This is a genomic window from Mesorhizobium sp. LMG 17147 (assembly GCF_024297145.1).
Lineage (GTDB): Bacteria > Pseudomonadota > Alphaproteobacteria > Rhizobiales > Rhizobiaceae > Mesorhizobium.
Genome location: NZ_JANCTC010000015.1, coordinates 1 through 56,728, shown reverse-complemented (window position 1 = coordinate 56,728; position 56,728 = coordinate 1). Strand labels below are relative to the sequence as shown.

52 protein-coding genes and 5 pseudogenes (1 of these 57 cut by a window edge) are annotated in these 56,728 nt (G+C 60.9%); 27 read left to right on the top strand and 30 right to left on the bottom strand.

The window, feature by feature from the left end:
* The 3 genes in view from NMG46_RS22785 to argE are tightly spaced (at most 16 nt apart) and all read right to left on the bottom strand, a layout consistent with a single transcriptional unit that may run on beyond the window.
* Positions 1–159, bottom strand: the 5' end (the start) of a protein-coding gene (locus NMG46_RS22785) for a cupin domain-containing protein (RefSeq protein ID WP_023678793.1). The gene continues 198 nt to the left of window position 1, outside the view; 159 of the gene's 357 nt are visible here — the first part of the coding sequence; it begins with the start codon at positions 157–159; the stop codon falls past the left edge of the window.
* Between the two features lie 14 nt (positions 160–173).
* Complete coding sequence (locus tag NMG46_RS22780) at positions 174–1,097, bottom strand: glyoxylate/hydroxypyruvate reductase A (protein WP_254819774.1); 924 nt, start codon at positions 1,095–1,097, stop codon at positions 174–176.
* A gap of 16 nt (positions 1,098–1,113) precedes the next feature.
* Positions 1,114–2,238 (bottom strand): acetylornithine deacetylase, encoded by a 1,125-nt coding sequence (gene argE / locus NMG46_RS22775; RefSeq protein WP_254819773.1) that lies wholly within the window; start codon positions 2,236–2,238, stop codon positions 1,114–1,116.
* 236 nt (positions 2,239–2,474) lie between these two features.
* Between argE and NMG46_RS22770 the strand changes: the two genes are divergently transcribed.
* Complete coding sequence (locus tag NMG46_RS22770) at positions 2,475–3,353, top strand: GNAT family N-acetyltransferase (protein ID WP_254819772.1); 879 nt, start codon at positions 2,475–2,477, stop codon at positions 3,351–3,353.
* 88 nt (positions 3,354–3,441) lie between these two features.
* Here the strand turns inward: NMG46_RS22770 and NMG46_RS22765 are convergent, their stop codons facing one another.
* The 3 genes from NMG46_RS22765 to NMG46_RS22755 are packed head-to-tail and all read right to left on the bottom strand — an operon-like array spanning position 3,442 to position 6,453.
* Positions 3,442–4,281 carry an ABC transporter ATP-binding protein gene (locus tag NMG46_RS22765; RefSeq protein WP_254819771.1) on the bottom strand — a complete coding sequence of 280 codons (840 nt, stop codon included), beginning with the start codon at positions 4,279–4,281 and terminating at the stop codon, positions 3,442–3,444.
* Positions 4,275–5,354 carry an iron ABC transporter permease gene (locus NMG46_RS22760; RefSeq protein WP_254819770.1) on the bottom strand — a complete coding sequence of 360 codons (1,080 nt, stop codon included), beginning with the start codon at positions 5,352–5,354 and terminating at the stop codon, positions 4,275–4,277. Before NMG46_RS22760 ends, NMG46_RS22765 begins: the two co-directional genes overlap by 7 nt.
* A complete protein-coding gene (locus tag NMG46_RS22755; RefSeq protein WP_254819819.1) occupies positions 5,344–6,453 on the bottom strand; it encodes an ABC transporter substrate-binding protein in 1,110 nt (369 codons plus the stop codon). The genes NMG46_RS22760 and NMG46_RS22755 overlap by 11 nt, the downstream gene beginning before the upstream one ends.
* Positions 6,454–6,527: 74 nt before the next feature.
* Between NMG46_RS22755 and NMG46_RS29755 the strand changes: the two genes are divergently transcribed.
* Positions 6,528–6,656: a hypothetical protein gene (locus NMG46_RS29755; protein WP_302896869.1), complete on the top strand. Its 129-nt coding sequence runs from the start codon at positions 6,528–6,530 to the stop codon at positions 6,654–6,656.
* A gap of 156 nt (positions 6,657–6,812) precedes the next feature.
* Here NMG46_RS29755 and NMG46_RS22750 read toward each other — a convergent pair whose 3' ends face one another.
* Positions 6,813–7,211: a type II toxin-antitoxin system VapC family toxin gene (locus NMG46_RS22750; protein WP_254819769.1), complete on the bottom strand. Its 399-nt coding sequence runs from the start codon at positions 7,209–7,211 to the stop codon at positions 6,813–6,815.
* Complete coding sequence (locus NMG46_RS22745; RefSeq protein WP_254819768.1) at positions 7,208–7,474, bottom strand: AbrB/MazE/SpoVT family DNA-binding domain-containing protein; 267 nt, start codon at positions 7,472–7,474, stop codon at positions 7,208–7,210. The genes NMG46_RS22750 and NMG46_RS22745 overlap by 4 nt, the downstream gene beginning before the upstream one ends.
* A 508-nt stretch (positions 7,475–7,982) precedes the next feature.
* Here NMG46_RS22745 and NMG46_RS22740 point away from each other — a divergent pair.
* Both NMG46_RS22740 and NMG46_RS22735 read left to right on the top strand, forming a co-directional pair.
* Positions 7,983–8,822 (top strand): hypothetical protein, encoded by an 840-nt coding sequence (locus tag NMG46_RS22740; RefSeq protein WP_254819767.1) that lies wholly within the window; start codon positions 7,983–7,985, stop codon positions 8,820–8,822.
* A 132-nt stretch (positions 8,823–8,954) separates the two neighbouring features.
* Positions 8,955–10,001, top strand: a complete 1,047-nt coding sequence (locus NMG46_RS22735; protein ID WP_254819766.1) for an NAD(P)-dependent alcohol dehydrogenase — start codon at positions 8,955–8,957, stop codon at positions 9,999–10,001.
* 201 nt (positions 10,002–10,202) lie between these two features.
* Here NMG46_RS22735 and NMG46_RS22730 read toward each other — a convergent pair whose 3' ends face one another.
* The 3 genes from NMG46_RS22730 to NMG46_RS29750 all read right to left on the bottom strand — a co-directional run bounded on the left by NMG46_RS22730 (position 10,203) and on the right by NMG46_RS29750 (position 14,572).
* Complete coding sequence (locus NMG46_RS22730; RefSeq protein WP_254819765.1) at positions 10,203–11,951, bottom strand: alpha/beta fold hydrolase; 1,749 nt, start codon at positions 11,949–11,951, stop codon at positions 10,203–10,205.
* A gap of 65 nt (positions 11,952–12,016) precedes the next feature.
* Positions 12,017–12,697 (bottom strand): hypothetical protein, encoded by a 681-nt coding sequence (locus NMG46_RS22725; RefSeq protein WP_254819764.1) that lies wholly within the window; start codon positions 12,695–12,697, stop codon positions 12,017–12,019.
* A 201-nt stretch (positions 12,698–12,898) separates the two neighbouring features.
* The gene (locus NMG46_RS29750; protein WP_302896868.1) at positions 12,899–14,572 is read right to left on the bottom strand and encodes a helix-turn-helix transcriptional regulator; all 1,674 of its coding nucleotides are present in this window, start codon (positions 14,570–14,572) and stop codon (positions 12,899–12,901) included.
* A gap of 854 nt (positions 14,573–15,426) precedes the next feature.
* Between NMG46_RS29750 and NMG46_RS22715 the strand changes: the two genes are divergently transcribed.
* From NMG46_RS22715 to NMG46_RS22680, 8 genes are all read left to right on the top strand, one after another.
* Complete coding sequence (locus NMG46_RS22715) at positions 15,427–16,338, top strand: carbohydrate ABC transporter permease (RefSeq protein ID WP_254819763.1); 912 nt, start codon at positions 15,427–15,429, stop codon at positions 16,336–16,338.
* Complete coding sequence (locus NMG46_RS22710) at positions 16,338–17,237, top strand: carbohydrate ABC transporter permease (RefSeq protein WP_254819762.1); 900 nt, start codon at positions 16,338–16,340, stop codon at positions 17,235–17,237. The genes NMG46_RS22715 and NMG46_RS22710 overlap by 1 nt, the downstream gene beginning before the upstream one ends.
* Before the next feature lie 48 nt (positions 17,238–17,285).
* Positions 17,286–18,815 carry an ABC transporter substrate-binding protein gene (locus tag NMG46_RS22705; protein ID WP_254819761.1) on the top strand — a complete coding sequence of 510 codons (1,530 nt, stop codon included), beginning with the start codon at positions 17,286–17,288 and terminating at the stop codon, positions 18,813–18,815.
* A 65-nt stretch (positions 18,816–18,880) separates the two neighbouring features.
* A complete protein-coding gene (locus NMG46_RS22700; protein WP_254819760.1) occupies positions 18,881–20,407 on the top strand; it encodes an FGGY-family carbohydrate kinase in 1,527 nt (508 codons plus the stop codon).
* Positions 20,400–21,725 (top strand): iron-containing alcohol dehydrogenase, encoded by a 1,326-nt coding sequence (locus NMG46_RS22695; RefSeq protein WP_254819759.1) that lies wholly within the window; start codon positions 20,400–20,402, stop codon positions 21,723–21,725. The genes NMG46_RS22700 and NMG46_RS22695 overlap by 8 nt, the downstream gene beginning before the upstream one ends.
* 77 nt (positions 21,726–21,802) lie before the next feature.
* Positions 21,803–22,885, top strand: a complete 1,083-nt coding sequence (locus tag NMG46_RS22690; RefSeq protein WP_254819758.1) for an ABC transporter ATP-binding protein — start codon at positions 21,803–21,805, stop codon at positions 22,883–22,885.
* Positions 22,886–23,941: a hypothetical protein gene (locus NMG46_RS22685; protein WP_254819757.1), complete on the top strand. Its 1,056-nt coding sequence runs from the start codon at positions 22,886–22,888 to the stop codon at positions 23,939–23,941.
* A 99-nt stretch (positions 23,942–24,040) separates the two neighbouring features.
* Positions 24,041–25,039, top strand: a complete 999-nt coding sequence (locus NMG46_RS22680; protein ID WP_254819756.1) for a sugar-binding transcriptional regulator — start codon at positions 24,041–24,043, stop codon at positions 25,037–25,039.
* Between the two features lie 52 nt (positions 25,040–25,091).
* Here NMG46_RS22680 and NMG46_RS22675 read toward each other — a convergent pair whose 3' ends face one another.
* From NMG46_RS22675 to NMG46_RS22655, 5 genes are all read right to left on the bottom strand, one after another.
* Complete coding sequence (locus tag NMG46_RS22675; protein WP_254819755.1) at positions 25,092–25,823, bottom strand: ATP-binding cassette domain-containing protein; 732 nt, start codon at positions 25,821–25,823, stop codon at positions 25,092–25,094.
* A gap of 2 nt (positions 25,824–25,825) precedes the next feature.
* Positions 25,826–26,806 carry an ABC transporter permease gene (locus NMG46_RS22670; protein ID WP_023678771.1) on the bottom strand — a complete coding sequence of 327 codons (981 nt, stop codon included), beginning with the start codon at positions 26,804–26,806 and terminating at the stop codon, positions 25,826–25,828.
* Between the two features lie 160 nt (positions 26,807–26,966).
* Positions 26,967–27,950, bottom strand: a complete 984-nt coding sequence (locus NMG46_RS22665; RefSeq protein ID WP_254819754.1) for a sugar ABC transporter substrate-binding protein — start codon at positions 27,948–27,950, stop codon at positions 26,967–26,969.
* A gap of 39 nt (positions 27,951–27,989) precedes the next feature.
* Entirely contained in the window at positions 27,990–29,195 is a 1,206-nt protein-coding gene (locus tag NMG46_RS22660) for a mandelate racemase/muconate lactonizing enzyme family protein (protein WP_254819753.1), read from the bottom strand.
* Between the two features lie 13 nt (positions 29,196–29,208).
* Positions 29,209–29,919: a FadR/GntR family transcriptional regulator gene (locus tag NMG46_RS22655; RefSeq protein WP_254819818.1), complete on the bottom strand. Its 711-nt coding sequence runs from the start codon at positions 29,917–29,919 to the stop codon at positions 29,209–29,211.
* A gap of 355 nt (positions 29,920–30,274) precedes the next feature.
* Here NMG46_RS22655 and NMG46_RS22650 point away from each other — a divergent pair, with 355 nt between their 5' ends.
* Positions 30,275–31,264, top strand: a complete 990-nt coding sequence (locus NMG46_RS22650) for a Tim44 domain-containing protein (protein WP_254819817.1) — start codon at positions 30,275–30,277, stop codon at positions 31,262–31,264.
* 145 nt (positions 31,265–31,409) lie between these two features.
* On the opposite strand, the gene NMG46_RS22645 is transcribed toward NMG46_RS22650, so the two are convergent.
* The 3 genes from NMG46_RS22645 to NMG46_RS22635 form a co-directional block, all read right to left on the bottom strand.
* Positions 31,410–32,489: an AI-2E family transporter gene (locus tag NMG46_RS22645; protein ID WP_254819752.1), complete on the bottom strand. Its 1,080-nt coding sequence runs from the start codon at positions 32,487–32,489 to the stop codon at positions 31,410–31,412.
* 241 nt (positions 32,490–32,730) lie between these two features.
* Positions 32,731–33,144 (bottom strand): type II toxin-antitoxin system VapC family toxin, encoded by a 414-nt coding sequence (locus NMG46_RS22640; RefSeq protein WP_254819751.1) that lies wholly within the window; start codon positions 33,142–33,144, stop codon positions 32,731–32,733.
* Positions 33,141–33,389: a plasmid stabilization protein gene (locus NMG46_RS22635; protein ID WP_254819750.1), complete on the bottom strand. Its 249-nt coding sequence runs from the start codon at positions 33,387–33,389 to the stop codon at positions 33,141–33,143. The genes NMG46_RS22640 and NMG46_RS22635 overlap by 4 nt, the downstream gene beginning before the upstream one ends.
* Before the next feature lie 328 nt (positions 33,390–33,717).
* On the opposite strand from NMG46_RS22635, the pseudogene NMG46_RS22630 reads away from it, so the two are divergent.
* Positions 33,718–33,918, top strand: a pseudogene (locus NMG46_RS22630) (hypothetical protein); the annotation flags it as partial.
* 364 nt (positions 33,919–34,282) lie between these two features.
* On the opposite strand, the gene NMG46_RS22625 reads toward NMG46_RS22630, so the two are convergent.
* Positions 34,283–34,435, bottom strand: a complete 153-nt coding sequence (locus NMG46_RS22625; protein WP_254819749.1) for a hypothetical protein — start codon at positions 34,433–34,435, stop codon at positions 34,283–34,285.
* Between the two features lie 308 nt (positions 34,436–34,743).
* On the opposite strand from NMG46_RS22625, the gene NMG46_RS22620 reads away from it, so the two are divergent.
* Positions 34,744–36,909: an adenylate/guanylate cyclase domain-containing protein gene (locus NMG46_RS22620; protein WP_254819748.1), complete on the top strand. Its 2,166-nt coding sequence runs from the start codon at positions 34,744–34,746 to the stop codon at positions 36,907–36,909.
* 16 nt (positions 36,910–36,925) lie between these two features.
* On the opposite strand, the gene NMG46_RS22615 is transcribed toward NMG46_RS22620, so the two are convergent.
* From NMG46_RS22615 to NMG46_RS22600, 4 genes are all read right to left on the bottom strand, one after another.
* Positions 36,926–37,426: a YHS domain-containing (seleno)protein gene (locus NMG46_RS22615; RefSeq protein ID WP_254819747.1), complete on the bottom strand. Its 501-nt coding sequence runs from the start codon at positions 37,424–37,426 to the stop codon at positions 36,926–36,928.
* Positions 37,427–37,438: 12 nt separating this feature from the next.
* Positions 37,439–38,038 carry an ankyrin repeat domain-containing protein gene (locus NMG46_RS22610; protein WP_254819746.1) on the bottom strand — a complete coding sequence of 200 codons (600 nt, stop codon included), beginning with the start codon at positions 38,036–38,038 and terminating at the stop codon, positions 37,439–37,441.
* 251 nt (positions 38,039–38,289) lie between these two features.
* Positions 38,290–38,430 (bottom strand): hypothetical protein, encoded by a 141-nt coding sequence (locus NMG46_RS22605; protein ID WP_254819745.1) that lies wholly within the window; start codon positions 38,428–38,430, stop codon positions 38,290–38,292.
* Positions 38,430–38,732 carry a hypothetical protein gene (locus tag NMG46_RS22600; RefSeq protein WP_254819744.1) on the bottom strand — a complete coding sequence of 101 codons (303 nt, stop codon included), beginning with the start codon at positions 38,730–38,732 and terminating at the stop codon, positions 38,430–38,432. Before NMG46_RS22600 ends, NMG46_RS22605 begins: the two co-directional genes overlap by 1 nt.
* A gap of 595 nt (positions 38,733–39,327) precedes the next feature.
* Here NMG46_RS22600 and NMG46_RS22595 point away from each other — a divergent pair.
* The 4 genes from NMG46_RS22595 to NMG46_RS29990 all read left to right on the top strand — a co-directional run bounded on the left by NMG46_RS22595 (position 39,328) and on the right by NMG46_RS29990 (position 40,932).
* Positions 39,328–39,570: a DUF982 domain-containing protein gene (locus NMG46_RS22595; RefSeq protein ID WP_302896866.1), complete on the top strand. Its 243-nt coding sequence runs from the start codon at positions 39,328–39,330 to the stop codon at positions 39,568–39,570.
* Between the two features lie 89 nt (positions 39,571–39,659).
* Positions 39,660–39,905 carry a DUF982 domain-containing protein gene (locus NMG46_RS22590; protein ID WP_254819742.1) on the top strand — a complete coding sequence of 82 codons (246 nt, stop codon included), beginning with the start codon at positions 39,660–39,662 and terminating at the stop codon, positions 39,903–39,905.
* A 476-nt stretch (positions 39,906–40,381) separates the two neighbouring features.
* Positions 40,382–40,696 (top strand): hypothetical protein, encoded by a 315-nt coding sequence (locus NMG46_RS29995; protein ID WP_368389315.1) that lies wholly within the window; start codon positions 40,382–40,384, stop codon positions 40,694–40,696.
* Positions 40,660–40,932 carry a helix-turn-helix domain-containing protein gene (locus tag NMG46_RS29990; RefSeq protein WP_368389314.1) on the top strand — a complete coding sequence of 91 codons (273 nt, stop codon included), beginning with the start codon at positions 40,660–40,662 and terminating at the stop codon, positions 40,930–40,932. Before NMG46_RS29995 ends, NMG46_RS29990 begins: the two co-directional genes overlap by 37 nt.
* 253 nt (positions 40,933–41,185) lie before the next feature.
* On the opposite strand, the gene NMG46_RS22580 is transcribed toward NMG46_RS29990, so the two are convergent.
* The 3 genes and pseudogenes from NMG46_RS22580 to NMG46_RS22570 form a co-directional block, all read right to left on the bottom strand.
* The gene (locus tag NMG46_RS22580) at positions 41,186–41,560 is read right to left on the bottom strand and encodes a hypothetical protein (RefSeq protein ID WP_254819741.1); all 375 of its coding nucleotides are present in this window, start codon (positions 41,558–41,560) and stop codon (positions 41,186–41,188) included.
* 197 nt (positions 41,561–41,757) lie between these two features.
* A pseudogene (locus NMG46_RS22575) lies at positions 41,758–42,653 on the bottom strand (aminopeptidase).
* Between the two features lie 529 nt (positions 42,654–43,182).
* The gene (locus tag NMG46_RS22570; RefSeq protein ID WP_254819740.1) at positions 43,183–44,265 is read right to left on the bottom strand and encodes a histidine kinase dimerization/phosphoacceptor domain -containing protein; all 1,083 of its coding nucleotides are present in this window, start codon (positions 44,263–44,265) and stop codon (positions 43,183–43,185) included.
* A gap of 133 nt (positions 44,266–44,398) precedes the next feature.
* Between NMG46_RS22570 and NMG46_RS22565 the strand changes: the two are divergent.
* The 7 genes and pseudogenes from NMG46_RS22565 to NMG46_RS22535 form a co-directional block, all read left to right on the top strand.
* Positions 44,399–44,604 (top strand): annotated as a pseudogene (locus tag NMG46_RS22565) (IS481 family transposase); the annotation flags it as partial.
* A gap of 1,232 nt (positions 44,605–45,836) precedes the next feature.
* A pseudogene (locus NMG46_RS22560) lies at positions 45,837–46,004 on the top strand (transposase); the annotation flags it as partial.
* Positions 46,005–46,274: 270 nt separating this feature from the next.
* Positions 46,275–47,105 (top strand): hypothetical protein, encoded by an 831-nt coding sequence (locus NMG46_RS22555; RefSeq protein WP_254819739.1) that lies wholly within the window; start codon positions 46,275–46,277, stop codon positions 47,103–47,105.
* 124 nt (positions 47,106–47,229) lie between these two features.
* Positions 47,230–47,778, top strand: coding sequence for a class I SAM-dependent methyltransferase (locus NMG46_RS22550; RefSeq protein ID WP_254819738.1), 549 nt, complete (start codon positions 47,230–47,232; stop codon positions 47,776–47,778).
* Positions 47,779–48,082: 304 nt separating this feature from the next.
* Positions 48,083–48,316 (top strand): DUF6429 family protein, encoded by a 234-nt coding sequence (locus NMG46_RS22545; protein ID WP_254819737.1) that lies wholly within the window; start codon positions 48,083–48,085, stop codon positions 48,314–48,316.
* 708 nt (positions 48,317–49,024) lie between these two features.
* Positions 49,025–49,279, top strand: a complete 255-nt coding sequence (locus NMG46_RS22540; RefSeq protein ID WP_254819736.1) for a helix-turn-helix domain-containing protein — start codon at positions 49,025–49,027, stop codon at positions 49,277–49,279.
* Positions 49,279–50,604: a type II toxin-antitoxin system HipA family toxin gene (locus NMG46_RS22535; protein WP_254819735.1), complete on the top strand. Its 1,326-nt coding sequence runs from the start codon at positions 49,279–49,281 to the stop codon at positions 50,602–50,604. The genes NMG46_RS22540 and NMG46_RS22535 overlap by 1 nt, the downstream gene beginning before the upstream one ends.
* 211 nt (positions 50,605–50,815) lie before the next feature.
* Here NMG46_RS22535 and NMG46_RS22530 read toward each other — a convergent pair.
* Positions 50,816–51,004: pseudogene (locus NMG46_RS22530) on the bottom strand (3'(2'),5'-bisphosphate nucleotidase CysQ); the annotation flags it as partial.
* A 313-nt stretch (positions 51,005–51,317) separates the two neighbouring features.
* Between NMG46_RS22530 and NMG46_RS22525 the strand changes: the two are divergent.
* Positions 51,318–52,904 carry an adenylate/guanylate cyclase domain-containing protein gene (locus tag NMG46_RS22525; RefSeq protein WP_254819734.1) on the top strand — a complete coding sequence of 529 codons (1,587 nt, stop codon included), beginning with the start codon at positions 51,318–51,320 and terminating at the stop codon, positions 52,902–52,904.
* 326 nt (positions 52,905–53,230) lie between these two features.
* Here the strand turns inward: NMG46_RS22525 and NMG46_RS22520 are convergent, their stop codons facing one another.
* Positions 53,231–54,199, bottom strand: coding sequence for a hypothetical protein (locus NMG46_RS22520; protein ID WP_254819733.1), 969 nt, complete (start codon positions 54,197–54,199; stop codon positions 53,231–53,233).
* Positions 54,174–55,610 (bottom strand): MBOAT family protein, encoded by a 1,437-nt coding sequence (locus tag NMG46_RS22515; protein ID WP_254819732.1) that lies wholly within the window; start codon positions 55,608–55,610, stop codon positions 54,174–54,176. The genes NMG46_RS22520 and NMG46_RS22515 overlap by 26 nt, the downstream gene beginning before the upstream one ends.
* Positions 55,611–56,728 lie beyond the last annotated feature (1,118 nt).

Here is a 56,728-nt window from a genome sequence, read left to right as displayed (position 1 = left end):
CGTCGCCTCCCAGACGCCGGTCAGAACCTTCTCACCTTTCGAGGCATCCTGCGCCCAGGTCTTGAAGGATGGATTGCCCGAAATGAGCCGCTCCGGAGCCGGTAATGCCTCCTTCGGCGCGAAGTCTGGAACTGTGTCGATCGTGATCAGAAGTGACATGTGATGTTTCCTTGTTAGTAGCCGAGTGTCCGATCGACGAGGCCGATCAGTTCTTCTCCGGCGCGGTGGCGCCGAATGTTGTCGACAACGGATTGTGCCGCCGTATGCGGTTGCGTCACCGAGGCGATGTGCGGCGTTATCATCACCTTCGGATGCGACCACAGCGGATGGTCTTTCGGGAGCGGTTCTGGATCGGTGACATCAAGCATCGCCGCAGATACGTGACCGGTGTCGAGCGCGTCGATCAGCGCGGCCTGGTCCAGTTGCGGACCCCTGCCGACATGCAGCAGCTGCGCCCCGGCGGGCAGTAAGTGGAAGAACTCCGCATCGAGCATGCCGTGCGTTTGTTCCGTGAGCGGGAGCAGGCAGACGAGAATATCCGTTTGCTTCAGAAAGCCCGCGAGTTGATCCGTGCCGTGAAAGCAGGCGACGTCCTCGATCCGCTTTTCGCTGCGGCTCCACCCGGCAAGCTGAAACTGGAACGGCTTCAAGCGCTCGATAGCCGCGCGGGCCAGCATGCCAAGGCCGAGAAAGCCAACCCGGCGTTCGGCCGCCTGTCGAGCGGCAATCGGTTTCCAGAGGCATCTTTTCTGCTGCTCAAGATAAGCGGGCATCTCGCGGTGGAGCGCCAACACGCCGAGCGCAACGTATTCCTGCATCATGCGTATGATGCCGTCCTCGACCATGCGCACAAGCTTCACATGGCTTGGCACTACGTCCTGCTTGAACTGGTCGACGCCCGCGCCGATGGAAAACAGCACTTCCAGATTGCGGTAGCGCGAGATCTCGTCCGGCACCGTCCAGGTGATGAGATAGCGCACCTTCTCCGGCTCCATCTCATCTCCGGAATGGAAGAATTCCAGATCCGGGAGCTCGCGCGCGAATATCTCGCGGAAGACCGCAGCACGCGCCGCATCGGAATTGAAAAGAAACGCCATGGCGACCGCCCTTCCTTCAGGCCGCAAGACGCGCGCCAAGCCCCTCGATCATCTTCCGGCAAGCGGCGAGTTCACCGATCTCGATATACTCATTGGGACGATGGGCACGGCCGATGTCGCCAGGACCGCAAATGATCGCGTCGATGCCGGCCTGCCGGTAAAGCCCGGCCTCCGTGCCGAAGCTGACGGCTATGAGCGGCTCCTGCCCCGTCAGCTCGGTCAGAACGGCCGCTAGCGCGCTCCCGTTCGCGGGCGCGAGGGCGGGATAGGTGCTCAACTCGTGCCACGCCACATCGAAGCCGCTGTCTCGCAGGGCGAAAAGCCGGGTCTTGACAGGCTCAAGCAGGGAGGCTGGAGAAACGCCGGGCACGGCGCGCACCTCGATATCGGCTGTGCATTGGCCAGGGATGATGTTGACCGCCTGTCCACCGGCGATGACGCCCACCTGCAAGGAAGAATATGGGGGCTCGAAATTTTCATCGAGCGGCCCGTCGGCGAGGGACTGGCCGTAGACCACGGCGTATGTGATGACGCTGGCCATGGCGTGCACAGCATTGAGTCCGAGATCGGGGCGTGAGGAATGGCCGGATCGCCCCATCACCTCGAGCCGCGCGGCGGCCTTCCCCTTGTGCGCGCGCACAGGCTGCATCCGGCTCGGCTCGCCGACAATGGCGCCAAGCGGCCTCTCGCATAAGCTCGGCAACGCGGCCAGGAGATGCGGCACACCACGGCACCCCGCCTCTTCGTCATAGGAGAATGCGAGATGAACTGGCTGCCGCAGGTTCATCGCCGCAAGTCCTGGGAGCGCGGCCAATGCGCAGGCGAGGAAGCCCTTCATGTCGGTGGTGCCGCGGCCGTATAGCCTGCCGCCCTCGCGGCGCAGGACGAACGGATCCGAGCTCCATTCCGGCTCGCCGGCCGGCACAACATCCATATGTCCGGAGATGATGTAGCCCCGACCCTGGCGCGGGCCGATCGTCACGAAGAGGTTGGACCGGTCGCCCTCGGGACCGGGCAGAACCGTCACCTCGGCTCCGGCTGCCTGACAGTAGTCGCGGATCCAATCGACGATCGCGCGGTTTGGCGTGCCCACAACAGAGGGAAATCCAATCAGCGTCGCGAGGATTTCTTCCACGTTCATAGCGGTCCGCTCTAATCGCACATTATCACCGGGTGCAACCAGCGTATCCGCAGGCAGCAGAGTTCGCTGCCGAATTGCGTCATGCTTTGGCCGAAGATTGCGAAAAAGCACCTCGAACCAGCGAAACCTGCTGGCTTTCCCGTATAATGCTACGGCAAAAGAGGCATGTCGCGACATGGCGATCGATCACAACGTCACACCGCGTGCCTTGCGCATTTGTTGAAGGATCGACTGAGATGCAGAGATCAGTACGCCTGAAATCCTTCGAACTGGTCGCGCGGGACATCAATGATGTCGACGTTGAGCTGCTGCACGCGCTGTCGATCTCAGTCCGCTGGCCTCATCGGCCGAAGGATTGGAACCTACTGCGTGGCGCCGGCCAGGGCATCGTTGCCGTTGATGGTATTGGGCGCGTTTTCGGCAGCGCGATGTGGTTTCCTCACGGGAACGATTTCGCCACCATCGGCGTAGTGATCACAACGCCCCGCACGCAAGCGCAAGGAGGCGGCCGGTGGCTCATGGACCTAGTCCTCGAGCAGTGCGGCGACCGCAACTTGGCACTCAATGCTACCCATGCTGCCTATCCTCTTTATGTCTCACTCGGTTTCACGACCGAGGCGACTGTATACATGCGCCAGGGGGAAGTCCCACCGATCCTCCCAACAGTGCCGTCCCTGGACGGTCAATTGCAGGCGCTGTCGAGCGACAGGCTGAAGGAAATCACGGCGCTGGACACCCGCGCGTTTGGGACAAACCGCGAGAGGCTGCTCACGTTGCTCGCGGCCGATGCCTCAATCTGCACTTTGAGCCGCGGCAGCGAGATCGTCGGCTATTCCATGTGTCGCGAGTTCGGGCGTGGTCACGTGATCGGCCCGATGGTCGCGCGAAACGATCTCGACGCGGTCCATCTTACAGCCGTGCATCTGAAGGGACTGGCAGGACGATTTGCCCGTGTCGACACCCGCGAGAAGGAAGGCGTCTTTGCCGCGTTTCTCCAGCAGTGCGGCCTCGGCATTGCCGAGACCGTTACGACCATGTCCAAGGGGCGCCGCTTTTTGAACCGGGAAGACAATGGGCCTTGGGTCTATGGATTGGCCGGCCACGCCTTGAGTTGAATGCAAGCACGCTGTCGCCTTCAACCAGCGGTCAGAGGACCAGGTCGATCAGTGCGGGCGTCGATCAACCGGCTTAATGCGGTTGCCGTCACGCGGCCGGAACGGCTGCCGCCTCGAATCTGCTCCGAAGCCCGGATTCGGTCTCCGCTGCCGGCATTATGAGCGTCCGACGCCCATCCGCCACGCCATCCACGATGACATGGCCGATGCCGCGCGAGCACGGCTCGATGCGCGCGTTGAGATGATAAATGTCCCGCAGCAGATGTGAGGTGATGATGTCCCGCGTTGGCCCGCATGCGACCAGCCGGCCGTCCGCGATGACCATTGTCTGATCGCTGAAGCGCAGGGCCTGATTGAGGTCGTGCAGGGCGGTCAGCACGACCATGCCTCGCGCCCTGGCAAGTTCCCGCATGAGACCGAGCACTTCCACCTGCCGCGACAGATCGAGTGCTGATGTCGGTTCGTCCATCAGCAGGACCTCCGGCTCGCGCACCAGCGTCTGTGCCAGGCTGGCGAGTTGCCGCTGGCCGCCGGAAAGCTCGCCAATGTTGCGGAAAGCGATGTCGGCGATGCCGAGCGCCGCAAGGATCTCGTCGATGCGAGCCAGATCATCGTCGCCCACGGACCAGCCCATACCCTGCTTGCGGGCGAGCAACACTGACTCATAGACGGTGAGCACCGCGTTGGCGGACGTTTCCTGTGGCATGTAGCAGATGCCGCTCGTCCCGCGAATGGCCCCCTCGACATGCATTGCTCCCGGTCCGTGCAGGAGGCCGGCGATGCGCCTGAAGAGCGTCGACTTCCCGGCGGCATTCGGACCGATCACGGCCACAATGTCTCCGCCCTCGAACACTGGCGTCGTCACATCCCGAAGCCGGAGGCTCGTGCCGTAGCGCGCGCCCAGCGCCTCAAGCCGGATCGTCACCATGAGCGCCTCGTGCTGGACAGGATGAGCGAGATGAAGAAGGGGATGCCGATCAGCGAGGTGACGATGCCGATCGGGAAGACTGTCCCCGGGATAAGCGACTTGCTGACGACCGAGCTGGCCGACAGGATGAGCGCGCCCGCGAGCGCCGAGGCGGGCAGGAAGAAGCGTTGGTCCTCGCCGATGACCATGCGCGCGATGTGCGGGCCCACGAGGCCGATAAAACCTATGGTGCCGACGAAGGCGACGGGAATGGCGGCGAGGAGGCTCACCAGGATGAGCGTCTCGAGCCGCAGGCGACCGACTTTGACGCCGAAGCTGGCCGCCTTGTCCTCACCGAGCCTCAACGCCGTCAGCGCCCAGACGCGCCGGGCGAAAATGGGTAACACTGCGAGGAGAATGAATGTGGTGACCGCAAGCTTAGGCCAGGTGGCCTTGGTGAGGCTGCCCATTGTCCAGAAGACGACTGCCGCCAGCGCTTCCGCCGACGCGAAAAACTGGACGAGCGCGAGCAGCGCGTTGAAGGTGAAAACCAGCGCGATGCCGAGCAGCACGATGGTCTCCGCGCTGACGCCGCGCTTGACGCTCAGCACGTGAATTAGGAATGCCGCCAGCATCGCCATCACGAAGGCGTTGATCGGCACTACATACTCGACTGCGGCGGGGACAAGCCTCACTCCGAAGGCAAGCGCAAGCGCGGCGCCGAAGCTCGCGGCGGCGGATATGCCGAGCGTGAAGGGGCTCGCCAGCGGGTTATTGAGGATGGTCTGCATCTGCGCGCCGGCCACGGCGAGCGCCGCCCCTACGACAATCGCCATCAGGGCCACCGGCATGCGGATATCCCAGAGCACCACGCGTACCTGCTGCGGCACGGTGTCGGGGAACACAAGGGCCCGCACGACCTCACCGAGGTCGTAGCGGGCGGGACCGACCGCAAGGTCGACGCACAGGCTGAAGAGCAGGGCAGCGCCGAGGCCGGCAAGGATCAACTGCCGCCGCCAGACGAGAGCGCGGTAACGCCCTCGTCCATCGGTGCTGTCGAGCGCGGTGCTGACGGCCGCCGATTCAATCGACATCGGTCAGCGAGACCCAGTGGCCGGGCCTGTATGCGATGGGCAGGAATTTCTTGTGCAACTCGCTGAAGGTCGCCTCAGGATCAAGGTCGGCGAAAAGATCGGGATGCAGCCACTTCGCCATCTGCTGGATGGCCACGAACTGATAAGGACTGTTGTAGAACTGATGCCAGATGGCATGCACCGCGCCGTCCTCGACGGCCTTCACGCCGGTCAGCGCCGGCCGCTCGGTCAGCGCCTTCAGCTTGCGCCCCGCCTCCGCCTCATCACGGCCGGGGCCGACGCCGACCCAGGCACCGCCCGGTACATAGGCTTCCCACGAGCCGCCGGTGACGATGATCTGATCCGGGTCGGAGGCGATGATCTGTTCGGGATTGAGTGTGCCGAAGGTGCCGGGGATCATGGCCTTGGCGATGTTGTCACCGCCTGCCATCTCAACGAATTTGCCGAAATTGTCGTCGCCGAAGCTCATGCAGCAATCGTCCGAATAGCCGCCGGCGCGTTCAATGAAGACCTTGGGCCTTTCCGGCTTGGCCTTCTCGATTACGTCGGTAACGCGCGCGATCTCGGCGGCGCGCCAGGTGATGAACTCCTCGGCGGGCTCCTCCTTGCCGAACAGCCTGCCAAAAAGGCGCATGCTGGGTTCGGTGTTGGTAAAGGGACGCTCGCGGAAATCGACATAAACCAACGGAATGCCGGCAGCGGTGAGTTTCTCGATATACTTGGCGTCTTCCGTGGCCTGCTTCGACTCGATGTTCATCACGATGACGTCGGGCTTGAGCGATATCGCCTGCCCGACGTCGAAAGTGCCGTCCTTGAAACCGCCGAATGTGGGGATATTCGCCATTCTTGGGAATTTTTCCAGATAGGCGGCGTAGTTGTCCGGATCTGCTTGGCTGAAATCCTCGCGCCAGCCAGCGATGCGCTTGAACGGATCCTCGGTGTCGAGCGCCGCGACGAGATAGACCTGCCGGCCCTCACCCAGGATTACCCTCTCGACAGGGACGTTCACCTTGACCTGGCGGCCCGTGATGTCAGTCACTGCAATCATTTCGGCCCTGGCGGCCAGCGTCATCGACAGGGCGACGATGGCGGCCGCCATCGTCGCTGCTGGGATCTTTCCGGAATTCATCGCGCCCTCTCTTGAATGGATTAGCCAGAGGTGGCTTATAAAAGATGACTTCAATCGACACCCGGCTCGCCGCAATTCATCGTGCGCAGGCACGGCACATGAGCTTCCTCAGGGCGCTGGAACGCTCGACGCAGCATCGCTACGCGATCTGCGCGACCAAGTCGGCCCGGTAGTTGGGGAATTCTAACGATTTTGCACAACCATCTATCGGCCATCGTCGGCTCGCACCCCGCCATTCTGATCTGACATCCGTACCGCAGAATCCAATTGCTCGCAGCGGCCTCTAAAGACGCGACAGCACAGGGCGAAAGACCAGCGCGGAAAGAGACTTAGAAAAGAAGCTGTACGGATTGTCCCTGCGCCGAGAGCAGATTGACGGTCTTCCGGTCAAACGAGACGAAAGTCTCCCCGCCAAGCCAGCCGCCGTCAAAAGCGATCACGCCGTCCGCGAAATCGCCGCCGGCATCGAGGACTGACAGCCCTGCCTCAACTGCCGGCCGGTTGACGACAACATTCGCGGTGTTCAGCAACGCCCGAATCGCCGCGGCAATATTTTCGCGCTCCGTCTGGTACTGCCGGGCCAGAACCCAGGCGAACTCGCACAAGGCCTGCAAGCTCACGGCCACGATGTCCGCTTTGGCCAGCAGGTCGACGGCAATGGCCGCCTGCGCCTCATCATCGGCGACATAGGCGCGCAGCAGCACATTCGTGTCGGCCGTAACCCTCATTCCTTGCCGGACCCGGCCGCAGCGCCCGCTTCCGCTATCGCCTCGTTGATCTCCTCGATGCTGAGCACCCGGCCGTTCGTCTTGCCTCTGAGGAAGCCGTGGAGGTCCCGGAACGACCCCTTCGCCCGTGCAGCCCTCAATTCCGCCCGACCGTCGGGCAGCAGATCAAGCTCGATCTTCTCGCCCGGTTTGATGCCCAAATGTTGCAGCACGTCCTTGCGGAAGGTCACCTGTCCCCTTGTCGTCACTGTCAACGTTGCCACGTTAAAAATTTCCTGTTCTCGCGATAAGATAATGCAAATCTGCATTATTATCAATACAGATGGTCGGGGGCCAAGCTTGGCCATGCGGCGACTGAATGGCATTGATGCCTTTTAGAAAGCCGTCAGGCATCGTGGATTCGCGCTCGCCCCCTCGTTCGACTGATTCTGATGTTGGCCGAACCGGTTGATCTGCCCTGCGACGTCGGACGGAGGGCCCTCTTTGCCGAGCAGATACTCTACGTCGCATTTATTGGCCGTAAGTTGTCAGTCCGCTACATCAAGTTCGAGCCAGAGATTAAGAAGAACGGAGCCATCGCCGCATAGGCGTCTGCCTGCGTGGGTCTGGACGGACTCACTCATGCGCAATATGAATTATGAATGGAGATGAGGCCTGCCGTGGCGCCGCGTCGCTAAGGCAGGTGGCGTTCGTTCAATGCTGTTGCGCCGGGCGGGTTGGCCTTCTGGTCTAACGCTGCCCGCAGAAGTGTCGATATCAGGGGATCTGGTCATGACCGACAACAAGCCAGACGTTACCAAGGATTGGCAAGCGACGCAGGGCCAGAAGTCCTCCGCCACGCGTCTTCGCCTTTTCGCCGCACTCTCGTGGATCGTCGCTATTGGCGGCGAGATCTACGGAATCATGCTGCTTCGCCAGAACAAGTTCGACCAGGCACACCTGCCGCTGGTCATCGGCCTTCTGGTCGGCATCGCGATTTTCGCAATCGCCGGCAACTTGCTGTGGAAGGCGGCCAACAGGCACGATCCGGCCCGTGCATCCGACACGGCCAGGTTCTTCTTCCAAAACCAGCTCGGCGCAATTATCACGCTGATTGCCTTCCTTCCGCTGGTTTTCTTGATCCTCACCGACAAAAACATGGATCCGCGGACCAAGAAGGTTGCCGGCGGCGTCGGCGCTGCGCTGGCCGTGCTCGCAACGGTCATGGGGATCAGTTTCACCCCCCCGTCGGTCGAGCAGTACACCCAGGATATGAACGCATGCGCAGCCCAGATCAAGTCGGGGCAGCCCACCACCGCCTGTTCGCCCGATGTCGCCGCTCAGGCGCAGGCGATCGCGACGGACACCGCCGCGGTAACGGCGGCGACGCGGGACGCGAGCCACCCCGCCGGTCAGGATGTCGTCTACTGGATCGCGCCCGAAAACGGAGCCGCGAAGTCCGCCGAGCCGCATGTTTTCCACCTCTGCGCAGGCGTGAGTCCGCTGAAGGGCAAGACCGTGAATAGTGGCTCCGTGACGGAGGCCTACGCGCAGAACGCCGTCCGCATCACGAAACAGATCGATATGGAACAGAAGCAGTGCGGGTTCACCCCCACAACCAGCACCAACTGAACCTGCCTGCGCTCGATCGCGTCTATCGGGGCCACAGCGCCAGCCCGGAGAACAATGATGCATAGATGGACGGTGTGTATACCCGTAGGGGGTTAAAGGCCCCTACGATCGGCTTTAGAGGAGACTACGTCGATGACGAACGTGCGCGCCCTTGTCCTCGAACGCCAACACGAACTCAAGCTGCGTGACATCGATCTGCCACAGACCGTCGGCCCGGGCGAAGTTCGCATCAAAATCCACACTGTCGGCATCTGCGGCTCCGACGTGCACTACTACACGCATGGCCGCATCGGCCCGTTCGTGGTCGAAGCGCCGATGGTCTTGGGCCATGAAGCCGCCGGCACCGTCGTCGAAACGGGGGAAGGCGTCGAGCATCTGAAGGTCGGCGACCGCGTCTGCATGGAGCCGGGTATCCCCGATCCCAATTCGCGGGCGAGCCGGCTCGGCCTCTACAATATCGATCCAGCGGTCAGGTTCTGGGCAACGCCGCCAATCCACGGCGTGCTGACGCCCTATGTCGTCCACCCCGCCAACTACACTTTCAAACTGCCCGACAATGTCAGCTTCGCCGAGGGCGCCATGGTGGAGCCCTTCGCTGTCGGAATGCAGGCGGCGGCCAAAGCGAAGATTGCGCCGGGTGACACCGCGGTGGTGATTGGGGCCGGGCCGATCGGCACGATGGTGGCGATCGCCGCGCTGGCCGGCGGCTGCGCCCGCGCCATCGTCGCCGATCTCGCCCAACCCAAGCTCGAAATTGCGGCCGGCTACCAGGGTGTGATCCCGGTCAACATCCGCGACAAGAGCCTGCCCGCGGAGGTCAAGCGCCTGACCGACGGCTGGGGCGCCGACGTGGTGTTTGAATGCTCGGGCTCGTCCAAGGCATGGGAGACCCTGCTCGATCTGCCGCGGCCCGGTGGTACCCTGGTGGTGGTCGGCCTGCCGGTCGCGCCGGTGGCGTTCGACATCGCTACGGCCTCTACCAAGGAAATCCGCATCGAGACGGTATTCCGCTATGCCCACCAATATGACCGGGCGATCGCACTGATGGGATCGGGCCGCGTCGATCTCAAACCATTGATTTCGGCGACCTTCCCCTTCGAAGACTCCATCACCGCCTTCGACCGCGCAGTCGAAGCCCGGCCGGCGGACGTAAAGCTTCAGATCCAATTGCCGGATTAAGGGGACGCTGTTTTCTACAGAGCGGCTGGTTCGGCAACCCATATGTCTCGTATCATCTCGTATGGTCCGGCGAACCCAAGGATAAAACCCAGAAACGACTTCGTCGCACCTTGCGCTCCTCTAGTCCCCGGGGGCAGGAGTTCGAATCTATTCGGACGGGCCACCTTCTCGGCCACCATCCTCCGGTCCATCGCCGCGCAGTCATTTGGTGCCGATGCCAATATTGACGGGGTTTCTGAGAATGGCCGAGCCGTCATCGCCGGCCCGTTCACGCACCATGGAATCGAGCGTCTGGCGAATGACCACGCGCTCGCCTTCGCTCAACGCGAGGCTGCCAAGCACGTCCTCGACAATCGGATTGCTCCACACGATCCAATCCCATAGCTCAGCGCCTGACTTGAACGCTGTGCTCTCGGTGATCGTCTCGACATTAAGGTCCTTCAGCCCGGCCTTCGCCAGTTCGCGGGCAAGCCGCTCTGGATCGCTGAGCTGGAACGGCAGCGGCGTCGGGTCCATGGGCGGACCATTGAAGTCCGGTCGTACCGCCTGAATGGCCCCGACCAGGAATGCGAGAAAGTCGATCCGATGCGGATCGCCATAGGCAATGACCAGCACCCGCCCTCCAGGTTTGACAACCCGCGTCATCTCCCGAATGCCCTTCGGCATGTCGGGAAAGAGCATGACCCCAAACTGAGACCCCGCCATGTCAAAGCTGTCGTCGTCAAAGGCAAGCGCATGCCCGTCCATCACGCGGGTGTCGATTTCCAGGCTTTCGCGGCTGGCGCGCTCTCGCAACAGGCGGAGCATGACGGGCGACTGATCGACGGCGAGTACCTCGGCACCGATCCGAGCTGCCGGGATACTGAGCGCGCCGCTGCCGGATGCAATGTCTAGAAGGCGCATGCCCGCGCGGAGCCCTGCCCTGACCAGACTCTCATTGCCAAGCCACATCTGTGTTTCGGTATTCGTCCGATCGTAACCCGAGGCAATTCGGTCCCAAGCCTCACGTGTGTCCGGCAGCGCCTGAGGAGCCGCGGATCCGGCTGCGGTAAGAGCAGCCCGCAGCACCTTTACAAATTCGGCAGGCTGCTCGATCGGCGGATCATCGGCGGCGCCGTCGATAATGTGGAGCGGCCACCCAAATCGGACGCTCGCCGCTTCCGCTACAGGCAATGGGGTGGCAAGATCGTGCCGCCCCCAGATCAGGAAGGTCGGGATTCTGATGCGCGCCAGTTCCTCTGATGGGATTGCGGGAAATCCGAACTGCTCCATCAGACCTTGCTGGGTCGGCTTCAACTCCGGCGCCTGCGCGCGATCGAGATTGTAGGCTCGCAGCCGCTCCCAGTTCTCGCCCATATGATCACGCAGCGCGTCGAGGTCGAAGGCGCATTGCTGCCAGAGGCGGTCATGGCTTTCCGGACTTGGCTCCATGATGAACGCGGAGAGGGCCGCACCGAATTCAGGCGCCGGCTGAAACGGCGCAAGGCCGAGCGCGTCCGACAGCACCAAGCAGCGGAGCTGGTTACCGTGCTTGGCGGCAAAGCGAGCAGCAATTGCGGCGCCGAGAATTTGGCCGACAAGAATGGGCGGCGTTGGGCAGGTGCGTTCGATGAGTTGGCCAAGCCACGCGAGAACACGATCGGGATGAATCGGTCCCTCGAGGGTCCCCGACGTGCCGTGGCCCGGCAGATCGGGTGCGATTACGTGATGCGTTCTCACAAGCTCCGGAAGAATTCTCAGCCACTTTGCTGCATGTTCTCCTGGGCCATGCAACAGCACGATCGGTGATCCCGCGCCCCCTTCCAGTAGCACGGTCGAGATGCCGGCCAATTCGAGCCGCCGTTCGGCGATCGATAGCCCGGTGAGCAGGCGCTTGCGCGCAGCTTCTCCGGATATGGGGTTCGAATCAATCGCCGCCGGGGTGGCGGTGTAACCTTCAACGTGAGTCATCATGGCCTCCCTAATGTTGATAGGACGATTTCGTCTTGCGCGTGCCGCCCGGCCTCTTGGGTTGCTCACGCGCCAGAGCTTGAGCTGCGAGCGCTTGACACGCTGATCTCGGTTCGCGCGAGCCCCAATCCGAACCACAACGTCCAAAGGGCCATCACGAAAGACGACGCAACCCAGACGAGGCTGCCCAGCCAGATGCCGAACCACATGCCCAACGGCCAGCCGGCAAAGGCAGCAAGCCCGGCCACAACTCCGACCAGTGACGCCCAGGTCGGCGTTATCTGTTGCCGGCTCAGCGCCTCATTGCCGGCGATCACGACAACCGCCAGACATAGGAACATGAATCCGTTGGCCTTGCCTTCGGCGAACGCCCACCAGGCCGAGAAGCGCGCCATATCGTTGGCGGCGGCGGCATCGGCGACGGTGGTGGCCTCGGCCACGGCGGTGGTCATTGTCCAGAGGGCGCCGACCGGCACCACCGCCCAGGCGGATAGGGTCCACCAGTGTTCGGTCAGGCGAGAGCCCGCGGTCAGCACGATCAGGCTCGCGACGACGAACAGCGACAGTGCTGCCGCGGCGGCCCAATGCACGACCACCCACAGGGTGACGTTGTTGGCGATGATGTGCATTTGAAGGGCGAGGTCGGGATGAATCGGCCCGTGACCGACCAGGACGAAACCCAAGAGTACAGAAGCAATTGCAAGCCAGGCGCCCGCGACCCGCATCCCGGTATCGGTACGTGACATCGCTTCCTCCTTTCATTGTGGCCGGATGTTTGCAGCACGATCACTGCGTCCGTCCTGCAGTCTGCAGGCGAGTTGCGCCGAGGCGGCGCGCATCCATAGCCGACAGGTGCAAGCTTAGGCCGGAAGGGAAGGCGGCGCTTCGGGCGAACCACCCAATCGGCGCCGACTATGCATGGGTGATTCCACCCATGCCGGGCACGCTCAGACTAGGCGGTGCTCGTAGGCCCAAGCGGTGGCGGCGGTGCGAGTGGGGACGTCGAGCTTGTTGAAGATGTTGCTTGCGTGCCTGTCTACTGTCTTTCCGCTCAAATGCAGTTCGTTGGCGATTTCCTTGTTGGTTTTGCCAGAAGCGATCAGGCGGAGGACTTGCAACTCGCGGGCAGAGAGACTGCTGGCTTCCTCCGACCGCATGTCAAGCAGGGCATCGATGCGAGAAACGTCGGGCGTGGCACCAAGCTGCTGAAATACCGTCCGTGCTGCCTGCAGCTCCAGTGTCGCGCCGTCTTCGTCACCGAGGGCGCGGTATGCCAGGCCCATGGTGACGCGTACGCGCGCTGCTTCGTATGGTGCGTCGACTTGCTGCCACTCCTCTATTGCCCGGCGCAGACAAATCGCCGCGGCCTGCGCTTCGCCTTCTGCCAGTTCCACCGCTCCCCGCGTGTGGGCGGCAAGGGCGCGCAACGGTTCGGTTCCGTAGCTTTTTGCAACCTCCGACAGTTCGTGGCAGGCACGGCGCGCTTCCTCGATGTCGTCAGCCGCCAGCATGATCTCGACGTGAGCTGGCAACAGCCGAATGCGCTTCACTTCGTCGGTCGTCCCGGCCATGACGCGCCGGATTGCGGCCACAGCCGCATCGATGTGCCTTTCGGCCAACCGCAACAGGGCAAGGCCCGGCTGCGGTTCGAAGCCATATTGGCTTGCACTCCGATATGCCCGTTCGGCCGCTTCAAAGTCTCCACGGAGGCGGTGTACTTCCGCCAACTGGTACCACGCCCCAGCCGTATCTTTTCGATTATTTGACTGCGTCAAACGCTCCACGGCATGCTGCGCTTCGTCGATTGCATCCTGCCATGCGCCGCTGAGCCGCTTGATTTCAGCGCGATGCATCAGGCAGGTGCCGCTAAAACTGATCAGCTGGGGCTGTTCCGAGCACCATCGCCCCAGAGCGGAAGTCCATTCGCGTGCGCGACCCAGAGCATGGACTTGCTGACACGCTTCGATCACGCTGCAGTAGATCAAGCCGGTAAAAAGCGGCGACAATTCGCCGGCCGTGACCGAAACCATCGCCTCATCGAGAAGCGCGAAAGCTTCTGTGGTCCGCCGCTGACGTAACAGAACACGGCCCTGCAGGTGCCGCGCACAGGCAACGAGATCCGCGTCCGCAAAGCGCTCGCCAATCTCGACTGCGGCGCTGGCCGCAGCGTAGGATGCCTCAAGGTTGCCGGCAGCAAGATGCTGTTCGACGCGGGGCAGCATCAGATAACCCTGTTCGACGCAATCATTTGGCTCGCGTTCGAGCAGTCGATGGGCCCGTCCAAACCAGCCGGTCGCCGGAGCCATCTCCCCACGAAAGACAAGACGCAGGCCCAGCCAGAAGGCGCAGCGGGCGGCGCGATGATATTCGCCAGCATCGAGATATGCATGATGGGTTCGCTCCAGGGCCCGCAGGTACTCCTCGTCGCGCCCGGTCAAATAGGCCGACATCGCCAGCCGTTCGAGATCATCCACGGCAAGCGGAGCCGTCTCATCGGCGCGCGAGAGGAACCTATAGGCGTCGCCCCACGCCCTTTCTTCGTAAGTCTCACGACCGAGGGCGAGCTGATCCGTCTCTTCCAAGGAGCCGCTGTTGCATTGCTGTCGATCTGAGCTGCCCATCCAGTTGGCTCCGCAGACGAACAGAAATCCTAGCCATCAATGGCTACTTTCCGAGACGGAGTATAGCATGATCGAGCACGAATGACCGGAATGCACTTATGCGCTCTGAATGAGAGCGTTCCGGACGACAGCAACAGGTCGGATCGCGACGCTCGCCGCACAAGATGCAAATGTCGTCTCATGACGCGACCAAGCCATCCGACGACCTCCGCGCAACGGGCCGACCTTATCCCTCCCCTCCTGGCCTTAGCATCTGCGGCCGGTGATCTGGTGCGATCTCTGCAGCAAGCGCTCGCTATGTTATCGGAGTAGGCTAGGCGCAACCAAACGCTGCTATTTTGCGAAACCTCGACGAGGTGGTGGAGCACCATCTCCTCACCCGCCGATTTGGATTGTCAGTAGGCCACCCCTGGTCAATCAAATCAAAGCAATGCGTGCAGGTTCGCCATCTTGGACGTGGTTAACCGAGGGAACAAATAACCGCTAAGACGACAATGATGGGTGAGCCGGAGGGAGTTCCAAAAGCCCGGAGTATCCTCCCGATCTCCTCGATGCGTTCTGTAGCTTTCCTTGGGCTGCCAGAGTTGACGGCAGCCCTGAGCGCTTTTGATGCTGACACACGGCATTTACCGGCGGCGTTCCCTCCAAAAACAACTCCATACCTGGCGATGACGGCATCCTCTGGGACAGGAGCAAACCCCTTGAGCGCTGACGGAACCGACACTTGACAAATCGGCGGCCGTCCGACACGTTCTTAACAAAAGGCACAACAAACTTACAAAAGTTCAAGTTGGCACAATCTGGCCGATAGGGAGAAGGCCGATGCGTCTCTGTGACCGAGCGGAGATTTGCGCGTGAGCACGCCGACCGTGACCCGCGAAACGCCCAGATGGGCCCTGCCCCGGTTCATGACGGCCGAGCATCCTTTCCCCTGGCTCGCGCCGATCACGGTGATGCTTCTCGTTTTCGGCATCTACCCCCTCGCCTATTCAGTCTGGCTGTCGTTTCACAAACGCAATGTCGTCTCCCGGCAACTTGACTTCGCCGGGCTCCACCAATGGACGCGTGCCTTCTCGGATGCGCGTATGTGGCATTCGTTGGAGACCACGCTGATCTACACCTTCGTCGCGCTTGCGGTTCAGCTTGCGCTCGGCATCCTCATCGCGCTTCTGCTTGACACCGATCGCAAAGGTTACGGGGTGCTGCGGGCGCTAATGACACTGCCGCTGGTGGTGCCGCCTGCGGTGACCGGAATGATGTTCCTGCTGATGCAGGACGGCTCTTTCGGCGTCCTGTCGTTCTACCTGTATGCCCTCGACTTGATCTCGCCGGCACAGCCGATCCTGACGCAGCCCGGAACCGCATTGGCGGCGATCCTGCTGGCTGACATATGGCAATGGACGCCGTTCATGGTGCTTATCATCCTGGCAGGGCTCAGGGCGCTGCCGAAGGAACCGTTCGAAGCCGCGGCGATCGACGGCGCCACTGGCATCCAGACGTTCTGGCGGCTCACATTGCCGATGCTGCGCAAGGTGATAGCGGTCGCGGTGCTGATCCGCGGCGTCGATCTCTTTCGCATTTACGACTACGTCTACATCATCACCGCTGGCGGGCCAGGCACGGCCACCGAGACGCTTTCATTCTACGCGGGGCGAATCTACTTCACCGGAGACTTCCCCTATGCCGCGACCCTGTCGCTGATTGTGCTCGTCGTCTTGATCGTCGTGTCGAACGTCTTCGTCAGGCTGTTCAAGGTGAGGTTCTGATGGAGTCGTCGCGCGCCCAAACGATCGCCCGTGACGTGCTCGCCATCCTGGTGGTGGCGATCTTCATGTTCCCGATCGCGTGGTGGGCCCTGTCATCCATCAAACCCTATTCGGCGATCTTCGATCGCAGCGGACCGGTTTACACCGGTTTCACGCCAACGCCTGACAACTACCGCGTGACGTTGCTTGGCGTTTCGCGCGTCGACATCGGCATGGAACAGGGCGGCGAAGCGGCCGGGGTCATCAAGGGGGGCGCCAGTTCCTATGATTCCCGCCAGTCGTTGCTCGACAGCGCCATCATAGCCGTCGGATCGACGGCGCTGACGCTGCTGCTCGCAACTCTGGCCGCCTATTGTCTGTCGCGAATGCAGTTCAGCGGCCAGCAGTCCTTCCTGTTCTGGATCCTCTCGCAGCGCTTCATGCCGCCAATCGCGATCGTCATTCCGATCGTTTTCATGTTCCGCGATCTCGGCTTGCGCGATACCTATACGGGGCTCATCCTCGTTCACAGTTTGATCAATCTGCCGCTGGCGGTTTTGCTTTTGAAGTCGTTCTTCGACGACGTCCCGCGCGAGGTCGACGAGGCGGCACTGATCGACGGCGCGACGCGCTGGCAGACGTTCCGGCGTGTGGTCCTTCCCATGGTCAAGGGCGGCATCGCTGCGACGGCTGTGCTGTGTTTCATCTTTTCGTGGACCGAGTTCCTGCTCTCACTGTTCCTGACAACGTCGATCCGCACCGTGCCGGTGAAGATCTCGACCTTTGTCACCTCGACCGCAACCGAGTGGGGCTACATCACAGCGCTCGGCACGTCCGCGATCATACCCAGCTTCATCTTTATCCTGCTGGTTCAACGGCATCTGGTCCGCGGCCTCACCCTCGGGTCCCTGAAGGAGTGAGGCGCAGGCGAGAAGAACGACGACAAAAAACGCAACGGAGGAACGATCATGAGCTTCAGAGAACACGACAAGAAGACATTCGTCGCCGATTCCTGCAACGACTTTACGGCGCGCCGAATAACCAAACGCGACTTCATGAAGAAGATGGCGCTCGCCGGTGTCGGCTTTTCTGCCTTCGGATCAGCCATGCTAGGTGGCGGCCGCACCAATCGGGGGATCCTGGGCCTCGGGGTTGAAGAAGCCCGCGCCCAGGACGCCGATATGTTGAAGTGGCTGGCCGATGTCGGCAAACCGTATGCCGGCACCAAAATCCGCTACACTTCGGAAGCGACGCCGCCAACGATCGTCGCCAACCAGCTTGTCGCGGGTGAATTCACCAAGGCCACCGGCATTGAGGTGGAAGTCGAGATCGTGCCGCTGGAGCAGGTTCTCGCCAAGGCCACGCAAGATGTGCAGGGCCAGCTTGGCACCTACGACGTCTACTATCTCGACCAGTCCTGGATGGCGACGTTTGCACAGGATGTCGTCGATCCGCGCGAGTATTATGACCAGAACAAGAACCTGGCGATGCCCAACTTCGACTGGGACGATTTCTCCAAGCCGCTGGTCGACGGCATCGCCATGTACAACGGCAAGCAGTGCGGAATCCCGTTCGATATTCCGATCTTCATCTTGATGTACCGCAAGGATCTTTTCGACAAACACAACATTGCGCTGCCGACAGACCTCGACGCCTACCTCAAGGCCGTGCAGGCGCTCACTGAGGCAGAAAAAAGCAACGGCATCTTCGGCACCGCGTGCCAGGCGAAGTCCGGCCACTATTCGCTGGAATGCGACTGGACCTTCGCCTTGTGGGGCCATGGCGGGTCGATCTTCAACAAAGACAAGAAATTTGTCGGCAATGACGAGCGCGGCGTGGCCGGGCTGCAATTCTATCAGGAGCTGGTCAAGAACTCGCCGCCCTCGGCGACGACATGGACCTGGGACGGCCAGGGACAGGCACTGACACAGGGTCAGGCCGCGATGGCAATCACCTGGGGCGAAGATTTCCCCGGCTTCGACGCCAACGATTCCAAGGTCAAAGGCTTGTTCGAGGCCCTGCCCGCGCCCAAGGAGGTTCCCGGTCGTCGCGCCGCCGCCGATTGCGGCTTCAACGAAATCCCGGCCGTTGGTCACCAGGGCGGCTCGACGATTTCGCTGTCGCAATATTCCAAGAACAAGGAAGCGGCATGGCTGTTCATGCAGTGGGTCTGCTCGAAGGATGTGATGGCGCGGGTATCGACGCTCGGCGGCGGCGCCTCGCCGATGCGCAATTCTTCCTTCACCGATCCTCGCGTGAAGGCGAAGGCCGTTGTCGGGCCTGGAACGACACGCCACTTCGACGCGATCAAATACACGATCGACAACCAGATGGGATCGGAGCCGGACATGCCGATCTGGGCGGATCTGTCGAACAACGACATTCCGGTTGAGCTCGGCAAACTGCTTACGGGCCAAGACTATGGCGGCAATGCCAAGGCGTGCCTCGATGCCATTGCCGGCATTGTCGACGGCAAAGTCAAGGACGCCGGTCTTTAGCGACTCGTCGGTGATTTGGGCGAAGGCGGCTTCCACCGCCCTCGCCCTTTGGCAATGTGGCGGCAATGGTTCCGGATCTCGTCATCGGCATCGATTCCTCGACCTCGGCAACCAAGGCGATCGCCTGGGACCGCAATGGGCTGGCCGTGGCTGAAGGTCGTGCACCGCTTGCAATGTCCAACCCGCGGCCGGGCTATTTCGAGCAGGATCCGGCCGCGTGGTGGGCCTCGACGGTGACGGCGCTTCGTGCTGTCGCCGCAACAGTTTCGCCGGCACGCATTGCCGCCCTTGCGATTGCCAACCAGCGCGAAAGCTTTGGCCTTTTCGACGAGCAGGGCCAGGCGGTCGGGCCGGCGACACTCTGGCTCGATGAGCGCGCCCGGCAGAAGGCACGCCGCTTCGGCGAGAGCTTCGGTGCGGCACGCGTCCACGCAATATCCGGCAAGCCGCTGGACGTCATTCCTTGCCTTTACCGCATGATCTGGTTTCGCGAGGAAGAGCCCGAGATTTTTGCCCGCGTGGAGCGAATGGCCGAAGTCCATGGCTATCTGGTCTTTCGCTTGAGCGGCCGGTGGGTGACGTCCACCGCATCCGCCGACCCGATGGGCATACTCGATATGCGAGCTATGGACTGGTCTAACGAAATATTGGACTCCGCGGGCGTGGCGCGGGGAATGATGCCGGACCTGGCGAGGCCCGGCAGCGTTCTGGGCCAACTGACTTCGGAAGCCGCCATACTGACGGGCCTGCGGGAGGGCACGCCGATCGTCGCCGGCGGCGGCGACGGTCAATGCGCCGGAACGGGCGCTGGCGTGTTGCAGCCGCGATGCGCTTACATCAATCTCGGCACGGCGGTCGTCTCCGGCAGCTTTGGCACGGACTACGTCCATGACCAGGCCTTCCGCACCGAGACGGCGGTCGCCGATGATGGCTATATCTACGAGACGTGCCTTCGCGCCGGCACTTTTCTCGTCGACTGGATGGCGCGCGAAATGCTTGGCGTCGATCTGCATGGCGCAAGCGGCCTGGCAGCGCTCGAGGCCGAAGCCGCTGCCAGCCCGATCGGCGCAGGCGGCATAGTGCTTCTTCCCTACTGGCAGGGCGTCATGGACCCGCACTGGGACAGTAGGGCCCGTGGTGTGATTGCCGGGCTGTCCGGCTCGAGCAGCCGCGGCGACATCTATCGTGCCGTGCTGGAAGGCATAGCGCTGCATCAGGCCGCGACAAGTCAGCGGGCAGCCGCAGCTGCCGCCCAGACCATCGGCCAATTCATAGCCATCGGCGGAGGGGCCAAGTCCGACCTGTGGATGCAGATTCTGGCGGATGCACTTGATCGTCCCGTAAAGCGTTCGACGGCGGTGGAAGCCTCCTCGCTTGGCGCGGCGATGGCGGCGGCAAAGGGCGTGGGCTGGTTTTCCACCATCGCCGAAGCGTCGCTCGCAATGGCCAGCGAGCCGGCCAAAACCTTCGAACCGGACGCGAAACGGGCCGCGCTCTACGCCGAACTTCTTGCGATCCATGCCGATCTTTGGCCAACGCTTTCAACCTGGAACCAGCGTCTCGCGGCCTTCATGGAGACCGATCATGGCTGAAGCGAGCAACTGGAACGCCTTGATCGAGGACGTTGTCGCAGGACGCTGGACAGATCCCAAGACAGGCGCAGCCGCGGTCCTGCCGTTCCAGACAATCGAATTGCTGGAGACGACGGAGGGCCGCGAGGGGGATCTCGTTGCGCCTCTGGCGCTAGGCAGCCGCATCGCCGTGGTCTCCGATATCAACACCGTCGATGTGATGGGCAGGCGCGTCGCGAAGGCGCTGCGTGCCATCGCCGAAATCGACGAAATCGTGCTGCCTGACGGCCTCGACTGCGATGAGGCAACGATCCAGATGGTCAGGGAGAAGACGCGTCACGCCGAAGGCGTCGTGGCCGTCGGGTCCGGCGTCCTCAACGACAGCTGCAAGCATGCAACCTTCCTCGACCAGCGGCCCTATGCCGTCTTCGGCACGGCGGCCTCGATGAATGGCTATGGCGCCTCGACAGCGTCGGTGACGTTGGCTTCAGGGCTCAAGATCTCGCTGCCCTCGCATGCTCCGCGAGGCATCTTCCTGGACCTTGGCGTGTCGGCTGCAGCACCCAGTTGGCTCAGCGCCGCCGGGCTTGGCGACAGCCTCTGCCGCTCCACCGCCCAGATCGACTGGTGGGCTTCGCATCGGCTGTTCGGCACTTACTATTCCGAGGTGCCTTATCTGCTTCAGGCGGGCGATGAGGAACCGATGCTGGCCCATGCGCCTGGCCTTGCCAGGCACGACATCACCGCCGTCGGGCATCTCCAGCGCGTCCTGACGCTGTGCTCGATGGGCGTGTGCTTTGCCGGCGTTTCCCATCCCGGGTCCATGGGGGAGCACCAGATCTCCCATTGGGTCGACATGTTCGCGCAAGCGCATCATCCAGGCACCACGCACGGCCAGCAGGTCGGGGTTGCCTCGCTGGTCATGGCGCGTCTGCAAGCGCGGCTGCTGGACATGGAAGAGCCGCCGCAGGCAAAGCCAACCGTCATCGACGAGGCGGCGATGCTGGCCCGCTATGGAGCGCAGCTTGGACCACTTTGCATTGCCGAGATGCGGAAGACAGCACTCGACGCCAGCCAGACGGAAATCTTCAACCGGAAACTCGCGGAAATCTGGCCGGCCCTGCGCCAGGAGCTTCGGCCAATGGCAATGCCGGTTGCCCGCATGGAGGCAGCACTGAAGGCTGCGGGGGGGCCGGTCACTGGCGCGGAACTAGGCCTGCCGCGCGCGCTTTGGCACAATGCCATTCGCTATTCGCGAGAAATCCGCGGCCGCTGGTCCTTTGTCAATCTGGCCGCCGATGCAGGACTCCTGGAAGAATTTCTGGACAGCCAATGGTGAGAGCGCATCCGATCGCCAATGGCTCGCATGGCGAAAATGAGATCCAACCGGCAAGGGCAATCGAAGGGTAGCAATTTATGGCGTCTGTCACCATCAGCAACATAAAGAAGGACTATGGCGCCCTCTCGATTATCGATGGACTAGATCTCTCGATTGAGGATGGCCAGTTCGTCGTTCTGTTGGGGCCGTCCGGCTGCGGCAAGTCCACGTTGTTGCGCATGATAGCGGGTCTCGAGCCCATCACGTCCGGTGAGATCGCCATAGGCGACAGGGTCGTCAACACGCTTCATCCCAAAGACCGCAACATCGCGATGGTCTTCCAGAATTACGCGCTTTATGCGCACATGACCGTCTTCGACAACATGGCCTTTTCCATGCAGTTGAAGAAGCGCCCCAACGAAGAAATCAAACAGAAGGTCGGGTGGGCGGCATCGATCCTCAACCTGACTCCCTATCTGGAACGGTACCCTCGCCAGCTTTCGGGCGGCCAGCGGCAGCGCGTCGCCATGGGCCGCGCCATCGTGCGGGACCCAACTGTGTTCCTGTTCGACGAGCCGCTGTCCAACCTCGATGCCAAGCTGCGCGTGCAGATGCGCACCGAAATCAAGGAACTCCACCAGCGGCTGAAGACCACCACGGTTTATGTCACGCATGACCAGATCGAGGCCATGACCATGGCCGATGTCATCGTCATCATGCGCGACGGCCGTATCGAGCAAATCGGGCGCCCGCTCGATGTCTACGATCACCCGGCAAATCTGTTCGTCGCTTCTTTCATCGGCTCGCCCGCAATGAACATGTTGCATGGCGAGGTGGCATCCGAGCGCGACGCCTGGGTCGTGCGGACCGACGAGCTATCCCTCCCGCTGCCGCCAGGGGCTGCGGTCCGGCCCGGCCAAAAGGTGATCTACGGCATTCGCCCCGAACATCTTCGACCCGTGGCCAACGGGCGCGGCATTCCGGCCAGGATTACGGTTGTCGAGCCGACCGGTCCCGAAATCCACATCTTTGCCAGCCTGGGCAACACCGCGATCTGCTCGGTGCTGCATGACCGCATGGAGGTCTCTCCGGGAGCTGTAATCCATCTGGAACCGGCGCCTGAGCGAATCCACCTGTTCGACCAAGGCAGCGGCGAGCGACTGGACAAGGGAAGAAGTTGAATGGCCCAGGTCGTTATCCTCGGCGCCGGCGTCATGGGCTCTGCCATGACGCTTCCGGCCGCTCACGCGGGTAACCGCATCACTCTTGTCGGCACCTATCTCGACGAGGAGATCGTCGGTTTGGTGGCGAGCACCGGTCGTCATCCGCGCCTCAACACCACACTGCCTGACGTGGTGGCCGCCAAGTCCTGGACCGAATTCGGGGCAGCGATGAACGATGTACCCGATCTGCTTGTACTCGGCGTCTCGTCGGCCGGCATTCCTTGGGCGATCGAGCGCATTGCAGAAAGCATCAAGTTGCCGTTGCCGATACTGATGATTACGAAAGGACTTGCAGCAAGCGACGAAGGCGTGGAAATCCTGCCACATCTGCTTGCCCGCGAGATCGAGCAACGCACCGGCTTGTCTGTCCCGGTGATGGCCGTCGGCGGACCGTGCATTGCCGGCGAACTGGCGGCACAGCGCGATACGTCTGTGATCCTTGCCGGACACGATCCCGACCAGGTGGCCGCGGCCTCCCGCCTTCTGCGCGCGCCTTTCTATCATGCGCGATCGTCATCCGATCTCGTCGGCGTCGAGATCTGCGCTGCTTTCAAGAATTTCTACACACTCGCCGTTGGGGCTGCCGTCGGACTGCTGGAGCGCGACGGCAAGGCGCCCAATGGTGCGCTCATGCACAATCTTGCCTCGTCACTTTTCTCGCAGTCCCTCGCGGAGATGGCGATTCTGGTCGATGGTCTGGGCGGAAAAATCGAAACAGTGCTGGGGCTGGCAGGCTCCGGCGATCTTTATGTGACCTGCCAGGCGGGCCGTAACGGTCGCATGGGGCGCCTGCTTGGCCGCGGCCTGCCCTATTCCGTGGCGAAGCACGAACATATGAGTTCGGACACCGTCGAGGGAGCGCAACTGGCGCTGGACCTTGGTCCGACTTTGAAGAATATGATGGCCCGGGGTGTACTTCCCCATGATCGCCTGCCGCTGACGAGGGCCATCATCGACGCGGTTTGTCACGATGCTCCGCTGGTTTTGTCCTTCGACCGCTATCATCGAGGCTAGCCGAGCCGGGGAAACTCGATTGATGCCTCATATCGATGAGCACATGGCTCGGCCGAGCCCGCTCTGGACCCGCTGCCGCGGAGTGGACAGGATGATCTGATGGAGAAACCCGCACGAAAGAAACGCGACGGCCGCCAAGCTGTAACGAGTTCGGTCACGGCTGATCGTGAGGAAGGGCTGCTCGTGCGCGCCGCCTGGCTTGCTTACGTCGGTGACCTCACGCAGGCGCAAATTGCCAAGTCTCTTGGCCTGACCCGCCTTCGCGTCAACCGGATGCTGGCGCATGCGCGCCAGCGGGGGATCGTTCAGATTCGCATCAATTCGAAGGTGGCGAACTGCATCGAGCTGGAGCACCGGCTGCGGGACGCCTATGGTGTCTCGGATCCAATCGTGGTTCCGACACCACCCGATCCTGCGCTGGTGCCACAGGTCATCGCAGCCGCCGCCGGTGAGGCCCTGTCGCTCAGAATCCGCGACGGGATATCGGTGGGGGTGGGATGGGGACGGACGCTCCAGCTTAGTCTGCGGTCAGTGACAGTGCGCCCGGTCAAAGGAATGTCGGTCGTTTCCCTGCTTGGTGGGCTCACGCGCGGATCGGCGATCAACATCTATGAAATCGCTTCGCGGCTCGCGGCGCTTTTTGATGCGGAATGCTTCTACATCGCAGCACCAGTGTTCACGGACACGGAGGCCACGCGCGATTTGCTTATGCGCCAGTCCATTCTGGAAGACGCCTTCACCCATGCCCGCGACGTTGACGCCGCTTTCGTTTCGGTGGGCGCGGTGCACAAGGACGCCACCATCTTTCGGATCGGACTGGTAGGCGACGATGATCTCAGATCGCTCCGCGAAGCGGGAGCCGTCGGCGATATTTGCGGCCACTGGATCAGCGCCGACGGACAACTCGTCGATCACCCGCTAAACAGCCGCGTTATCGGCCTCGCGCCCGAATATCTGCGCGAGGTCGACACTGTGATCCTGCCCTCCGGTGGCCTCGACAAAGTTCCGGTGCTCCGCGCCGTGTTGCGTCTGGGAGTCGTCGATGTGCTGATCACCGACGAGAAAACCGCTGAGGCGATCCTTGCGCAAAAGCCGTAGCGAAGACTGACCTCTACCAGCAGGGCGGCTCGCGACCGATCGCTTCTCCATGTCACAGAACCTCGTGGATTTCCTCGATCGAAGTCTCGCCGATCCGCTTGTCGAGAACGATCTCGCCACGCGCCATGGCCACGACCCGGTCACAGCATTCGAAAACATGATGCATGTTGTGGCTGATGAAGACGCTGGTGATGTTCTGGGCCTTGAGAGCGCGAACGAAGCCAATCACCTTTCGCGTCTCCTTCACCGAAAGATGATTGGTCGGCTCGTCGAGAATCATGACTTTCGACTTGAAGTGCATGGCCCGGGCGATCGCCACGCCTTGGCGCTGGCCGCCCGACAGTTCGCCGACCAGCGCGTCCGGCGACCTCAGATGCAGATCGACGTCGGCGATCGCCTTGACACTTTCATCACGCATGCGCTTCTGGTCCAGGATGCCGATGCCGAAAACCGAGCCCTTCACCGGCTCGCGTCCGATGAAAACGTTGCGGGCGATGGTCATGGTCGGCACCATCGAATTGTACTGGTAGATCGTCTCGATGCCGCGATCCATGGCGTCGCGCGGATTCGAGAATCGGACCGGTTCACCTTCGATCCTGATCTCGCCGCCATCGGGCTTTTGGGTGCCTGACAGGATGTTGATCAACGTCGATTTGCCGGCGCCATTGTCGCCGACAAGGCCCAGGGCCTCGTCTGGATAAATGTCCAGAGTGACGTTCTTCAAGGCGTGGACGCCGGAATACCATTTCTGGAGTCCCTTGATCGCGATGATGGGTGCCGCCATGATCAGGTCTCCACCTTCATTGCCCTGCCCCGCTTTCGCAGCCAGGCATTCACGACGACCGCGAAGATAGTCAGGAAGCCGATTGCCATCTTGAACCAGTTGGCGTCAACCTGGCTCAGCACCAGTCCGTTGTCGATGACGCGGATAAGGGCAGCCCCTATGATGCCGCCGAAGATAGTGCCGATGCCGCCAGCCAGCGAGGCGCCACCGATGACGGCAGCCGACACGGCTTGCAACTCCAGCCCCTCGCCGATCGAGGGCAGCGGCGCGCCGAGCCGCATCACCTGAATGGTGCCGGCAAAGCCGGCGAGCACAGAACAGATCATGAAGCAGGCGACCTTCACCCGGGCCGTCGGGATGCCCATCGATTGCGCGGCAGGCAGAAAGCCGCCGGTGGCGCGCACCCAGTTGCCGAAATTCGTGCGCGACAGAAGCACCGTCGCCAGGATTGCCACGGCGACAAACCAAAAGAACGACATCCGAAAGAGGTCGCCCGGCCCGACATAGATCGTAAACAGCCATTTGGGCAGCGCGTTGGCTGGGATGACTGGAGGGAAGCCCCCGGAGATTACCACCGTCAGCGAACGCGCGATGAACAGCATGCCAAGCGTGGTGATGAAGCTTGGTATCGCGAAACGAATCGTTATGAACCCGTTGAAGAAGCCGATCAGGGCGGCGATCGCGAGGCCGGCGGCAAAGGCCGGCGCGAACGGCACGCCGGCCGCCAGCATCACCGCCATCGTCATCGGGGTCAGCGCAAAGACCGAGCCCACGGAAAGATCAAACTCGCCGCATATCATCAGCAGGGTCACGCCGATCGCGACCAGCCCCATTTCAGGCAGCAGCCCAAGCATTCCACGCACGTTCTGTGTGTTCAGAAATACGCCGTTCGAGCGAATCTGAAAGACGAGAAGGAGAAGGAGCAGGAACACGACCGCGGCAAGCTCCGGCTTCTCCAGATAAATCTTCATCAAGCGCTTCATCATTCGCTCCGGCTTGGGATTGCTTGCGCTGGCTTGCCGCATCGGGGAGATGCGGTGGCAGGATGAGGGGTGGAGCTAAAACGCCCAAAGGCCACGCGGCCTGCCCCCCACCCTTGCCCCCCTCCCGTAAAGAACGAGGAGAGGACGCCGGCTTCGCCGCCTACCGCACGCCTTTTGCGGCCAGTTCCTTGAGCTTCGGCACGTCTTCCTTGACGATGACGCCCTTGCCGGTGTCGATGTCTGCCGGCAGCAAACCGACGTTCTTGGCGAGATAGGCTTCCATCACCGGCATGAAGCCCTGCATGTAGGGCTGCTGGTCGACCTGGACCTGGATATAACCCGCTTCCATCTGTTGCAGGACTTCCGAGACGATATCAAAGCCGCCCATCAGCACCTTGCCCGGCTCGACGCCGCGATCGATCAGCACTTGGGCGACGTAGGCATGCCAAAGGCCGGTGTCGAAATACACCGTGGTGTCCGGGTGAGCAGACAGATAGGCGCCAACACGATCGGCGACGACGGCGCCATCTGTGCCGGTGTCGAGCCGTTCGATGACTACTTCGCGTCCGCCATTCGCGGCCTTGTATTCCTCAAGGAACTTCATGACACCGGCAGCGCGCTGTTCCGACCAGTTCTGACCGGGCGCGGAGACGCCGACGAGCGCCCTGATCTTGCCTTCCTTGGGGAAGAACTCGGACATCTTCTTGCCGAGTTCGTAGCCGGCGGGAATGAAGCCCTGGCCGATGAAGGCCTGGCGGGCATTGCCGGCTGCACCCTCGGTGTCGTCGACGTTGGACGCGATCACCGTGACGCCGGCAGCGCGGGCGTCGGCGATGATCTGGTCGAAAGCATTGTTGTCGACGATCGAGGTGATCAGCGCGTCCGGTTTTGCCGCGAGTGCCGCCTGCATGTTGGCCGATTGTTGCTCGATCGAGCCTTCGGTCTGCGTGAAGACCATCTGGCAATTGGCCTGGATCTTGGCGCAGGCGTCGTCAAACCCCTTCTTCACCGCCTGCCAGAACGGGTTCGACGCCGACGAATGATGCGTGAAGACGATGTTCATCGGCTCCTGTGCGCGTGAGCCGATTGTCGAGCCTCCAGCCAGTACTGCTCCCAAGGCTGCCGAGATAAGTAGCTTCTTCATGGTTCTCCTCCTCCGTAGAAAGCTGCTTCAGGTTCATTTTCAGAGAGTCGATGCGTCAGTCACCCGTCGAAGCGCCGTGAAGGCGCGATCGATCTCCGGGTTCAGTTCCATGCCGAGGCCCGGTCCGGGAGGCACGGTGATCATGCCGTTCTTCACCTGCGGAAAAGCGGTCACAAGGTCGCGGTACCAGGTCTTGTAAAAGGCCCTGACACTCTCCTGGACAAGCGCGTTCGGGGCATTCAGCGACAGGTGGGTCGATGCGCCGAGCACCACTGGACCGGTGCAGTCGTGTGGCGCGACCGGCAGGTGCCATGCCTCAGCCATGGCAGCGATCTTGCGCGCCTCCGAGAGCCCGCCGCACCAGCTGATATCGAGCATGATGAAACCGGCCGCTCCAGTTTCGAGAAGGTCGCGGAAGGCCCAGCGGGAACCGAGCGTCTCCGAAGCCGATATCGGCGCCAGCGAAGCCTCGGCATAGCGTTTCAGGCTGGACAGGCTGTCCATCCTGATCGGATCTTCGTGCCAGAAGGTCTTGTAAGGGGCAAGCTCGCGAGCGATCTGGATGGCCGGCAGCAGCTGCCACATTGAATGGAATTCAACCATGATGTCCATCTTGTCGCCGACCGCATTGCGGATTTTCTCGAATGGCGCCAGCGCGGAATTCAAGTCGGGCTGCGATATATACTGGCCGCGCGTTTTCTCGGCGGCCATGTCGAACGGCCAGATCTTCATGGCCGTGATGCCTTCCTCCAATAACGAATGCGCCAGTTCGTCGGCGCGGTGAAGGAAGCCGTTCAGATCATCATAGGCGTCGCCGGGCTTATCGAGCCCGTAGTTGGCCGTCGTCTGGCCCGTGGCCTTCTTGATGTATTCGGGTCCGGCACAGGTGTTGTAGGTCCTGATCTCGTGCCTGGTGAACCCGCCGAGGAGCTGTGCGATCGGCTGACCCGTGGCCTTTCCAAACAGATCCCAAAGCGCGATGTCGAAAGCGGAATTGCCCCTGACTTCCGCGCCCGTCGATCGGAAACCGAGATAGCCGACAAGATCGGCGGCGAGCAGGTCGATCTGCAAGGGGTCGCGACCGATCACGCGCGGCGCGACATATTCGTGCAAATAGGTCTCGACGGTCTCGGCCATGAAGAAAGTCTCGCCCAGTCCCACGAGGTCTTCGTCCGTGTGAACCAGGACCCAGAGAAGGTTCGGCCGCTCCTTGAGCCGCAGCGTTTCCAGTTTCGCGATCTTCATTGGGCCCCCGTCCTCAGGCGATGCCAGCCGCCAGCAGGGCCTTGACGCTCTCGTCAAAATGCCTCGCCATCAGGTCGCGAGCAGACTGGGGATCACCGGTCTCGATTGCTTCGGCGAGCTCGATATGGATCTGGATCATCTCCAACTGCTCGGCATCCGAAGGGCGGCTGCGCCAGCCGATCGGCCAGGTCTGGCGCGATACGCGCTCGAACGCGCCTACGATGAGGCTAAAAACCGGATTCTTTGCCGCCTTGGCGATTTCGAGGTGAAAGGCGAGATCGTGCTCCATGACCTGTTCCGGTCGCTGGAAATTCTCGCGCATGGCAAGCGCGTGCGCCCTGATCCCTTCCACTTCGTCGGCGGTTCTGCGCAAAGCCGCCAGCATGGCGGTGCGGGTCTCGATCGTGCGGCGCACGTCGTAGATTTGCTGCACCGTGATTTGCTCGGTGTGGACGCCATGCTCGATCACCAGCGACATGGCGCCATAGTCCAGCTCGGCGACGGTAGCCCGCCTGCCTGCCCTAAGGTCGATAAGCCGCATCGCGGCGAGCGAGCTGAAGGCCTCGCGCACCACAGTACGCGAGACGCTCAATTGCCTCGAAAGCGCGGCCTCGCTGGGCAGCCGGTCGCCTGGTCCGAGTTCATGCGTGCGGATGTGGCGCGTGATCTCGCCGATCGTATTGCTGACCAGGCTCGCTGCGTCGGAATGTTTTGCGGCTACCACCGTGCTCACGCGATCTCCAGTTCAGAAGAAAAACCTGTATGGCAGCTTTTTCCGATGTGTTGATATTACTTAAAAAAGCTGTATGTCAAGTTCAAGTCATTGCTGGGCGACCCTCGGCATCGTCGCCGGCATATCCGCTGCTCTTGATGCGACAGACGGCGGTCGGCCGGGTGCGGCGCGCCTGCATGATCGGACAGGCAATCATCTCGCTTGGGCAGGCTGGACAGTCTCATCGTGAACCCCCGGCGGGCGCCCGACCATGCCGTCGGAAAATATCTCAGCGGACCATTCACTGATATTTCGATCGACGCACCCCATATGGGTGGACAGAGTGTCACTTGAGGATTTGCCTATGCTGATTTCGCGTTGGGGACGGTTTGCAGTTGTGTTCGCCGGATTGTTCCTGGCATTTTCCATGGTCGCTGTGGATCACGCCGATGCGCGCCGTGGCGGCAGCTTCGGCAGTCGCGGCATGCGCACTTTCCAGCCGGTCCCGCCGACCAGAGTCGCGCCGCAACCGGCCGCACCGGTCGAGCGCTCGATGACGCCTAATGCGGCAACGAACAATGCGGCCCGTCAGCCGCAGGCATTCCAGCGCCCAGGCTTCTTCAACGGCCTCGGCGGATCGATGATGCGGGGGCTGCTCCTCGGCGGTTTGATCGGCGTTCTTCTGGGCCATGGGTTCGGCGGCTTGGCCGGCATGTTGGGCCTTTTGCTCCAAGTACTGCTGATCGGCGGCGTGATCATGCTGGCGATCCGCTTTTTCCGCTCGCAATCGGCATACAATCCAGCGCCCGCTACGGCCGGTGCCTCGCGGGGCACCGGGACCTTTGGGCGAAACGCAGCAGCTGGGCCCGAGCCGAGCAACGCTACAGCTTTCCCCATTCCAGGCATCGGGTCACGATTTGGCGGGACGAGCCAAGCCAACGCTTCCGATGAGATCACACTCACGCAAACCGACCTCGACACGTTCCAGCAACGGCTGACGGAAGTTCAGGAGGCATTCGGGCGCGAAGATCATGCTGCTTTGCGCCGGTTGGCGACGCCCGAGATGGTCTCCTATCTGTCCGAGGAACTTGCCGACAATGCCAAAAAGGGCGTCAGGAACGACGTGTCGGACGTCGACCTATTGGAGGCCGATATTGCGGAGAGTTGGCGGGAGGGTGACCGCGACTACGCGACGGCTGCTTTGCGCTATGAGTCTCGCGACGTGACCCGCGATCGCAGCAGCGGCAAGATCGTTGAGGGCCAGGCCGATCAGCCGACCGAGACAACCGAACTCTGGACCTTCATGCGCCAGAACAGCGGGGACTGGAAGCTCGCCGCAATACAGCAACCGAGCTGATGTGCTTGCCTTGATTGAAATGTCTGGCCCAGAGTTGTTCAGGTTTCTCGCTACCGCTCTAAGGCCAGCCCGCCCCTTCCGCCCGCTTGATCTTGAGTACGGTGCGGTCAGAACACGGAACTCATGAGCAGCCCTGTCTTCGTGGTCAATCCGTCACGGGCTGATGCGGTAGCTCGGTAGGGCGCGGCGGCGCCGACTCGGGCTGGTCAGTCAATCGGTTCTTCAGAACATCAATGAGGCTGATGGTGATGGCGATCACCGCGGGCCCGAGGACAAGGCCGGATGCCCCAAACAAGACAATGCCGCCGACCGAGCCGACAAAGGCCACGACCGTGTGGAGGCGTAGCCGATTCCCGACAAGCATCGGATAGAGCAGATTGTCGATGCCGCCGACAATGACGCCGCCCCAGACGGTCAATATCGCCGCGCTGGCCCAAGCCCCCTCCAGCGCGAGATAGACCGCTGCGGGCACCCAGATCACAAATGCCCCGAGCACAGGCACTATGGCAAGAAGTCCCATGACAAGGCCCCAAAAGACTGGGGTCGGCAGGCCGAGCCACCAGAACATCAGGCCACCCAATGTTCCCTGGACGGCGGCGACGAACACGGTGCCGAGCAGTGTTGCATGGACGGTCTCCGCAAAGCGGGACAAGATGTATGCTGTCTCCGGAGCGCGCAGCGGCGAAAGGCCCGCAACGGCTTGCAGGGCATGTTGGCGATCGCGCAGAAAATAGAACAGAAGATAAAATGTCAGCCCGAACATCGCGACCTGATAGATGGAGCCACGCAACAGCGATGTGCTTTGTCCCGTCAGCCATTGTACGAATGCTGCGACGGAGCCGGCCGGATCGAATTGGTTCTCGATCCATTGGGCAATGACCGAAAGCGTGGGATAGCCAGACATGAAGCCGTCTGCATCCCAACCACGGATGACCTCCTCCAGATAAGTCGCTCCGTTTACCGCCTCGCGAACGAGCTGTTGTGCGACGAGTGCTAGCGGCAGCCCGACGGCAATCGCCGCGACGCTTACCGATATCAGCGCTGCCAGGTTTCGATTTCCGACCCGTCTCTCAACCCACCGATGAGCCGGAGACAGAATGACTGCCAGGACGAGAGCCCAGGTCAATGCCGGCAAAAAAGGCCACGCAAGCAGATAGCAGACATATAGACCGATCGCTGCGGCTGCCAGAACGCCGAGCAATCTCAATTGTTTCACGTCCGGCATCTGTTTCAGATCAGCTCCTCTCGGTGTCTCGCAAGCCCAGCGAGCCTAATTGGTTTCTCAAAAAACGGCAGCGTCGGTTGCGGGAACGGCGAGGCTGCCGAGGAGGCGCTTCGAGTGATCTTGAGGGGATTTTGACGGCATGCAATCGAACCTGATGTCGCTCGCCTGCGCTTTGACGGCCTTTCAGCTCGTCTGTGACTGGTAGATGGGGCTTGAACAAAAGCCACGACAGGAAAACGTCTCAGAACTCCCACGGAGATGTCAGAACGAGTCCTGCCGTCTCGAAGTCACTCAGATTGCGCGTGGCGAGGCGGCCACCGTTTACTCGAGCGATCGCCGCGATCATGCCATCGGGTGCCGACATGCCGCGTCCCTGGCGAGCAGCAGCACTCATAATTTCCCCATAAACCAGCGCAGCTTCTTCTGTCAGACCGAAGATGCGGTCTGCGAAACGCCGGCGCCAGTCGGCCAACCCTTGCTCCAGCCGTTCGGCACGTTGATCCGGTCTTATCTTCTGGATGCCGAAGGCGATCTCGGCAATCGTCACGGTTGGAAGCGCGAGTTCGGCATCGTATCGGATCAGCCAGGCAATGACTGCCTCGTCCGGGGTCTTTTTCAACGTTTCGGAAACGACGTTGGTATCGACGAAGATCAAAGCTCGACGCCTGGATTCGGCCGGCGACTCTCACGGATCACCGCCTCAAGGTCGATGTCTGTGCCGGATTGCGCTGAAAGACGTAGATAGAAGGCAGAAGCAGGCTCGCGACCGGCCTCGCGGACCTCGTAGGATTCGAGGGCGCGCTCGACCACGTCCGCAATGGAGCGGTTTTCACGGCGGGCAAGCCGGTGTGCAAGATCACGCGCCTTAGCGCTGCGGACTGAGAGTTGCGGTTCGGCCATATCGGACTCCTTGGCACTGTTATATAGGCTCATTCGCTGTGCTAGCAAGACGGCTGCTGATGGCTTGATGTCAAAGCCAATCTTTGCAGGGCGTATTGGCGGTGGCGGAGGAAATAGAACAGAAGATAAAATATACGGCCGAACATGGCGACCTGATTGATGGGGCAATAGCGTTGTGCTTTGTCCCGTCAGCCACTGTAAGAATGCGGCGACTGAGCCGCCCGGATCGAGTTGGCTCTCGATCCACTGGGCGATGGCCGAAAGCGTAGGATAGCCAGATATGAAGCCATCTGTGTCCCAACCGCAGACGACACTCCAGATAAGTAGCTCCGTTTACCGCCTCATGAACGAGCTGCTGTGCGACGAGTACCAGCGGCTGGACGCCGTTCTGGAGATGGTTGCCGAGATGCAGGTTGGCCGCGACTTGCAACGCAGCAAGCGCGGGCCACGCCGCACCGGTCAGACCGACCATATGTTCGGCATCCCTGACGGCGCTAAGAGCAACGGTTATGTGAGGAGTGGTCGCAAGCGCGGCAGGCCGCCTGGTTCCGCTCGGCGAGAGCAAGCGCCCGCTGGCGCTCCCGTCCCGGAAGTCGGGCGCACCTCCGACGACCTCGATCTGCGGCTGACGGAGAGTGACAAGAGTCGGATCGCCGATGTCGTCACGATGCTGAGCGAATACAGGGTCCCGCCGCGATCGACCTCGGCCAACGAAGCTCCTCGGTAGCGGCAGCTCTCAAAGCTAAAGCCGAGGAGCATGGCTGAGCCGCACCCGATCGGGCTGCGCAACCCCGACCAGCTTACGCCCGATCGGGTACTCACGTCGGCGCCAAGAAGCGCGTCACTGTCGCGCTTTTAAATTGCTGCCCCTGCGAATGCCCTTTGCGACATTTCTACTTTGCCAGCAGCGCGACATTCGAACTTGGTTGCAACAAAATGGCTGCTTCGCGCCCAATGTCGGCCGTAGAGGTCGGCTTCGCAGCTTCCTGAAAGCAGACCTTGCCGGCGATCAGGCTGGAGGTCGTGGTTGCGCCACGATCAGTCATTCGCCGTTGGCTCCGGAAATGTTGTGTTCCGACTTCAAAGCGGACTTCCAAGAGCGCTGAGCGTCGTTTGCCGACTGTCTCGCGCCATAAAATGGACCTTGGCGGACGACGATGCCAAGCATGCCGCCAATTGGGAGATATAGGAGAGTTGCGACGCTCGGCCGGCATCGCCTACTACCGCTCGAAGCCCAGTCGCGATATCGGGACGCGGCGACACCGCCTCGCGCCCCAGTGCCAATGCCGTGCTCACCGTAGTAGAATGCGGCGCCCCGCCGTCGCGGGGCCGGGGGCGGAGGCCCAATACGCGCATGGAGCGGCGTCTTACCGCTATACTTGCCGCCGACGTCGTCGGCTACAGTCGCCTCATGGGCGCGGACGAGGTCGGCACGCTGGAACGGCTGAAGGCATGCCGGCGCCAACTGATCGATCCGTCGATCGCGCAGCATCGCGGGCGCATGATCAAGCTGATGGGCGACGGCGCGCTGGTCGAGTTCGGCAGCGTCGTCGATGCCGTGCAGTGCGCGGCCGACATCCAGCGCAAGATGGCGGTGCGCGACCAGGGCGTACCGGACGAACGGTGCATCCGCTTCCGCATCGGCGTCAATCTCGGCGACATCATCGTCGAGGGCGACGACATCTACGGCGACGGCGTCAACATCGCCGCGCGGCTGGAGGCGCTGGCGGATCCTGGCGGCTTGTGCATTTCGGGCACCGCCTTCGACCACGCCGTGCACAAAGCAAACGTCGGCTTCGCTAATCTCGGTGAGCAGCGGCTGAAGAACATCGCCGATCCCGTGCGCGTCTATCGCGTGCTGCTGGATCCAGCCCAGGCCGGCAAGGTGGTGAGCGACGCGCGCCGTCGGCCCGGGCCGGCGATCCTGGCCGCGGGCGCGGCGATGCTGGTCGCCGTCGCGCTCGCCGGCGCGGTGATTGCCTGGCAGTGGCCGCGAACGCCGCAACGCCCGTCCGTCGCCGTGCTGCCGTTCGCCAATCTGAGCGGCGATCCGGGCCAGGACTATTTCGCCGAGGGCCTCACCGAGGACCTGATCACCGACCTGGCGAAACTCTCCGGTCTCGACGTCATCGCCGGCAACTCGGTCGCCACCTACAAGGGCAAGCCGCCCGATTTCGCCGACATCAGGCGCCAGCTCGGCGTCGAGTTCCTCGTCGAGGGCAGCGTCAGGCCGACCGGCGAGCTGATACGCATAAACGCGCAGCTGATCGACACGGCAAACGGCGATCATGTGTGGGCCGACCGCTTCGACCGGCGCGCGACCGACGTGCTCGCCGTGCAGGACGAGATGCGAAAGGAGATCGTTGCCGCGCTCGACGTCGAGCCCTCGGCGACGGAAGCGAAGAGAATGGAGCGACCGCCCACCGCCAACCTCGAGGCCTACGACTACTATCTTCGCGGTGAGCACGCCGCGTTCACGGGCCGCCCACAGGGCATGCGGGAGGCGCTGGAGTTCTATGCAAAGGCGGTTTCGCTCGATCCTTCGTTCGCCGCAGCATTCGCCGCCGATGCGCGCACCTCCGTTTACATCTGGCGCAGCGCCTACGACGATGTGCTGCAGTCCGCCCCGGCCCGCAAGCGCGCCTATGAGAGCGCCGGGCGTGCGCTACAACTCAATCCGGATTTGTCGCTGCCGTACGCGATGCTCGCCATCCTGCAGACTGTGGACGGGCGCTTCGACGAGGCGATCGCATCGGCCAAGCGGGCCGTGGCGCTTGGACCGGGCGACATCGAAGCGCAGGTCGCGCTCGGCTACGTTTACCTGTTCGACGGCAGGTTTCCGGAAGCCGCCGCGGCGATCGAGACAGCCTTGCGACTTGACCCCGATCTGTCGCCAATCAACCGCCGGATCGCCGGCATCGTCTTCTTCTTCAACGGCGACAGCAAACGTGCGATCGCGGCGCTGGAACGCGCCCGCGATGATGCGCCAGGTGTCGGCAACATCCTGATATCGCTCGGTGCCGCCTATGCGCAGGCCGGCCGCCTCCCCGAAGCGCAGGCGGCGGTGAGCCATGGCCTGAGCTATTTGCCCAACGACGACTCCATCGCCGGGATCAGGATGGGATGGCATTTCCGCAACCCGCAGGACCTGGAGACCTTCATCAGCGCATTGCGGCAGGCGGGGCTGCCGGAATGGCCATACGGCTTTAAGGGCAGCGAGCGCGATCGGCTGAAGGGCGAGGAGATCGCCGCCCTGGTCATCGGCCACCTGCTGAAAGGTCTCGCGGAGCCTGGTCCGCGGCCGGCGATCATGCAGATCGGCAAGGACGGCCAGGCGGCCTTCCGCTCAACCACCCAGTTCATCACCGAGACAGTGTTCGTGAAACAGGATCTGCTTTGCGAGCAGAGCGAAAACGCGTTCGGCCGCCCGGATTGCGGCCCGGTGTTCAGGCGCGAGGGCGAACCCGCGTTCACCTTCGTGAACGGGCGCGTCGTCTTCCACTTCTCGCCGGCCGACTGATGTCCCGGCGGATGGCTCAATTGATCTGGTCGCGCTCCAGCCTCGCCTTGACGGCCGGCCAGGCGGCTTCCGCCTTCTGCAGCACTTCGTCGGCATGGGCGGCGATAAGCTCCATGTCAGGCTTGTCGTAGGCCAGATAGAGCTTGCCGTCGATGATCTTGAAGGCCTCGGGATCGACGTTGACCGTGACCGAATCCAACGAAACCTCGCCGACGCAATAGCCGCCATATTGCGGGGCATATTTGACGGGCTCGCTCATGAACATCTTGCGATGCTCGTCGCTGGCGAAGTGCCAGGGCGTACCGAGCCAGTCGTAGGCGATTTTCTCCGAGCCTTTGACGGCCTTGCCGTCGGTGAAATAGGAGACCGGATCATAGCCCATGATGGCCACCCCGCCGAAGTAGCCGGTGTTCACCGTGCCGTCGGCATGCGCCGGCCCCGCGCCGATCACCGTGAAGGCGACACCGCCGGCCAGAACCAAATTGCTCAGGGATTTGCGTATGTCGATTGCGTGCATTGCGGTTCTCCGTCAATCGTGAATGTCCATGCAGCGCTTGTAGTTCTCTTCCGTGTCCTTCATGGCGGCCGCGGACTGGCAGGTCGCGCCATGGCGCTTGTAGAGCTTGACGATGTCGGCATGGCGTTTCCAGAAGGCGCGGGTGATCGGCGTATAGCCGTGCACCTCGGCATGGCCGATGTCGGCGCCGCGCGAGATCAGGAACTCGACCACGTCGCCATGGTCCTCCTCGCCGGCCACCATCATCGGCGTGACGCCCGCCTTGTTGGCCGCATCGTCGAGCACAGCGCCATGGTCGAGCAGGAGCTTCACGACCGGCAGGCTGCCGGAATAGGCCGCAGCGTGGAGCGGCGTGAAGCCGCCGGAGTTGCGCGCCATGACGTCGGCGCCCTTGCCGATCAGCAGCTCGGCGATTTGACGCTGACCGCCGAGCGCGGCGTCGATGAGAGGGGTTGCCTGGTCGCGGGCGCGGCTGTCGACTGCGGCGCCGCCGGCCAGGGCCCGCTCCACGGCCGCCGCGTCTCCCGCTGCAACGGCATCGAACAAAGGATCGGCTGCGGCCGCCGTGGCGACCGTCAACGCCAGAACGACTGTTGCCAGCAAGCCGCGCATCGCCTGTCCTTTAGAGGCGCCTAAAGTAACATGAGGCCGGTCGCTTGGGTAGTCCAGGAATGGCGCGTCATTGAACAGCAGCCTGCCGCCCCGTCACCGCCAAAATGTGCTGCGAAGGTCCAGATAAAAATGGAGGACGTGTGACTCGTCGCAGTCGGGACTATCCCGTCGACGGGTCGCTTCCCAAGAGCGCGAAACCGGAACGAGCTAGCCACCTTCGCCGATCTCCGGAAGGCATACTCCTATGAGGGTTAGGGTCGCGCCGCCCAAACAGGCTGAGGCGGACTGCTCAGAAAGGCATCGATCTTGCCTTCGGCCAGGCTGTGGGTGGCGTCCGGCGTAACGACGATTTCGAAGTCCTTCGATGGGTCGAGACCGACGTATGCGGTCATCACACGTTCAGCATCAGATAGCCGATGGCGTTAGCATCGGTTGCCACCCTCTTTCCCTTGAGGTCAGTGATGGCTACGACCCGATCGCTCCCGATCAATTCTATGCAGCCGACATGCAAGCCGCTCAGGACTTTTATACGGATGCCTTTGTCGATGTTGAGCACATGAGCGAGTGGATAGTTCCAGTCGAAATCGACCTCGCCATGGGCGATCCAGTCCGACGAGTCCGGGCCGGAGCCTGACGATACGAATTCGATATCGGTGAAGCCTTCTGCCCGCAAAAGTTCGATTCCCGCGTACATGGGAGTTTGGCAGTCCGAAGCCTTGGGGAACCGGCAGGCGGACCTTTGTGGTCTCCGGCGGTGGCTCGGCACGAGCCTCCCTTGGGGTGGCGACCACTCCTGCAGCGCCCGCCATGAGACCAGCGAGGAAGGCGCGGCGGTTCTGCATGATTTGCATGGGACTCTCCTCCGAATTGCAAAGGCAATGCGGTCGGAACCGAGCAAAAGAGGTTCCGGCAGAGGCAGATGGTCTCGTGAGCGCACCGAGTAGTTACCGACGGAGCGCGCCCAATCCAGATGCGGGAGTCTTGCGCTCTCAGTCGCCGGCTCATGCTGTCCCCGCCAGCGATAAATGAGCATATGCTAAACATACGGGCATCGCGAGGACAAAGTCTCGTCTCGAGCCGAGCCAAGAGACTGATGCGGGATCGAACAGACCGGCTACCTGCGTGGTTGCAAATGGCAAGTTCCAGTCAACTTGGGGTCGTTCCGAGTGATCGATACGAACGTCGCCGTTGGGTCACGTCACGACGATGCCCACGCCCAGCTGAATGTCCTACATCGTTCCCTACAACCTGGGTTGGTCGGCAGGCTTGTGCCGCTCTAAGTTCCCCTTATGGCAACCCATTGGTTCTACCCTCCGGTCCCTGTGAGGACTGACGGTGCCAGTATGACCCGGAAGGTGAACAACGTCGAGGCAGCCGGACAGGAGCTGATGAAGTGGACCAAGCGTGGCCCCAAATGGAACCAAGCGGTGCGCGTCTGCATCGCCTGCATTTCCGACGAGATGGAACCTGAGGAGGCACGGAAGGCGTTCCTGGCTGCTGCCGAGGAGAAGGGGATGCTTTTTCCTGATTAGCAGGTCGCGTGGCTCATCGCGCGAGCCAAATTCGATCACCGGCTCAGACATCTCTACCAAATATTCCCACTCCCTCTAATTATCCCTCAATGGCAACCCATTGGTTCGTCCCTCCGGTGTTCGTGAAGTCTGAAACCGGCGACAGGCATGGCTGCAACAATGCGAGGGCAGCCCTTGAGCAACTCAAGAGGTGGACCCGCAGAGGACCCCGCTGGCACAAGGCGGTGAACCTCTGCCTGTCAGATCTACAGGGCGATCCGATTGACCCTCAGGTGGTACGAAAGGCCTTTGAGGCTGCCGCCAAGGAAGCCAAGGTGTATCTCTCACCAGAGTAGGAACCCTCCACTCGTGTTCATCCACCCGGTTCGCCATCCGGTCCAAAAGCTTACGGGATGCCGCAATTAGGCGGCGGGTTTCGTCGATTGAATTCCGAAGGACATCGATGTCTACCCGCGCGCGACGCTCGTTCAATCGAGAGCTTTCTAGTTGTAAGCGACAGCTGTCTATTTGTAAGGGATCCCAATCGCAAACCATTTTGAAGACCTAGTCTAGCGCGCCCGCATCTCAAACTTGATCATAGCCTCTAAGAACGTCTCGTTGGACTCGTCGCGAACGGTCATCACAAATTCTCGAGAGGGGCCATCCGGCAGCTTATCCTTGGTAATTTCAACCAAGGCCTTTACCGCCTCCGCCTTTGCAGCGTCGAGATCCGGGAGATCGGTACCCTCAACGTCGAGGAAGACCCGGCCGGTGTCGGTGAAGTCGAAGATCCGATAGAGACGGTCTACTTCTTCGAGAGTGGGATCGGCTCGTGGTGGCGAAGCTTCGGCCAGAGGTCGACGCCGAAGTGGGCGTTATCGGTTTCGAGGGTATGACCGGCTCGGCGCTGATCCTGGGTGATGATCGCTCCGCAAACGACTGCTTCATTCAGGTGGATGCCGAGGTGCTCAGCATGGGCGCCGAGCCCTTCATAAAGGCGCTTGCTGACAGCCCGACGCTGCGGCTCTTTCTGCTGCGCTACGTGCATTACGGCTACATCCAGGCCTGCCACACCGCGCTGGTCAATGCTCGCTTGAACTGGAAGACCGGTTGGCGAGATGGCTGGTCATCTGCGACGACCGTATAGAAGGCGACCGACTGCCCGTTACCCATGAGTTCCTGTCCGTGATGCTGGGCGTTCGGCGGCCGGGCGTTACCGTGGCACTTCAGTTGCTGGAGGGCCGCGGGTTGATCAGATCAAATCGTGGCGAGGTCATTATCCGCAACCGAGCTGGTCTCGTCACCCTGGCGAACGGCTCGTATGGGCAGCCGGAGGCCGAGTATGCCCGCTTGATCGGGAACCCTAGGGGGGCCGACGCATGACCTCCCATCGGGAAGTCCTGCTGGGCGTTGTTGCTCGGCACGAAATTCTTGTGTCCATACAGGGACACTGAGGGCAACGTCATGTTTTGGATGGGTTCGGTAGTAATGCCCAAATATCACGTCTCTTTCGGACTAACAGACGTCCACCGGAGATTTTTGTCGGAACCGGCGTAGAGATCCATTGAGCCGCTAATGCGACAGGTTAAGGTGCCGTCCTGAAAGCCTCCGATGTCATGTGGAGCACGCGGGCCGTTTATTTGCCCGCCTTTAGGCCTGCTTGTAAGTTTGTCAGGTCGCCTGCCTCCACGGAAGCGCCCGAGATATCCGGCACGAGGTCCAGAAAGATCGCCGCGGTGGAGGAAATCAGCCTTCCCCAAGCCACGGCCAACATCACAAGAGGCCACGGCCTCGGCGTCCAACCGTCATAGTGCAGCAACACAGCGAGCCGTAGGGCATGGGGCAACAGGACTATCAGTCCGAGAAGCCCCACTATCCACGCCTGCGTAAGCGGCGTTTCTGCCAACAGCATGAGGGGCGCCAGTGTGGCGATAAAAATGCTGATAGCCGCAGCGAGCGTGCCCCAAAATGCGGCATTGTTGGCGCGGTCAGCGAGTGTTTTTGGCTGCAAGGCGGATCGTGCTTCCTAATGCATCGATCTTAGGTCGGTATTTGCTGCGCAGAATTGCGCAGAATAATGCCGCCGAGCGACCGGGCCGGGTGGGGAAAACACTGCCCTCGCGCCTTAGTGTCCACGATAGCTGCGCATCCGGCCGAAACCTCCCAGTCAGTTCACGCCCAAATAATGTCAGAGGACCGATTCGGCCGTCAGCTTTGACTGGCTCCATAACATGCGTCTGCCCCCGAAAGCGCTTCGGCGCGGCAAACTTTGTCCAACGCGCCAAGCCTTTGAACCGATGCATAGAAGCGGGGATAGTCGCCCGAACACAAGTCGAACAAGCGGAGAAAGGCCGGCACCCGATCGCTGTAGACGGAAGTCGCCGCGAGCTTTGCATTGTCGATCGGAGCATCGAACCAGGCGTCGTATCCGCGGTATCCACCCCATCGCCTGTCGCGCATCTGTCGGTAGCGCGTCCTCAGCCGTTCAATGGCGGCCGTCTTCGCGGCCCGCTTCTGCTCAGAAGTACCATTCTGGTCATAGACATGCCTAAGCTGGTCCCGGGTCAGCGACACCAGCACAAGAAATTCAGTTTTGCGCCTCCGTTCGGCCTCGTAACGGCGCAACCCGCGAATATCACCGGTCGCGCGCAGCCATTTTCTCACACCCGTTGTTTCGACAGCGACAGCGAACCGCCTCGTGAACGCGGAATCGCTATGCACGTAGACGCGCTGGTGGGCCAGTTCATGGAATACCAGCCCTGCGAGGTACGTTCCATCTTGGGTGAGCATCGTGCTTAGTAGCGGGTCACTCGACCAGCCAAGCGTGGAATATGCAGTGACGCCCGTTACATAGACGTCGAGGCCCTGTCTTTGAAGTTCGGCGGCGGTTTCAGTCGCAGACTTTTTGGAGAAATATCCCCGGTAGGGAACACAGCCGAAACCGGAAAGCACCATGTTCGTGGCGTCAGCGAGAATTCCGGCGCGGCGAAGACGGCCCATGTCCCGGAGTGGCGACAAACATCGACATAGCTGCGGTAGCTGTTGTTGTCGGGCAGCGCCGGTTCATCGATAGCAAACTGTCGTATGGCGGCCGCCGATGCCATTCGGGCGCGCAATATCTCAGGGGTCGAAGGATCGTCGTAGCGACCAATCGAACGAATGCACGCACACGGTTTGCCTACAGCACTGCTCTCATGTCCTGATAGCGCAATTTCGCGGTTACCTCCGGCCACGAACAGTCAGACCAATTTGATGTGTAGGTTAGACCTTCGTCCTCGGCAAGATTGGCCAATACGATGACTCGCTGCTGAATTGCCGGCCCGCGCGTGATGAGCGCGAAGGGCTCAGGTGCCCCCGCCCTCCCCGAGGGTCGCGGCCTACAAAACTAGCGTCAGTCGCCGAGCCGTGTCTTGCGTCCGATCGCGGTTATCACCGGCGCCTCCAGGGGGATCGGGCGAGCCGCTGCAGGCGCATTCGCAGCAAAGAGTTGTGACGTGTTCTCGTGACCCGTGAGCCGGCGCGTGCCGAGTTGGCGGCGTCCGATGCTGGCGGCTCGGAGCGCGCGTCGGGGCCACCTGCTCAAAGCCGCGACATGAAGCCAGCCGTCAGCCTGCTATGTTCGACGGCAATCGTTCAGCTTGCTGCCGCCGACCGTTTGAAAACGATGGTCACCTTCGTCCCTTTGTTGGCGCTGGACTCGACGGCTAGATGCGCTTTGGCGTTCTCGGTCAGCGATCGCGCGATCAGCGCTCCGAGCTTGCCTGGCTTGGGCCACATCTCGCCTTCCGGCAGGCCGATTCCGTCGTCCGCCACTATCACCCGGCAGCCGTCGCCATCGACAATGCTGTGCAGCATTATCGTGCCGCCGTCGCGCCCCTGGAAGGCATGTTTTAGTGAATTGGTCAGCAATTCGTTCACGACCAGTCCCGCCGGCATCGCGACGTTTATTGACACCGGATATGTATCCACCTTCATATCCAGCCGGATTCCCTCGACTGCATGCGAGCTCATTACCGCGGACGCGATCTGGCTGAGATACACACCAAGGTCGACCTCTTCCTTCGGCTCGTCGGCCGTTAGCGTCTGGTAGAGTATCGCCAAAGCGTCGACGCGACCGGCGAGGCGCTCAAACCGTCTCCGGTCGGCCTCGGTAGCGTTGCGGCTTTCCAGCCGGATCAGTGCGGTGATCATCTGCAGGTTGTTCTTCACCCTGTGCTGCAGTTCGCGAAGCAGTGTGTCTTTCTCGCCGACCCGCTCCTCGTCCGAGCGCTGATCTCCCGCCTCGCCGTGAGCCGATACGTCGACCAGTGCCACCAGTCGGAAGCAAACCTTGCCGTTATCGTCCTCTATCTCGTTGGAATAAACGTCGACGATCGCCGGCTTGTCCTCGTTGCGCTCCAGCCTGAAGGTGCCGACTAAATCGGTTCCCTCGACCACGGCCTCGGCAAGCGGCCTGTCCTTTTGCTGATGGAGGCCTGTGCCCCGAAGGGCCAGCCAGTTTTCTCGGGTGAGCCTAGCGGCCGTCAGGCCTGACAGTTTCTCGAATTCCGGATTGGCATAGACCACACGCTCCTCAGCGGCAAGGTCCGAAACGGCTATGGCGATCGGCACCTGGTCAAGGAATTTCTTGAACTGTTCGCTTTCCAGTGCGGTTGCAAGGTCAGGTGTATCAAGCAACTGCTCGACCGCTTCGGCCTTCTCTGAATCAGATATCATTTGCGCGCCTGTTCTGTGCGGATGATATCAACAATGCGACGCGCCTGCCATCGCGCCAAGGCTGTATTTCACGCTCCACGCACTGGCAACAAGTCTAGCGTTATGCGCAACGCTCACACGTCTAAGGTTGCGATCGGCCGAAGGACAGCTCTTCACCCAGACGGCGCTGCGCGAATGGGCTTACGCCATCGCTTACCCGACATCGACCCATCGCGCCGCAGAGCTGCCTGTCTGGCTGCACAGATACAATTGGCATCGCCCCCCGGCTGCCTAAAGTCAAAAACACCTATCAGTCGCGTCGCTCTAGCCGAGGACAACCTGTTGAGGCTCCACAGCTAGGCCAACTGCTCGGCATTGAGCGCGAGGCTGGCAAGCCCCGCATTCGCCCTCCGGATTGGCTTTCATCAAATTCGACCCCCAGTGATCCGCGAGCTATGGAAACGGGTGCAGGAGCATGCCGCGCCGTCGGTAAAGTGCACGAAGCGCCCAGCCACTCAATGGATCAAGCCGGGACTGATTGGCCGCGCAAGCAAGCGCGACGAAGAGGGTCTGCGCAATCACAATCAGATTGGGGTGACAGCGCCGGGCCGCACATGACCCTTGGGCGAAGCCGCTAGGGGCACCGCAAAGCAGAGTTGAGTTGTCGCAACGCGCCCGGGGCGGCAGACAGCCTGTGCTTTTCGAAGATTGCTAGCTTCTGCTGATAAGTGATCCGCACCTTGGCGTTGCACCCGTGGCATTTGAAGTGCGCCATCGTTCTTAGTGCAGAACCTTTCCTTATCACCGGATGCGAGCAATTCGGACAATTGAATGTGAGCGCAACATTAGACAAGTCTTTGGCTAAACCGGCAATAGACAGCTCCTTGGCCACGCCTATATCCCCAGCATTCGAACCCTCGAACGAGCAAGCGCTCCGGTCCGAAACATTAACAGCAAACGTAGACATTCAATTGACCCCGCTTTTAATTGTCGTCATGAAGTCGGCGCCATCCGTTGCGCTAATTCTAGCGGCCCAGCGGCTTGCGGTGGGGGAGACCGCTGGGCCTGACCAGCGTGCCTTTAGGGGTGCTCGCTTGACCGTGAGTATATGAGCTATATCTAATGTAATCGATACATGCGAATGAACTATGTGGCGGTAGTTCGGCTGTGTAGAAGCCATAACGTGCCCCGGAATAGGTCAATGCGGTGGCATCGCATGCCGGCACCGGCCGGATGGAGTTGATTGAGCCTTGATGCCGACACTGATGGAGAAGCCACCCGACGGCGATGCCTGGATTTAGGAAGTGGAGTTCGACGGCTACGGGGCCTGTCTGCCGGGAGGCCGGCATTAGCTCGGCGTCGACCAGAAGCTTGGAAACCGTGCTGATCGACATGTCCAACTGGGAACCTTTGCTAGATCATTGCCCATTTTTGCGCGACCCGACCTGGGCATGCTCTAGGTGTTCAGTCCGGCATTTGATGGATTGGATCAATGATGAATCGATCCGGGTCTGAACACCTTCCACAGCAACACCATCATCGCCGATCTGAACGAGCCTGGCGCCAAGATCGTCATTTCCCAGCATCCGCGCCGAACAAAGCCGATCCCGCTCGATGCCGAGATGTACAAATGGCGTCATCTGATCGAGAATTTCTTCTGCAAACTCACAGAGTTCAAACGCATCGCCATGCGCGCCGACAAAACCGACCAGAGCTTCAATGCCATCATTCATCTCGCTGCTGCCGTCATCAACTCCAAATCAAGCCCTAATCGGAGCGCGACAAGGCAATCGAGATCACATTGTCAGTATCTGTCTCAGGTAGCTCGAACAGCATTGGCAAAAATTGGCCGCTCGGGCGGCGTTCTCATGATCACCGTCCCTAAGCGAGCTCGGACTTTAAACGTTCCAGGATACTATGGTCCTGACGCAGCGGGTGGAGCTAGCCGTCACTTGCCTACAAACTGTGCGCCGCCACCAATCTCGCGTAGAAGGGCCTGGCCGAACCCGGCCCTGCGACGCGAGAACTCCATGCGAATAGTGTTGCCTGTTCTGTTGCTCGGCGCCGCCCTCGCCAGCCTGTCGCCCGCCCTGGCAACGGCGGGCGATTGCGGCGATGCCGCCGCGCTGGTGCAGCAGGCCTATCCCAAGGCCCAAAAGAGCGCTGACGGCACCTCGTTCACGCTTGAACCTCATACCAGCATCACCTCAACGCTCCCGGAGAGCGATGCGCCATTCGGCCTGGCATGCAAGATTTGGCCAGCCCATAACGAGCTGCTGTTGGTCGCAGTGCCGCTGATCGACACAGCTAACGCCGACCACCTGCATGTCGGCGATATCGAGCTTCTGGTCGTCGACAGGAATACGCTGCGTGTGCGCCAACGTCTGCTCCAGCCCGGTCTGATGACCGATGACGCGATTGTCATCGAGAAGGTGGAATTCGACACCGGCCTCTATGCACTGGCCCCTGAGGTAACGGCCTTCGGCCTGCGCATCGAACTGGCGCACCATTCACTGACCGCTCCGTTCACTGAAACCGACCTGCGGCTCTACGCTCTCGTCCGCGGTGAACTCCACGTGGTGCTCGACGGCCTCGTGGTGGCCGGCTCTGGCGGCGATAGCGATGGTAGTTGCGCCGGATCCTTTCATTCCAGCCAGGTCAGCCTGGCGATAAGCCCCGCGAGCCATCATGGTTATCACGATATCACAGCGGTTGAGCGGTCGAATACCGATGATCCCTCCCCCGACCAGAATGGCGAATGCCAGTCCCATCCTAGCAAGCCTGTGAAGCGGACCTACCGGATGCGCTATGACGGCAGCCGCTATCCGGTTCCCGCGGCACTCAAGCTGATGGGGTTGTGACGCGGCCGGACACGTCCCTGCCGTGGTTCGTCAATATGATCAATTCCAGTTGAAAGGGTATCGACCATTAATTCTCTCGTGGTAGGAGGCGCTCAAGGGGGCTCTTCCCAAAGGAGCTGATGATTTGTGGTGGTCAAGATTCAAAAGGGGTTTTGCAGGAACGTGGGACGACAGACTTGACGGGCTATTCTCCGCAAAGGTCGACTACGCCGGAAAATCCATTCTCGATGTTGGCTGCAATATGGGCGTTGTCGCCTATGAGATATCCAAGCTGAAACCCAGCTCGATCCACGGGATCGACATTGCCAAGCCGCACATCGAGACTGCAAAAATGTTATTGAGCGGCTCCCCGGTTCATGCCCGGTTCGATCGCCTGAATCTTGGCAGCCGGCGCCTCGGCAATATCCTTCTACCGAAATACGATATCGTCCTGCTGCTGGCCGTCTATCAGCACATGCAGCGCAACATCGGCCCAGGCAAGGCGCGAAGGGTGCTTTCCAATATTGTGAGGCGCACCTCAAACGTCGTTGCCCGCGTTCCGCCTGGAACGGATGGCGAATTCATCGAAACGCTTTCTAACGAGGGGTTTCAAGTCAAGAGCACCCACACGTCGCCCCTTGGCAGTCATGTGCTGGTGCTTGAGAAACCCGCCTTACGAACTCCGCAGCCATAAGACGACACATCGCCGGTGGTGTTACCTCCCGAAGTCCATGGGCCAGCAGCAGGCGCCGACCCGCTGCCTGCTGCCGGGTCCCGAACAGGACGGGCTCACGGGTCTTGCTGGAGGTCAAGGCTTTCCGGAGTTCGATTTCATTGCCGTTCCCCAGGCAACGCCTTTCAACGCGAGTATCACGTGGTGCCGAGCCGCGCCTTCAGTGCCCGCAACGCCGGGCCGTTGCCCCGGTAGCCGCCGGGCCTATTGTAACCAATCGGTGTAGGCTGCGGCAGACGTTGGTTTCGTGTGGTAGATTGCCTGCATGGAGATCGACACCGACAAGATCGACGATGCCGCTCTGGCCCTGCTTTGGCTAACCCTGCATGAACAGAGGCGCGCCTGGAAGGGATTGGATTGGGATACTCTGGATCGCCTGTACCAGAAGGGGCTGATCTCGAATCCAGCAAGCAAGGCTAAGTCGGTGGTTCTGACAGATGAAGGCCTGCGACGCGCGGAAGAACTGTTCCGCACCCTGTTCACGCGGCCGGGGCCATGAGCGTGGGGCGGGTGTTCCAGTTCCCCGGGGCGCGCAGCGCCCGTAGGCAAGAGGCACGGCTATGATTTCTGGCGACGGTTTTGTGGTAGGTTTCGGGCGTCGCTTAACTAATCGTGGGGAACGATTTGAGCTACTTTGAATGTTCGGCGTGCGCAGCAATCCCCTCATACCATTGCTGCCTAATCTGGCGATGGCATAGTTTGCTCTGTAGCAAATGAAGGATCTGATCGTCTCTGCTTCGACAACTGCTACCAACCCGCAATCCACCTGCGCAGGGGCGGATGTTGACTACAGCAATCCCCCTCGATCGGGTGGCATTGCCAGCGAGCCCCAGACCGTCCCTTACGCCCTCTAATGTCCAATCGATGATGCTGATGCGATCCTCTGTGATCCTCCGACCGTCTCGGAAGCGGCAGGCGAGGAGCCGTTTGCTTGATGCCTGAACGCCGAGGCCCAAGCTTGACCGGCTGGCCCACAACGGCTGTTGCGGCCCCGCCATCCGCTTCGCCGCGCATTCGCTGTTCCCGATCGTATTGGGACATCGTGGTAGAGGCGCCGTGCCGTAGTATTGGGGTTCCGAGTGATGAGCGTCATACGCGATTGCGTATACTTCTTCTTTACACGGGATCGCGTATTCCTGTATTATACGCGATCGCGTATATTGAAGATTAATGCGCGATCCCGTATACCGCTCCTCGGAGACCCATCATGACCGACCAGATTGCTCGCAACGCAAAACAACTCGGCGCCATCCTACGCCGCGCGCGTAGGCAGGCCGGTCTTACGCAAGGCTCGCTTGGTAACCAGATCCATCTGCGCCAGGGCACAGTGTCCCGCCTCGAGGCCGGCGAGCCGGCCGTGCAGCTCCGCACCTTGATGGCCGCCCTCTCCGCCCTCGACTTGGAACTCGTCGTTCGAGAGCGTAGCAAGAGCAGCTCCGCTGACATCGAGGAGCTGTTCTGATGGGACGGCGCCCGGCTCACATCCCATTAAATGTCTTCCTGAACGGGCGCCTGGTGGGCTTGCTGCGCAGGGAATCGACGGGAGCCATCGACTTCCAATACGCCCACGAATGGCTGGACTGGCGTGGCACCTTCCCGGTCTCGCTCTCGCTTCCCCTGCGGGAGGACCGCTATATCGGCGCGCCCGTGATCAACGTCTTCGACAATCTCCTTCCGGATAGTGACGCGATACGCAGGCGCGTTGCCGAACGCGTCGGCGCCGACGGCACGGACGCATACAGCATGCTCGCCGCTCTCGGCCATGACTGCATTGGCGCGCTGCAGTTCCTGCCCGATGGCATGGATCCAGGCAATCCCGGCAGTATCGTCGGCAAGCCGGTCAGCAACGAGGACGTGGCGGGGATAATCAAGAACCTTGCGGCTGCTCCCCTCGGCCTTGGCGAGGATGAGGATTTCCGCATCGCGATTGCCGGCGCGCAGGAAAAGACCGCGCTGCTGCGCAAGGACGGGAGCTGGTACAAACCAGTCGGCACGACGGCGACCACTCATATCCTCAAGCCCCAGATTGGCCAGCTGCCGAGCGGTATCGATCTCTCCAATAGCGTCGAGAACGAGTATCTGTGCCTCAAGCTGCTCCAGGCTTTCGGCGTTCCCGTCGCCCAAGCGGAGATCGCTGACTTCGGAGAGCGCCGCACGCTGATCGTAGAGCGTTTCGACCGGTGGTGGGCCCGCGACGGCCGCCTCTTGCGCCTGCCGCAGGAGGATATCTGTCAAGCGCTGTCGGTGCCGCCCACTCGCAAGTACCAGTCCGATGGCGGTCCCGGCATGCGGGAGATTATCGAGCTTCTGAAGGGCAGCGATACGCCTGATGAAGACATCGCCGTCTTCTTGCGCGCCTGCATTTTGTTCTGGCTGATTGGCGCGACCGACGGCCACGCTAAGAATTTCAGCATCTTTCTCGGCCCCGGCGCGGGATTCCGCATGACGCCCCTCTACGACGTGCTGAGCGCGCAGCCCAGCCTTGATGTAGGACAGATTCCCCGCAAGAAGTTCAAGCTAGCAATGTCGGTCGGCAAGAGCCGGCACTATTCGGTGCCTGACATCATGCCCCGCCACTTCATGCAGACCGCTGATCTTGCCGGGGTGGGCAGGCGTGCCATGCGCAGAATCTTCGAAGATATTGCTGGAAACGTGGAGAAGCAGGCCGACACCGCGATCGTCTCATTGCCGCATGGCTTTCCTGAACAGCTTGTCGACTCGGTCAAGTCGGCCATAGGTAAGCGCGCCACCCTTCTCGCTCAGACCAAGGCTGACGCCGTCCATTGATCGAGGTGCGAAACGAACGGGCTGCGGGGCTATGCATTTTGCCGACCGAACCAGGCCGAATCCACCGACGGGCGATCAAGCCTGTGAGGCGGGCAGCCAGATCGCGGCCAGAAGTCACTGATACACATTCGTTTTCGCGCATGTGCCTGGAACTGCGCTCACGTTGCGGTGATCAGGCCTGACGCGTTCGTTTTGGTTGCGCAATCATCGTCTAGCCAGATTTAGCAGCCTTGCCGCTGGCGACAAAATGCCGGTTGGCAAAATCCTCGTCGTAGCTCCTGGTTGCGCTGACCGTAGGCGAGCGGCGCACCATTCAGGTGCGCGTCATGCTACCGGCAGCGCCAAATATCGCGTCACCCGCCGCGGTGTCCCATTCCATAGTGCGGCCGAAACGCGGATACGTTCCGCGGGACACTTTTCCTTCTCCGACGCGCTCCCCGGCCGCAGAAGTCTCAACCGTGCCAGAGGTGAATTTTTGGCCCCTGAGCGATTATCATTGCGCCACAACCGACTTTGCGACATCCCTTCACTGATTCACTGTGGATCTAGCGCCAGAATGCGAAATCCGCTGTGAGGGTCGGGGCTCAGCAGCAACCGCTCAAGGTCGGTCCGACGTTGCAGGGCGACGTGTTTTCATCGAGCCAAGACTGACTCTGGTACCGTGCCGGGAATGAGCTATAGTTCAGATACTAAGACGGCCGGGCGCTTGCACAATGGCTGGACTGGGTGAACAGATTGCGCGTCAGCAGCGCACCATGGGACCGCTTCTTGTGGCAGCAGTGGTCATCGGCCTTATCGGCCTGCCCGTCGCAGCCTGGCTCGACCTCCGAGACCTATCGGAACGGATGCTGCGCAGGCAAGCCAGCGAAATCAGCCGGATCATCGACGAAATGCGCGGATTCTACGGCAGCGACGTCGTGGGACGCGTGCTGCAAGCAAACGGCGCCGTGACTGCGACACACAACTACCGGGACGTGCCGGGTGCGATCCCTATTCCAGCAACCCTCTCGATTGAACTCGGCAAGCGCATCAGCGCTCACGACGGGTCCGTCAAATATCGGTTCGTCTCGGATCTGCCTTTCAAAGGTCGCGCGCCCCACCAGCTCGATGCGTTCGAGCGGAATGCAATCTTGGCTTTGCGCGCCAACCCGAAGGAGCCGATCATCGAAGTCTCGGGCTCACTGTTTGACCGGCAGGTCCGCGCCGCGGCCCCTGTCATAATGGGACAAGTGTGCGTGACCTGCCATAACTCACACCCGGATAGCCCCAAGACGGACTGGAAGGTAGGGGATGTCCGAGGGATCCAGGAGATTTCAGTCAATCAGCCTATTGCTGCGAACGTCCTGACCTTCAAGTATCTGCTCCTATATTTCGGTTTCGCGGCGGCGGCGGGCCTGACGTTCATTCTCCTGCAGCGCCGGCAGTCCGCGTTGATTCAGGGCATCAACAAGGAGCTTTCGGAGGCAAACGACTTCCTGGCCGCGATTTCATTGAAGATCGCCAAATACCTTTCGCCTCAAATCTACAAAAGCATCTTCAGCGGCCAGAAGGACGTCACCATCGCGACCGAGCGCAAGAAGCTCACGATCTTTTTCTCCGACGTCAAGGATTTCACCGCGATCGTGGAACGGCTCCAGCCCGAGGACTTGACGCTTCTTCTCAACGAGTACTTCACCGAGATGTCGACGATCGCGCTCAGACACGGCGGCACAGTCGACAAGTTCATCGGCGACGCGCTTCTTGTGTTCTTCGGAGACCCCGAGACGCAAGGCGTCGAGGAAGACGCGAGAGCCTGCTTGCGCATGGCCGTCGACATGCAGCGCCGGGTGGAGCAGTTGAACAGGGTATGGCATGACCGCGGAGTTGAACGGCCCTTCCGAGCTCGCATGGGCATCAACACGGGCTATTGCAATGTTGGGAACTTCGGTTCCGATGATCGGATGGACTACACAATCATTGGAGCCGAAGCGAACTTGGCGGCCCGTCTGCAGTCAATTGCCGAGCCCGGCGGCATCTGTCTCAGCTATGAGACTTACGCGCTCGTGCGCGACCTTGTCCGGGCGCGTCCATTAGCACCGATTGCCATGAAGGGGATCAGCCGGGAGGTTGTCCCCTACGAAGTCGAGGGCCTGCTGGGTGAACTCGCCCAGCGCCCTCAGGTCATCAGCGAGCACGCGACTGGCCTCGACTTGTTCCTCGATGTTGAGGCAATCGACGAGAACGGAGTCGAGCGGGCGAAGAAACGACTTTCGGAGGCGCTCCTGGCCTTAACCGTCCGAAGCAAGCCCGCCGCATTTTAGGTTCCTGTACGTGACGCAATGTGGACCGTTGCCAGCCACATAAAGTCGGGTTCAACGCCGTCTCGGCCGCCGGTATTGACGCACTCGGCTGGTATCACGAGGTGCGAGTAGACTAGTCTTCTCTAAGTCTAGGCCGGCAAGGGCTTGGTCCCGAGGATGACTGGTCGAGCCATGCTGCAGAGGCCTTTGGCTTGGTTTGAGTCGCTGACGTTGCCCCCGGCTTCCATCCGGTTTTGAGTTCGTTTCCGGCGTAGGCTGTGCCCCGCCGGGGCGGAGCCTTTGGTGGTCCGGCTTCAGAAACACGACATCCAATCTTCCCGGCCTACTCATCTGTATGGTTTGGCAGCGCGCTGCTCGAGAGCAGAACGAACGTAGTCATTATCGGCCATCGCGCGAGCCAGCGCCTTAGAAAACTGTTGCGCTGCGGGGGCGGAAAGATGATAGCCGTCTGGAAAGTCGGCAGGGGTAAAGGGTATCACCCCCTGAAGATCGATAAGTTCTGCTCCTGCGTTGCGGATCGTATCGCGAAGTTCCTGTGCAAGAGGGTAGCGGCGAGGAACGGGGACGGCAACGAAGACGAGCCTATTGCCGTCCTCGATGATCATCCCGATGAAGCGCGCGAGTCGATGATAGGTCGCGGATGGATCAGGAAGGTCGTGTTGGCTCTGGCCCCTAAGAGTTCTGTTGATGACCTGCGCGAGCGTTGTATAGCCGGGGATCAGTGCAAGAACCCTCGTCTGCACGCGTGCTCTGTCCGCCCACAACCGAAAAGCGCAACTAAGCAGGTATTTAATGCGGTCGCTGGGTGACAGGACATCGTGGGCGAACGCCTCCGGGGCAGAGGAAAGTCCCGCAAACTCGCCACCTAGGCGTTCGACGTTGAGGGGCTGATGATCATCCAGATGACCATACGCAAAGCTAATCACGATTAAATTAAGCTGGGGTTTTTTTGGCTGAATAAAGTTGCGGTATAAGTAGTGCCAATCGACGATCGTTGTATCGTCCGGAAAGATCATGGCAGGGTAAACCCTAGGAAGGTTAGCACTGGCCAATGTGTCTACGACAAGATCAGGTCGGATGCTGGCGCGTGTGAGCGAATTTCCAAGAAATAAGACGCGCGGAGGCTCTGCCGTCCTAAGATCTTCAACGATTCTTGGTATTTGCCGGATGTGGCGTACGTCGGCAGATAGCCAGGGCTCACCCAGATAAAGACAAAACTCCACCGCCGCCAGCAAAAGCAGAACGGCCGCAATCACCTTCGACTCCGTCCTAAAATTGGAAATAAATGAATTCATGGGCGTTCGGTGATGGAAAGAAAATTAACATCAGGATCATGTAAGCGTACACAACGGCGCGAACTGACCATGATCCCTGCGGAAGTGCGAGAAGGTTCTTCTTACGACGATCGAGCCAGAACTCGAAAAGAAATAGAGGAATAGTGTAGAAAACCATGAGACCCAGCATGGCGGTTACGCTAGCCGTGATCCGCCAATCAGTGGCTATGAGATGAAGGAAGGTGACTACTTGGCTTATGTTCTCAGCCCGAAACAGAAGCCAGCCGAAGCATACGAATTGGAACATCAGAACAATTCGCCAGGCACGGCCGAAAGCGGAGACAGGGGCTCTGCCCTCCCAGCCCATGAAACGGTAAATGCAAAGCAGTAATCCATGGAACAAACCCCATAAAACAAAAGTCCAGTTGGCGCCGTGCCAGATGCCGCCCAGAATCATAGTGATCATGAGATTTCGATAAACTATTGACGTGCTACCCCTGCTACCGCCGAGAGATATGTAGACATAGTCGCGTAACCATGTCGAAAGGCTGATATGCCAGCGTCGCCAGAAATCGCTGGGCGAGATGGCTAGATAAGGTATCTTGAAATTATCCATCAAGTCGATGCCCATCCACTTGGCGAGACCTTGCGCGATGGAACTGTAGCCGGAAAAGTCGGCATATATCTGCCATGCGAATGCATACACACCGACGAGACATTCAAGCCCGGTAAGTTGATCGCTCTCACGACCAAAGATGCTGTTGACCAACGAGGCCATGTTGTCGCCGACAACAACCTTCTTAAAGAGGCCTACAAGTATGTAGTACAAGCCGAGGCTGAAGTCGTCAGGACGGCTGACGCGCGGCACCTCAAGCTGTTTTAGGAGACCGCGGCCTAGCTCCTCATGCCCCTTGGCACCGGAGCGCATTATAGGTCCCGCGACCAAGTGCGGGAAAAAGGAGACGTAAAGGGCGAAATTCCAGAAGCTACTAGCCGGCTTTGCAATGCCACGAGCTATGTCGAAGACATAGCTCATACTCTGGAACGTATAGAATGATATACCAACGGGAAGAATAACGTTAAGCAATGGTAAAGATACTGTTATTCCCAACGAAGAAAGAGCCGTATCGAGTTGGTCAGCAAAAAAATTATAGTATTTGAACACTCCAAGCAGCAACAGGTTAACAAAGACAGAGATCCAGATGTATCGTTGTCTGGGTGGGCCTGCCGGAGCCGCCGCCACAAGATTGCCCAGGCAGAAATCCATGACCGTAGAGAAAGCGATTAGTGGGAGAAATCGCCAATCCCACCAGCCATAGAAAAAGTAGCTTGCGGCAAGGGTAAATAGTCTCTGCCCGCGAAATGGAAGCGCCCAATAAACGGGGATAAATAACGAGAAGAATATCCAGAAGGGCCAGCTATTGAATACCATGTCTTCCCAAAGTTAGCTAAGCATAACCTTGTGAATATTTCTATTTCGAAGGCGCAAATAACGACCTGATTTTGAAGCAGACACTTGCGGAGATTGGTGGCACGGCCCCCAACGATTGTCAGGATCACGGCTTTCCACGACAGTTCATCCCGTCTTGACGTGACCAACCCGGTTTGTCAGGTATCATGTGCAACGTCAGCGACGTGGCGACTAAGGGTTGTTCTAGGAAAGCTGTCTCCGTTAGCCAGTCGGCTTACCAGGCCCCAGCATGACGATATCGGTTGTTCCCTCACCACTTTCCCGCTGTCCCGCCGGGCGGCTATACGCTGAAATAAGCAGAAGATCGGCGAGGCGCGCTTTAGATCAACGCTCAGGCTAAGGTCTGGCCCTAATTTGTCTTCGTTCATTCGTACGACAAGGCGCAGCTGCCTCCGCGAGACAATCGGCACTGGTGGACCCATCTGGGCTCGGTGCCGCCGAGATCGGCGCAAGCGGACACAAGGGATGGGGTCAAGATCAATACGCAGACCTGCTGCCTTTGGCTGGCTTTTGATGACGAAGGCGAGGTCCTTGAAGCGCCGCGTTGCTGTGGCGCCGCGATGAAGTTCATACGCTGTGCGACAGGCAGGAGAGCGGCCGCTTGGTTGGACAATCGAGCTGAGAACTCACACCAGGCGGCATCGCGCGTCGTCGAAACGTGCATGTGTGCTACAGGCCCCAACTTGGCACAAACGCCAGTGCTCGTCGCCTCATGCCTAGCACAGTACCCGGGGGCCCGGCATGATTGGCTCGGCCGGCGGCCTGCGAAACAGGCGAAGGGCATCATCAGAATGATCGATGAAAAGATTGGGGCGGGGGGCGATAAGTGACCTAATCCTAGCGTGACAGCTCATGTCTTCGGCATATTTGGGATCAGAAATCGCAAATCAGGATCTGGCGGTGGATTTCCGGACAACGACCTCCGATAATTGGTCAAGTGTCCCACAATACGCACTGGATCAGGGTGGTCCCGTACTGCGCCCATTTCAAAGATTGGGCGCCGATTTTGCCAACATTGCGGCCTTCGAGCACCTGAGAAATATCGTCCGCCAGTACCCCGACAAGCTTGCAATCAGCGA

Coding starts and splice junctions, on each gene's coding strand:
- NMG46_RS22780 (WP_254819774.1), bottom strand. CDS start 1,097: ATGGCGTTTCTTTTCAATTCCGATGCGGCGCGTGCTGCGGTCTTCCGC.
- argE (WP_254819773.1), bottom strand. CDS start 2,238: ATGAACGTGGAAGAAATCCTCGCGACGCTGATTGGATTTCCCTCTGTT.
- NMG46_RS22770 (WP_254819772.1), top strand. CDS start 2,475: ATGCAGAGATCAGTACGCCTGAAATCCTTCGAACTGGTCGCGCGGGAC.
- NMG46_RS22765 (WP_254819771.1), bottom strand. CDS start 4,281: ATGGTGACGATCCGGCTTGAGGCGCTGGGCGCGCGCTACGGCACGAGC.
- NMG46_RS22760 (WP_254819770.1), bottom strand. CDS start 5,354: ATGTCGATTGAATCGGCGGCCGTCAGCACCGCGCTCGACAGCACCGAT.
- NMG46_RS22755 (WP_254819819.1), bottom strand. CDS start 6,453: ATGGCGGCCGCCATCGTCGCCCTGTCGATGACGCTGGCCGCCAGGGCC.
- NMG46_RS29755 (WP_302896869.1), top strand. CDS start 6,528: ATGACTTCAATCGACACCCGGCTCGCCGCAATTCATCGTGCGCAGGCA.
- NMG46_RS22750 (WP_254819769.1), bottom strand. CDS start 7,211: ATGAGGGTTACGGCCGACACGAATGTGCTGCTGCGCGCCTATGTCGCC.
- NMG46_RS22740 (WP_254819767.1), top strand. CDS start 7,983: ATGACCGACAACAAGCCAGACGTTACCAAGGATTGGCAAGCGACGCAG.
- NMG46_RS22735 (WP_254819766.1), top strand. CDS start 8,955: ATGACGAACGTGCGCGCCCTTGTCCTCGAACGCCAACACGAACTCAAG.
- NMG46_RS22730 (WP_254819765.1), bottom strand. CDS start 11,951: ATGACTCACGTTGAAGGTTACACCGCCACCCCGGCGGCGATTGATTCG.
- NMG46_RS22725 (WP_254819764.1), bottom strand. CDS start 12,697: ATGTCACGTACCGATACCGGGATGCGGGTCGCGGGCGCCTGGCTTGCA.
- NMG46_RS29750 (WP_302896868.1), bottom strand. CDS start 14,572: ATGGGCAGCTCAGATCGACAGCAATGCAACAGCGGCTCCTTGGAAGAG.
- NMG46_RS22710 (WP_254819762.1), top strand. CDS start 16,338: ATGGAGTCGTCGCGCGCCCAAACGATCGCCCGTGACGTGCTCGCCATC.
- NMG46_RS22705 (WP_254819761.1), top strand. CDS start 17,286: ATGAGCTTCAGAGAACACGACAAGAAGACATTCGTCGCCGATTCCTGC.
- NMG46_RS22700 (WP_254819760.1), top strand. CDS start 18,881: ATGGTTCCGGATCTCGTCATCGGCATCGATTCCTCGACCTCGGCAACC.
- NMG46_RS22695 (WP_254819759.1), top strand. CDS start 20,400: ATGGCTGAAGCGAGCAACTGGAACGCCTTGATCGAGGACGTTGTCGCA.
- NMG46_RS22690 (WP_254819758.1), top strand. CDS start 21,803: ATGGCGTCTGTCACCATCAGCAACATAAAGAAGGACTATGGCGCCCTC.
- NMG46_RS22685 (WP_254819757.1), top strand. CDS start 22,886: ATGGCCCAGGTCGTTATCCTCGGCGCCGGCGTCATGGGCTCTGCCATG.
- NMG46_RS22680 (WP_254819756.1), top strand. CDS start 24,041: ATGGAGAAACCCGCACGAAAGAAACGCGACGGCCGCCAAGCTGTAACG.
- NMG46_RS22675 (WP_254819755.1), bottom strand. CDS start 25,823: ATGGCGGCACCCATCATCGCGATCAAGGGACTCCAGAAATGGTATTCC.
- NMG46_RS22670 (WP_023678771.1), bottom strand. CDS start 26,806: ATGAAGCGCTTGATGAAGATTTATCTGGAGAAGCCGGAGCTTGCCGCG.
- NMG46_RS22665 (WP_254819754.1), bottom strand. CDS start 27,950: ATGAAGAAGCTACTTATCTCGGCAGCCTTGGGAGCAGTACTGGCTGGA.
- NMG46_RS22660 (WP_254819753.1), bottom strand. CDS start 29,195: ATGAAGATCGCGAAACTGGAAACGCTGCGGCTCAAGGAGCGGCCGAAC.
- NMG46_RS22645 (WP_254819752.1), bottom strand. CDS start 32,489: ATGCCGGACGTGAAACAATTGAGATTGCTCGGCGTTCTGGCAGCCGCA.
- NMG46_RS22635 (WP_254819750.1), bottom strand. CDS start 33,389: ATGGCCGAACCGCAACTCTCAGTCCGCAGCGCTAAGGCGCGTGATCTT.
- NMG46_RS22625 (WP_254819749.1), bottom strand. CDS start 34,435: ATGACTGATCGTGGCGCAACCACGACCTCCAGCCTGATCGCCGGCAAG.
- NMG46_RS22620 (WP_254819748.1), top strand. CDS start 34,744: ATGGAGCGGCGTCTTACCGCTATACTTGCCGCCGACGTCGTCGGCTAC.
- NMG46_RS22615 (WP_254819747.1), bottom strand. CDS start 37,426: ATGCACGCAATCGACATACGCAAATCCCTGAGCAATTTGGTTCTGGCC.
- NMG46_RS22610 (WP_254819746.1), bottom strand. CDS start 38,038: ATGCGCGGCTTGCTGGCAACAGTCGTTCTGGCGTTGACGGTCGCCACG.
- NMG46_RS22605 (WP_254819745.1), bottom strand. CDS start 38,430: ATGACCGCATACGTCGGTCTCGACCCATCGAAGGACTTCGAAATCGTC.
- NMG46_RS22600 (WP_254819744.1), bottom strand. CDS start 38,732: ATGTACGCGGGAATCGAACTTTTGCGGGCAGAAGGCTTCACCGATATC.
- NMG46_RS22595 (WP_302896866.1), top strand. CDS start 39,328: ATGGCAACCCATTGGTTCTACCCTCCGGTCCCTGTGAGGACTGACGGT.
- NMG46_RS22590 (WP_254819742.1), top strand. CDS start 39,660: ATGGCAACCCATTGGTTCGTCCCTCCGGTGTTCGTGAAGTCTGAAACC.
- NMG46_RS22570 (WP_254819740.1), bottom strand. CDS start 44,265: ATGATATCTGATTCAGAGAAGGCCGAAGCGGTCGAGCAGTTGCTTGAT.
- NMG46_RS22555 (WP_254819739.1), top strand. CDS start 46,275: ATGCGAATAGTGTTGCCTGTTCTGTTGCTCGGCGCCGCCCTCGCCAGC.
- NMG46_RS22545 (WP_254819737.1), top strand. CDS start 48,083: ATGGAGATCGACACCGACAAGATCGACGATGCCGCTCTGGCCCTGCTT.
- NMG46_RS22540 (WP_254819736.1), top strand. CDS start 49,025: ATGACCGACCAGATTGCTCGCAACGCAAAACAACTCGGCGCCATCCTA.
- NMG46_RS22535 (WP_254819735.1), top strand. CDS start 49,279: ATGGGACGGCGCCCGGCTCACATCCCATTAAATGTCTTCCTGAACGGG.
- NMG46_RS22525 (WP_254819734.1), top strand. CDS start 51,318: ATGGCTGGACTGGGTGAACAGATTGCGCGTCAGCAGCGCACCATGGGA.
- NMG46_RS22520 (WP_254819733.1), bottom strand. CDS start 54,199: ATGAATTCATTTATTTCCAATTTTAGGACGGAGTCGAAGGTGATTGCG.
- NMG46_RS22515 (WP_254819732.1), bottom strand. CDS start 55,610: ATGGTATTCAATAGCTGGCCCTTCTGGATATTCTTCTCGTTATTTATC.